This window comes from Gemmatimonadota bacterium, from assembly GCA_016714015.1.
GTDB lineage: Bacteria > Gemmatimonadota > Gemmatimonadetes > Gemmatimonadales > Gemmatimonadaceae > Pseudogemmatithrix.
In genome coordinates this window covers 515,232-572,902 of record JADJNZ010000004.1, presented here as the reverse complement: position 1 = coordinate 572,902, position 57,671 = coordinate 515,232, and the positions used below count along the sequence as shown (strand labels likewise).

General features: G+C 68.9%; 51 protein-coding genes, 4 tRNA genes and 3 rRNA genes (2 of these 58 cut by a window edge). 11 read left to right on the top strand and 47 right to left on the bottom strand.

From position 1 onward, the window contains the following. The 18 genes from IPJ78_09765 to IPJ78_09680 form a co-directional block, all read right to left on the bottom strand. A protein-coding gene (locus IPJ78_09765; GenBank protein MBK7906835.1) for an ABC transporter permease crosses the window boundary here: on the bottom strand, positions 1-734 show its 5' portion. Its footprint begins 523 nt before the window's first position; only the first 734 of its 1,257 coding nucleotides appear in the window; the start codon lies at positions 732-734; the stop codon falls past the left edge of the window. After that, on the bottom strand, positions 734-2,257 hold the full coding sequence (lysS, locus tag IPJ78_09760) for a lysine--tRNA ligase (GenBank protein ID MBK7906834.1): 1,524 nt from the start codon (positions 2,255-2,257) through the stop codon (positions 734-736). Before lysS ends, IPJ78_09765 begins: the two co-directional genes overlap by 1 nt. Before the next feature lie 4 nt (positions 2,258-2,261). After that, positions 2,262-3,383 carry a peptide chain release factor 2 gene (gene prfB, locus IPJ78_09755; GenBank protein ID MBK7906833.1) on the bottom strand — a complete coding sequence of 374 codons (1,122 nt, stop codon included), beginning with the start codon at positions 3,381-3,383 and terminating at the stop codon, positions 2,262-2,264. Positions 3,384-3,509: 126 nt separating this feature from the next. Further along, positions 3,510-4,877, bottom strand: coding sequence for a zinc-ribbon domain-containing protein (locus IPJ78_09750; protein MBK7906832.1), 1,368 nt, complete (start codon positions 4,875-4,877; stop codon positions 3,510-3,512). Further along, the gene (locus IPJ78_09745; protein ID MBK7906831.1) at positions 4,874-5,809 is read right to left on the bottom strand and encodes a diguanylate cyclase; all 936 of its coding nucleotides are present in this window, start codon (positions 5,807-5,809) and stop codon (positions 4,874-4,876) included. The genes IPJ78_09750 and IPJ78_09745 overlap by 4 nt, the downstream gene beginning before the upstream one ends. 144 nt (positions 5,810-5,953) lie before the next feature. Further along, positions 5,954-6,835 (bottom strand): GTPase Era, encoded by an 882-nt coding sequence (gene era / locus IPJ78_09740; GenBank protein MBK7906830.1) that lies wholly within the window; start codon positions 6,833-6,835, stop codon positions 5,954-5,956. A gap of 70 nt (positions 6,836-6,905) precedes the next feature. Continuing rightward, positions 6,906-7,022 (bottom strand): 5S ribosomal RNA (rrf, locus tag IPJ78_09735). A 111-nt stretch (positions 7,023-7,133) separates the two neighbouring features. After that, a 23S ribosomal RNA gene (locus tag IPJ78_09730) occupies positions 7,134-10,087 on the bottom strand. A 296-nt stretch (positions 10,088-10,383) separates the two neighbouring features. Then, positions 10,384-11,907, bottom strand: a 16S ribosomal RNA gene (locus IPJ78_09725). The 16S, 23S and 5S rRNA genes sit together here, the layout of an rRNA operon. 509 nt (positions 11,908-12,416) lie before the next feature. Further along, positions 12,417-12,489, bottom strand: a tRNA-Lys gene (locus IPJ78_09720). Between the two features lie 24 nt (positions 12,490-12,513). Then, positions 12,514-12,587: transfer RNA gene (locus tag IPJ78_09715), tRNA-Arg, on the bottom strand. Between the two features lie 47 nt (positions 12,588-12,634). Continuing rightward, a tRNA-Pro gene (locus tag IPJ78_09710) sits at positions 12,635-12,708 on the bottom strand. Between the two features lie 139 nt (positions 12,709-12,847). Then, positions 12,848-13,501 (bottom strand): non-canonical purine NTP pyrophosphatase, encoded by a 654-nt coding sequence (locus IPJ78_09705; protein MBK7906829.1) that lies wholly within the window; start codon positions 13,499-13,501, stop codon positions 12,848-12,850. Continuing rightward, positions 13,498-14,337, bottom strand: coding sequence for a ribonuclease PH (gene rph, locus IPJ78_09700; GenBank protein MBK7906828.1), 840 nt, complete (start codon positions 14,335-14,337; stop codon positions 13,498-13,500). The genes IPJ78_09705 and rph overlap by 4 nt, the downstream gene beginning before the upstream one ends. Beyond that, positions 14,219-14,668 (bottom strand): D-glycero-beta-D-manno-heptose 1-phosphate adenylyltransferase, encoded by a 450-nt coding sequence (gene rfaE2 / locus IPJ78_09695; protein MBK7906827.1) that lies wholly within the window; start codon positions 14,666-14,668, stop codon positions 14,219-14,221. Before rfaE2 ends, rph begins: the two co-directional genes overlap by 119 nt. 29 nt (positions 14,669-14,697) lie before the next feature. Further along, complete coding sequence (locus IPJ78_09690) at positions 14,698-15,051, bottom strand: hypothetical protein (GenBank protein ID MBK7906826.1); 354 nt, start codon at positions 15,049-15,051, stop codon at positions 14,698-14,700. Continuing rightward, on the bottom strand, positions 15,045-15,554 hold the full coding sequence (locus tag IPJ78_09685; GenBank protein ID MBK7906825.1) for a hypothetical protein: 510 nt from the start codon (positions 15,552-15,554) through the stop codon (positions 15,045-15,047). The genes IPJ78_09690 and IPJ78_09685 overlap by 7 nt, the downstream gene beginning before the upstream one ends. 32 nt (positions 15,555-15,586) lie before the next feature. Beyond that, a complete protein-coding gene (locus IPJ78_09680) occupies positions 15,587-16,015 on the bottom strand; it encodes an acyl-CoA thioesterase (protein MBK7906824.1) in 429 nt (142 codons plus the stop codon). 65 nt (positions 16,016-16,080) lie between these two features. On the opposite strand from IPJ78_09680, the gene IPJ78_09675 reads away from it, so the two are divergent. Continuing rightward, a complete protein-coding gene (locus IPJ78_09675) occupies positions 16,081-16,839 on the top strand; it encodes a UDP-2,3-diacylglucosamine diphosphatase (GenBank protein ID MBK7906823.1) in 759 nt (252 codons plus the stop codon). A 34-nt stretch (positions 16,840-16,873) separates the two neighbouring features. On the opposite strand, the gene IPJ78_09670 is transcribed toward IPJ78_09675, so the two are convergent. From IPJ78_09670 to murA, 18 genes are all read right to left on the bottom strand, one after another. Further along, positions 16,874-17,512, bottom strand: coding sequence for a hypothetical protein (locus IPJ78_09670; protein MBK7906822.1), 639 nt, complete (start codon positions 17,510-17,512; stop codon positions 16,874-16,876). A gap of 86 nt (positions 17,513-17,598) precedes the next feature. Further along, on the bottom strand, positions 17,599-19,725 hold the full coding sequence (locus tag IPJ78_09665) for a carboxypeptidase regulatory-like domain-containing protein (GenBank protein ID MBK7906821.1): 2,127 nt from the start codon (positions 19,723-19,725) through the stop codon (positions 17,599-17,601). After that, positions 19,697-19,793, bottom strand: a tRNA-Sec gene (locus IPJ78_09660). Before IPJ78_09660 ends, IPJ78_09665 begins: the two co-directional genes overlap by 29 nt. A gap of 30 nt (positions 19,794-19,823) precedes the next feature. After that, positions 19,824-20,795, bottom strand: coding sequence for a selenide, water dikinase SelD (gene selD, locus IPJ78_09655; protein MBK7906820.1), 972 nt, complete (start codon positions 20,793-20,795; stop codon positions 19,824-19,826). A 105-nt stretch (positions 20,796-20,900) separates the two neighbouring features. After that, a complete protein-coding gene (locus IPJ78_09650; GenBank protein MBK7906819.1) occupies positions 20,901-21,284 on the bottom strand; it encodes a RidA family protein in 384 nt (127 codons plus the stop codon). A gap of 9 nt (positions 21,285-21,293) precedes the next feature. Beyond that, positions 21,294-22,967, bottom strand: a complete 1,674-nt coding sequence (locus IPJ78_09645; GenBank protein MBK7906818.1) for a formate--tetrahydrofolate ligase — start codon at positions 22,965-22,967, stop codon at positions 21,294-21,296. Positions 22,968-23,014: 47 nt separating this feature from the next. Continuing rightward, positions 23,015-23,848 carry a TatD family hydrolase gene (locus IPJ78_09640; GenBank protein ID MBK7906817.1) on the bottom strand — a complete coding sequence of 278 codons (834 nt, stop codon included), beginning with the start codon at positions 23,846-23,848 and terminating at the stop codon, positions 23,015-23,017. Positions 23,849-23,850: 2 nt separating this feature from the next. After that, positions 23,851-24,804 carry a protein translocase subunit SecF gene (gene secF / locus IPJ78_09635; GenBank protein MBK7906816.1) on the bottom strand — a complete coding sequence of 318 codons (954 nt, stop codon included), beginning with the start codon at positions 24,802-24,804 and terminating at the stop codon, positions 23,851-23,853. Next, a complete protein-coding gene (gene secD, locus IPJ78_09630; protein ID MBK7906815.1) occupies positions 24,804-26,429 on the bottom strand; it encodes a protein translocase subunit SecD in 1,626 nt (541 codons plus the stop codon). The genes secF and secD overlap by 1 nt, the downstream gene beginning before the upstream one ends. A 91-nt stretch (positions 26,430-26,520) precedes the next feature. After that, positions 26,521-27,471 (bottom strand): bifunctional riboflavin kinase/FAD synthetase, encoded by a 951-nt coding sequence (locus IPJ78_09625; GenBank protein ID MBK7906814.1) that lies wholly within the window; start codon positions 27,469-27,471, stop codon positions 26,521-26,523. Then, positions 27,461-28,387 carry a tRNA pseudouridine(55) synthase TruB gene (gene truB / locus IPJ78_09620; GenBank protein MBK7906813.1) on the bottom strand — a complete coding sequence of 309 codons (927 nt, stop codon included), beginning with the start codon at positions 28,385-28,387 and terminating at the stop codon, positions 27,461-27,463. Before truB ends, IPJ78_09625 begins: the two co-directional genes overlap by 11 nt. Continuing rightward, positions 28,359-28,763, bottom strand: a complete 405-nt coding sequence (gene rbfA / locus IPJ78_09615) for a 30S ribosome-binding factor RbfA (GenBank protein ID MBK7906812.1) — start codon at positions 28,761-28,763, stop codon at positions 28,359-28,361. Before rbfA ends, truB begins: the two co-directional genes overlap by 29 nt. Before the next feature lie 25 nt (positions 28,764-28,788). After that, entirely contained in the window at positions 28,789-31,611 is a 2,823-nt protein-coding gene (gene infB / locus IPJ78_09610) for a translation initiation factor IF-2 (protein ID MBK7906811.1), read from the bottom strand. Next, positions 31,608-31,958 carry a ribosomal L7Ae/L30e/S12e/Gadd45 family protein gene (locus IPJ78_09605; GenBank protein MBK7906810.1) on the bottom strand — a complete coding sequence of 117 codons (351 nt, stop codon included), beginning with the start codon at positions 31,956-31,958 and terminating at the stop codon, positions 31,608-31,610. The genes infB and IPJ78_09605 overlap by 4 nt, the downstream gene beginning before the upstream one ends. Continuing rightward, positions 31,959-33,272, bottom strand: coding sequence for a transcription termination factor NusA (nusA, locus tag IPJ78_09600; GenBank protein ID MBK7906809.1), 1,314 nt, complete (start codon positions 33,270-33,272; stop codon positions 31,959-31,961). Between the two features lie 24 nt (positions 33,273-33,296). Further along, positions 33,297-33,698 (bottom strand): ribosome maturation factor RimP, encoded by a 402-nt coding sequence (locus tag IPJ78_09595; protein ID MBK7906808.1) that lies wholly within the window; start codon positions 33,696-33,698, stop codon positions 33,297-33,299. A gap of 172 nt (positions 33,699-33,870) precedes the next feature. Then, a complete protein-coding gene (locus tag IPJ78_09590; protein ID MBK7906807.1) occupies positions 33,871-34,587 on the bottom strand; it encodes a polyphenol oxidase family protein in 717 nt (238 codons plus the stop codon). Between the two features lie 17 nt (positions 34,588-34,604). Then, positions 34,605-35,888 carry a UDP-N-acetylglucosamine 1-carboxyvinyltransferase gene (murA, locus tag IPJ78_09585; GenBank protein MBK7906806.1) on the bottom strand — a complete coding sequence of 428 codons (1,284 nt, stop codon included), beginning with the start codon at positions 35,886-35,888 and terminating at the stop codon, positions 34,605-34,607. A 50-nt stretch (positions 35,889-35,938) separates the two neighbouring features. On the opposite strand from murA, the gene IPJ78_09580 reads away from it, so the two are divergent. Together IPJ78_09580 and IPJ78_09575 are read left to right on the top strand one after the other, a co-directional pair. Then, positions 35,939-36,496, top strand: a complete 558-nt coding sequence (locus tag IPJ78_09580) for a hypothetical protein (GenBank protein ID MBK7906805.1) — start codon at positions 35,939-35,941, stop codon at positions 36,494-36,496. A gap of 8 nt (positions 36,497-36,504) precedes the next feature. Then, on the top strand, positions 36,505-37,443 hold the full coding sequence (locus IPJ78_09575; GenBank protein ID MBK7906804.1) for a zinc dependent phospholipase C family protein: 939 nt from the start codon (positions 36,505-36,507) through the stop codon (positions 37,441-37,443). Here the strand turns inward: IPJ78_09575 and IPJ78_09570 are convergent, their stop codons facing one another. From IPJ78_09570 to IPJ78_09560, 3 genes are read right to left on the bottom strand one after another with little or no spacing between them, the layout of a single operon-like run. Next, positions 37,444-39,729 (bottom strand): UvrD-helicase domain-containing protein, encoded by a 2,286-nt coding sequence (locus IPJ78_09570; protein MBK7906803.1) that lies wholly within the window; start codon positions 39,727-39,729, stop codon positions 37,444-37,446. Beyond that, positions 39,726-41,000 (bottom strand): serine--tRNA ligase, encoded by a 1,275-nt coding sequence (serS, locus tag IPJ78_09565; GenBank protein ID MBK7906802.1) that lies wholly within the window; start codon positions 40,998-41,000, stop codon positions 39,726-39,728. Before serS ends, IPJ78_09570 begins: the two co-directional genes overlap by 4 nt. Positions 41,001-41,002: 2 nt before the next feature. Further along, positions 41,003-41,599: a hypothetical protein gene (locus tag IPJ78_09560; protein MBK7906801.1), complete on the bottom strand. Its 597-nt coding sequence runs from the start codon at positions 41,597-41,599 to the stop codon at positions 41,003-41,005. A gap of 101 nt (positions 41,600-41,700) precedes the next feature. Here IPJ78_09560 and IPJ78_09555 point away from each other — a divergent pair, with 101 nt between their 5' ends. From IPJ78_09555 to IPJ78_09525, 7 genes are all read left to right on the top strand, one after another. Further along, the gene (locus IPJ78_09555; protein MBK7906800.1) at positions 41,701-42,054 is read left to right on the top strand and encodes a roadblock/LC7 domain-containing protein; all 354 of its coding nucleotides are present in this window, start codon (positions 41,701-41,703) and stop codon (positions 42,052-42,054) included. Positions 42,055-42,080: 26 nt separating this feature from the next. Then, on the top strand, positions 42,081-42,482 hold the full coding sequence (locus IPJ78_09550) for a response regulator (protein MBK7906799.1): 402 nt from the start codon (positions 42,081-42,083) through the stop codon (positions 42,480-42,482). After that, positions 42,479-43,522 carry an NTP transferase domain-containing protein gene (locus tag IPJ78_09545; GenBank protein ID MBK7906798.1) on the top strand — a complete coding sequence of 348 codons (1,044 nt, stop codon included), beginning with the start codon at positions 42,479-42,481 and terminating at the stop codon, positions 43,520-43,522. The genes IPJ78_09550 and IPJ78_09545 overlap by 4 nt, the downstream gene beginning before the upstream one ends. Beyond that, positions 43,522-44,739: a hypothetical protein gene (locus tag IPJ78_09540; GenBank protein ID MBK7906797.1), complete on the top strand. Its 1,218-nt coding sequence runs from the start codon at positions 43,522-43,524 to the stop codon at positions 44,737-44,739. Before IPJ78_09545 ends, IPJ78_09540 begins: the two co-directional genes overlap by 1 nt. 22 nt (positions 44,740-44,761) lie before the next feature. Continuing rightward, positions 44,762-45,574 (top strand): MBL fold metallo-hydrolase, encoded by an 813-nt coding sequence (locus IPJ78_09535; protein MBK7906796.1) that lies wholly within the window; start codon positions 44,762-44,764, stop codon positions 45,572-45,574. A 156-nt stretch (positions 45,575-45,730) separates the two neighbouring features. Beyond that, positions 45,731-47,290: a SulP family inorganic anion transporter gene (locus tag IPJ78_09530; protein MBK7906795.1), complete on the top strand. Its 1,560-nt coding sequence runs from the start codon at positions 45,731-45,733 to the stop codon at positions 47,288-47,290. A 24-nt stretch (positions 47,291-47,314) separates the two neighbouring features. Continuing rightward, positions 47,315-47,944, top strand: a complete 630-nt coding sequence (locus IPJ78_09525) for a carbonic anhydrase (protein ID MBK7906794.1) — start codon at positions 47,315-47,317, stop codon at positions 47,942-47,944. A gap of 97 nt (positions 47,945-48,041) precedes the next feature. Here the strand turns inward: IPJ78_09525 and groL are convergent, their stop codons facing one another. Both groL and groES read right to left on the bottom strand, forming a co-directional pair. Next, positions 48,042-49,673: a chaperonin GroEL gene (gene groL / locus IPJ78_09520; GenBank protein MBK7906793.1), complete on the bottom strand. Its 1,632-nt coding sequence runs from the start codon at positions 49,671-49,673 to the stop codon at positions 48,042-48,044. A 25-nt stretch (positions 49,674-49,698) separates the two neighbouring features. Further along, positions 49,699-50,007 carry a co-chaperone GroES gene (gene groES / locus IPJ78_09515; protein ID MBK7906792.1) on the bottom strand — a complete coding sequence of 103 codons (309 nt, stop codon included), beginning with the start codon at positions 50,005-50,007 and terminating at the stop codon, positions 49,699-49,701. Positions 50,008-50,352: 345 nt separating this feature from the next. On the opposite strand from groES, the gene IPJ78_09510 reads away from it, so the two are divergent. Beyond that, positions 50,353-51,699, top strand: coding sequence for an ankyrin repeat domain-containing protein (locus IPJ78_09510; GenBank protein ID MBK7906791.1), 1,347 nt, complete (start codon positions 50,353-50,355; stop codon positions 51,697-51,699). Here the strand turns inward: IPJ78_09510 and IPJ78_09505 are convergent. The 6 genes in view from IPJ78_09505 to mutL are tightly spaced (at most 29 nt apart) and all read right to left on the bottom strand, a layout consistent with a single transcriptional unit that may run on beyond the window. Further along, positions 51,686-52,462 carry a type III pantothenate kinase gene (locus IPJ78_09505; protein ID MBK7906790.1) on the bottom strand — a complete coding sequence of 259 codons (777 nt, stop codon included), beginning with the start codon at positions 52,460-52,462 and terminating at the stop codon, positions 51,686-51,688. The two genes, IPJ78_09510 and IPJ78_09505, sit on opposite strands and share 14 nt — an antisense overlap. A 12-nt stretch (positions 52,463-52,474) precedes the next feature. After that, positions 52,475-53,203: a biotin--[acetyl-CoA-carboxylase] ligase gene (locus IPJ78_09500; GenBank protein ID MBK7906789.1), complete on the bottom strand. Its 729-nt coding sequence runs from the start codon at positions 53,201-53,203 to the stop codon at positions 52,475-52,477. Beyond that, the gene (uppP, locus tag IPJ78_09495) at positions 53,200-54,009 is read right to left on the bottom strand and encodes an undecaprenyl-diphosphatase UppP (GenBank protein MBK7906788.1); all 810 of its coding nucleotides are present in this window, start codon (positions 54,007-54,009) and stop codon (positions 53,200-53,202) included. The genes IPJ78_09500 and uppP overlap by 4 nt, the downstream gene beginning before the upstream one ends. A 29-nt stretch (positions 54,010-54,038) precedes the next feature. Further along, positions 54,039-55,172 (bottom strand): N-acetyl-alpha-D-glucosaminyl L-malate synthase BshA, encoded by a 1,134-nt coding sequence (gene bshA, locus IPJ78_09490; GenBank protein MBK7906787.1) that lies wholly within the window; start codon positions 55,170-55,172, stop codon positions 54,039-54,041. Beyond that, on the bottom strand, positions 55,169-56,149 hold the full coding sequence (gene miaA / locus IPJ78_09485) for a tRNA (adenosine(37)-N6)-dimethylallyltransferase MiaA (GenBank protein MBK7906786.1): 981 nt from the start codon (positions 56,147-56,149) through the stop codon (positions 55,169-55,171). The genes bshA and miaA overlap by 4 nt, the downstream gene beginning before the upstream one ends. Further along, on the bottom strand, positions 56,118-57,671 hold the 3' portion of the coding sequence (gene mutL / locus IPJ78_09480; GenBank protein ID MBK7906785.1) for a DNA mismatch repair endonuclease MutL. Its footprint extends 252 nt past the window's final position; only the last 1,554 of its 1,806 coding nucleotides appear in the window; the start codon falls outside the window, past its right edge; its stop codon occupies positions 56,118-56,120. The genes miaA and mutL overlap by 32 nt, the downstream gene beginning before the upstream one ends.

The following is a 57,671-nucleotide window of genomic DNA, read 5'->3' as shown; positions in this document are numbered from 1 at the left end:
GCCCACCGGTCCGCCGTGCGCACCTCGATCCCCGTCACCCCATCGCCGAGACCGGCGAACTCGCGCGCGAGCTCGAGGTCGACGTAGACGTAGGCGTTGTCGTACTCGAACATCCCCGTCTCGAAGATCCCGGTGATCTCGAACTCGTAGAAGCGCGGGATGATCGCGCCGAGCAGCGGATTCACCTCGCCGCCGGATGCCGTCACGAGTCGAAGCGTCTGCCCGGGCACGGCGTTCAGTCGGCTGGCCAGGAGCGCACCGAGCACCGCCCCGCGCCGCTGGCCGTCGGGCGTGTCGAAGGAGAAGTCCCCGACCTTCGCGTGGTCGCGGATCGTGGTCACCTGCGGCGACCCCGAGTCGCCGGGGATGACCCCGGCGACGGTGACCGCCTCGGTGTAGGTGGTCCCGCTCGTCGCGAGCCCCTGGTGCACCACGAACGGCGCGGCGTCGAGGACGCCAGGGACGGCTCGCACGCGCGCGAGCGCCGTTTCCCACTCCAGCATCCGGAGCTCCGGGCCGTACGTGTGGACGCGGATGTCGGGGCTCCCCACGAGGATCTTCTCGCGCAGGTCGTTCTGCAGACCGTTCATCACGCCCATGATGACCACGAGCGCACTCACTCCCACCACCACGCCCGCGACCGCGATCACCGAGATGAACGACAGCAGGCGCGACCCGCGTCGACTCCGCAGGTAGCGCCAGGCGATCGACAGCTCGAGCCGCGAGACGGCCATCACTCGGGGCGCATGAGCGGGAAGAGGATCACGTCGCGGATGTGCGGCGTGTCCGTGAGGTACATGAAGAGACGGTCGAGGCCGATCCCAACCCCGCCCATCGGCGGCATGCCGTACTCCATCGCGCGGAGATAGTCTTCGTCCACGCTCGTTGCCTCCTCGTCGCCCGCCGCCTTCAGCCGGGCCTGTGCCTCGAACCGCGCCCGCTGGTCAAGCGGGTCGTTGAGCTCCGAGAAGGCGTTCGCGACCTCCTTCCCCTTCGCGAAGAGCTCGAACCGCTCGGTGAGCCCGGGCTTGGTCCGATGCGGCTTCGCGAGCGGCGACAGCTCGACCGGGTAGTCCACGACGAACGTCGGCGTCTCGATCCGCGACTCGACATGGAACTGGAACAACTCGTCCATGAGCTTCGGTCGCGAGAGCTTCCGGCTGTCGTGCACTCCCGCCCGCTCCGCCGCCTTGCGCAGCTCGTCGTCCGAGAGCTGCGTGACGTCCGCCACTCCGAGCGCCTGGGAGAGCGAAGGGAGCCATTCGATCCGCGGGAACGGCGTCTGGAAGAACGGCACGGGGGCCGCCTCGCTCCCATCCATGCGGGTGCGCGGCTCCGTGCCAAGCACGTCGCGCACCGCCGCCGCGGCGGTGATCAGCAGCTGTTCCACCCGACCCATCATGACCGTGTAGTCCGCGTACGCCTCGTAGAACTCCAGCATCGTGAACTCCGGATTGTGCGTCCGGTCGATGCCCTCGTTGCGGAAATCGTGGCCGATCTCGTAGACGCGGTCGAAGCCCCCGACCACGAGCCGCTTGAGATACAGCTCGTCCGCGATGCGCAGGAAGAGCGGCATGTCGAGCGCGTTGTGATGCGTCGTGAACGGCTTCGCCGCCGCGCCGCCGTAGAGCGGCTGAAGCACCGGCGTCTCGACCTCGAGGTACTGCAACTCGTCGAGCGCGCGGCGGATCGCCGTCGTCATCCGCGACCGGGCCGCGAAGTGACGCCGGACCTCCGGATGCACCGCGAGGTCCGCGTAGCGCTGCCGCGATCGTTGTTCGCCGTCGGAGAAGCCCGAGTGCCGAACGGTCCGTCCGTCGACCTGCTCCTCCTTGCCATACGGGAGCGGCCGGAGCGACTTCGCGAGGAGCTCCACCCGGTCCACGCGCACGGTCACCTCGCCCGTGCGCGTGCGGAACAGCGGTCCGTGCACGCCGATCACGTCGCCGAGGTCGAAGTGGGCGAGCATCGCGAAGACCTCATCCCCCAGCGCGTCCTTGCGGAAGTAGAGCTGGATGCGCCCGGTGTCGTCGGCGAGGTGCGCGAAGATGGTCTTGCCATGACCGCGCCACGCCACGATGCGGCCGGCGATCCGCACCGCCGGGCCCTCCTCCGCTCCCTCGGGAAGCAGGGTGCTCGCCGGCCCGCACCCGTGCGTCCGGTCGAAGCCGTAAGCGAACGGCGCCACCCCCGCGGCCTGGAGGGCCGCGAGCTTCTCGCGCCGTGCCTGCATCACGAAGTTCAGTTCGTCGCTCATCGTCCTACGCCCCCTGGGCGCCGGCGCCGGGCGCGCCGTTCTGCTTGAGGTACTCGCGGATGAACGGATCGATCGCCCCGTCCATGACCTTGTGGACGTCCGTCAGCTTCAGCTCCGTCCGGTGGTCGTTCACCATCGTGTACGGCTGGAACACGTAGCTGCGGATCTGGCTGCCGAACGACACGTCCTGCTTGTTCGCATCCATCGCCGCCTTCACCGCGGCGAGCTTGTCCGCCTCGCGCTGGTAGAGCTTGTTCTTGAGCTGCTTCATTGCCGTCGCCTTGTTCTTGAACTGCGAACGCTCGGCCTGCGACGCGCAGACGATCCCGGTCGGGATGTGGGTGATGCGCACCGCCGAGCTCGTCTTGTTGACGTGCTGGCCGCCGGCACCCGACGCCCGGTAGACGTCGATCCGCAGGTCCTCCTCGCGGATCTCGATGTTGATCTCCTCGTTGACGACCGGATAGACGAAGACCGAGGCGAAGCTCGTGTGGCGCCGCGCCTGCGAGTCGAACGGCGAGATGCGCACCAGGCGGTGTACCCCGGATTCGGGGCGAAGGAAGCCGTACGCGTACTCGCCCTTGATCTCGAGGACCGCCCCCTTGATGCCGGCCTCTTCGCCCTCGGACAGGTCGATGATGTCGACGCCGAACCCCTTCCGTTCGGCCCAGCGCGTGTACATGCGCATCAGCATCTGCGCCCAATCCTGCGCTTCCGTGCCGCCCGCCCCGGCGCTGATCTCGAGCTGCGCATCGCGGAAGTCGTCCCGGCCCTGGAGCAACGAGCGCAACTCGAACGCCTCCACGTCATCCCGGATCGCCGTCGCCTCACGCTCGACCTCGGCCTCCATCTCCGCATCGGGCTCGAGCGACAGGAGCTCGACGAGCTCGACCGCGCTCTTGATCCGACCGACGAGCTTGTCGAAGGGGTCGAGCCAGCCCTTCAGCTGCTTCACCTCCTGCACCACCTCGCGGGCCCGCTCCTGCGCATTCCAGAAGGCAGGGTCCGCCATGTCGCTCTCGAGGGCGTTCAGGCGCTCGCGCTTGCGACCCAGGTCAAAGGTACCTCCGCAGCTCGTCGAGACGCGTCTCGTCGTGGCGGAGGGAGGTGAGGTGTGCGCTGTCAGCCATGGAGTCGTCTGGGTCGGATGCGATCCGAGCCGGTCCCGCACGCGGAACCGGCTCGGCAAGCGTTGTAGGAAGTTAGCGTCCGGAGCAGCTCCGTGGCACCCATCCGCCTTCCACCTTCTGCCTCAGAACATCTTCGCCCCACCCGCCAACAGATCGTTCAGCGCATCCGCGAAGTGCGTCGTGCTCTCGGCGAACTCCTTGCCGATCTGGTCGACGTACTCCTCGTAGCTCTTCTTGATCTCCTCGCGGAAGATGTCCTTGAGCGTGCCGTTCGCGAGCCCTTCCTCGCGCTTCCCCGGCTGGTAGGCGATCATGTCCGACACGAGCGCGCGCGCGAGCCGGCGGCCCTTCTGGTTCGGATCGTTATTCAGGAACGGGTTGATACCCCGACGGATGCCGGTGGCCGGCGTGCCGGCCGTCGGGCGCGGCGGCTCCGGCATCGCGCCTGAGGGAGTCGCGGCACGCGGCGCAGGTGGCGGGGGGGCGGCAGGTGCGACCGGGGCCGGGACCTGCGCGGACGCTCGCGGCGTCGGCACCGCGGGCGGCGGCGGCGCGACGGTGGCCACGGGAGAGACCGCGGCCGGGCGAATCGGCGGCCGGACAGGGGTCGGCATGGCAGGACGCGGCGGCGGCGGAACGGCCGGGCGCGGGGGCGTGACCATGTTGCCCGCGCTCGGCGTCGGAGCCGGGGGTGCAGGCGGGATCAGCGGGGGCCGGGCGACCGTCGAGCGGGGCTCGGGGGCACGCCCGGGCGGCATCGGCGGCGTGAAGCCGGCTGCGGGGCGCGGAGGCGTCACCGGGGGCGCGACCGGCGGCGGCGCGACCGGGCGAGTGGCCTGGGGCGTCGGGAAGGTCGGCGCAGGGCGCGCCGGCGGCGCCACCGGCGCGCTGGAGACCGGCGTCGGCGGGATGACCGGCGGAACCTGCGGGGCCGGACGGACCGGCGTCGGAGGAACCGCGACCGCCGGTTCGACCGGTGGCGTTACCCGCGGTGCCGCCGGAGGCACCGGAACGCTCGCCGCCGGCGTCGCCGCGGGGGCTTGGACGACCGGGGTGGCGAGCGGCGTCGACCGTCGGATCTCCGGCAACGCCGGCACCTCGCCCGAGGTCCGTGCGCGCGCGACGACACCAGGCGTGAACGTCGGCGTCGGCTTGCGCGACTGCGGGGGCGGAGCGAACGGCGTCGAGAACGGCAGCGACGGGCGCGGCGGCGGTGGGCCGCCGGCCTGGTCCGCCGGCACCGCCGCGGTGGGCATCGACGGGCGCGGCTTCGGCGCCTCGAATGCTTCAGGTGCGGCCTCTGCGTCCGACTCCATCGCCGCTCGGGACGTCGCATCCCAGCCGCGCGTCGCGGCGGCGGGGACCGTCTCCTCCATACCGACGCGGATCACCGCGCCGCAGACGGAGCACCTCGCGCGCACGCCGCCCGGCGGGACCTTCGCCGGATCGACGCGGAAGACCGACTGGCACTCCGCACACGTGACGTTCAACGCTCCTCCCTGGCCCGTGCCGTGGACACTGGCGTGACCGGTGTCGCCCCTGCGGGGCCATCACCGCGCCGATCGACCGAGAATACCGACCCGTAGAGGGTCTTGGCGTAGCTCTTCATCTCCGTCGCGAGCTCGCTCACCTGCCCTGCGTGCGTGAATTGCCGACGCTCGTTCGTCACGACGCCGATCGAGACGGTCATCAGCGGCACCTTGTGCAGCTGCCCGCGGCGGTCCTTTCCGAAGTAGTAGCCGGCGCGCCTGTCCTGCTCGCTGTACTGGTACGGGATCAGCGTATCGAAGACCGAGACGACCTCGGAGCAGGTATCCTGCACCATGTCGATCGGGATGACGAAGATGAAGTCGTCGCCGCCGATGTGCCCGACGAATCCCTCCTCGCCGCCGATGCCCTTCACGACGTCGTGCAGGATCTTCGAGAGGATGCGGATGACGCGATCGCCGTCATAATAGCTGTAGCGATCGTTGAACTCCTTGAAGTGGTCGAGGTCCGCATAGCAGACCGCGAAGCGCATCTTCCCCTCGATGCGCCGCAGGATCTCAGTCTCGATCTCGATCGTGCCGGGCAACCGCGTGGAGGGATGCACGAAGGTGTCGCGGTCGCTGCGCCGCAGCATCGCATCCAGCCGCAGCTGCATCTCGTGCTCGCTGATCCCCTCGCGAAGCACCTCGTCCGCGCCCGCGTCGAACGCGGCGGCGAAGGCCGCATCCTCGCCCCGCGTCGTCAGCGCCACCGGTACGATGCCGGTGAATGAATCCGCCTTCAGCCGACGACAGGCCTTGAGGGCAGCCACCGGGTGATGCCGCGCGTCGCAGATGACGAGTCGCGGGCGCGCACGGAGCGCGGCCGACATGACCTCGTCCCCGTTGGCGACCCCGCGCGTGGGGATGTGACGATCCTCCAGCCACTGCCTCACCGTCTCCGGGAGGGGCTGTCCGTCAGGCGCGTAGATGAGGGCGTTCGATTGCGACAATTCCGTCAGCGGGTCGAGGAGAAGCTCAAATTACGGGCGCCCAACAGCGGTGTCAAAGGACGATGCGACAAGCAGTTAGGAAACACGCTATGTCACATCGTGCTCCGGCAGCCGATAGCCGAGGCGGGAGAGCGAGGCGGCGTTCTTCCGCCAGTTGTGGAGCACCTTCACCCACAGGTCCAGATAGACCGGGCCTCCGACCAGCGGCTCGATCTTCGCGCGGGCGGCCTTGCCCAGCTCCTTGATGCGACTGCCGCCCGCGCCGATGAGGATCCGCTTCTGACTGTCGCGCTCCACATGGAGCACCGCTCGAATGTACACGGGGGAGGTTCCTTCCCGATACTCCTCGATCTCGACGGCGATCCCGTAGGGCACCTCCTCGTCGAGCTGCTCCAGGACGGCCTCCCGAAGGAACTCGCTGACGAAGAAGCGCATCTGCTGCGTCGAGACATCCTCGGCGTCGTAGAGGAACGGGCTCTCCGGGAGGCGGTCCCGGATCGCCGCGAGGAGGGCGTCGACGCCGACCCCCGCCCCGCCGGCGAGGAAGATCGCCTGGGGGAAGCGGGCCGCGAGTTCGCTTTGGCGGAGGGGGTCCAGCCGATCGCTCTTGTTGAGGGCGAGAAGGATGGGGGCCTTGGGGGGCGCGGGCAGCTGCGCGAGCGCAGTGAGGTCGGTCGGGAGATCCTCGGCGGCATCGACGAGGTGCACGATGACGTCGGCATCCGCAATCGCCTTCTGGGCAGCGTGCTGCATGGCACGGTGCAGCGCGTAGCGCGGCTCGAGCAGCCCCGGGGTGTCGAAGAGAACGATCTGCGAATCGGCGTCCGAGAGGATGCCGACGACGCGATCGCGGGTGGACTGCGGCTTGGGCGAGACGATCGCGAGGCGTTCGCCGACGAGTCGATTGAGGAGCGTCGACTTCCCGGCGTTTGGCTTGCCGACGATGGTGACGAACCCGGCCTTGGTCATGCAGGACGATGGCGGAAATAGGGACAAAGAAGAAGGCCCCAGCCGAGTGAACGACTGGGGCCTTCAGGGGTGCCGGCGACGGCCTACTCTCCCGCGTCCTCTCGGACGGAGTACCATCGGCGCTGTAGGGCTTAACGATCGTGTTCGGGATGGGAACGAGTGTGGCCCCTACGCTCTAGTCGCCAGCGATATGGTGACAACGGAGTGATGGTAGTGTTCGTGTTATATGGCGAATCGCGTGTAAATCGTGCGATTGCTCTGCGGTTGTTTTTCCTGCCCCTGTTCGAAAACAGGGGGAGTAGTCAAGCCGCACGGGCGATTAGGATGGGTTAGCTCGGAGGGCATTGCTGCCTTTCCACTCCCCACCTATCGACGTGGTGGTCTCCCACGGCCCTTCAGGGGACTCAAGGTCCCAGGGAGAGTTCATCTTGGGGACGGCTTCCCACTTAGATGCTTTCAGCGGTTATCCGTGCCGATCATCGCTACCCGGCGGTGCCACTGGCGTGACAGCCGGGACACGAGCGGATCGTCCGACTCGGTCCTCTCGTACTAGAGTCCGCACCCCTCAACTCTCCAACGCCCACAGCGGATACAGACCGAACTGTCTCACGACGTTCTGAACCCAGCTCATGTACCACTTTAACCGGCGAACAGCCGGACCCTTGGGACCTTCTCCAGCCCCAGGATGTGATAAGCCGACATCGAGGTGCCAAACCGCGCCGTCGATGTGAACTCTCGGGCGCGATAAGCCTGTTATCCCCAGCGTACCTTTTATCCGTTGCGCGATAGCCGATCCACACCGGGCTACCGGATCACTACGGCCCACTTTCGTGGCGGCTCGACCCGTCGGTCTCACCGTCAGGCCCCCTTGTGCCGTTACACTCTAGAGCGCGAGTACCGACCGCGCTGAGGGGACCATGCGCGCGCCTCCGTTACTTTTTCGGAGGCGACCGCCCCAGTCAAACTGCCCACCTGCCACGGTCCCAGCCGAGGTTTGCTCGAGCGTGGTGAGGACGTTACACAAGCCAGGCTGGTATTTCACTGTTGCCTCCGCCCGAGCTAGCGCCCGAGCCTCGTAGGCTCCCAGCTATGCTACACAGTCTAATGCGACGTCCAATGACAAGCTGCAGTAAAGGTGCATGGGGTCTTTTTGTCCTGCTGCGGGGACTCGGAATCCTCACCGAGACTGCTATTTCGCCGAGCACCGGGTCGAGACAGTACTCAAGTCGTTACGCCATTCGTGCAGGTCGGAACTTACCCGACAAGGAATTTCGCTACCTTAGGACCGTTATAGTTACGGCCGCCGTTTACCGGGGCTTCGGCTCAATGCTTCGCCTTGCGGCTAACATCTCCCCTTAACCTTCCGGCACCGGGCAGGCGTCAGTGAGTATACGGCGCCTTGTGCGGCTTGGCACTCACCTGTGTTTTTGCTAAACAGTCGCTTGAGTCGATTATCTGCGACCGAAAAGAGCCTGCGACGCGAGGTCGCCAACCCATTTCGGCATCCCTTCTTCCGAAGTTACGGGATCATTATGCCGAGTTCCTTGACCCGGTTTCACTCGTTCACCTTAGGCTACTCGCCTTGCCCACCTGTGTCGGTTTACGGTACGGACGTCTGCAGCATTCCCCACCAGGGCTTTTCTTGCCTGTCGACTCCACATCACTTGAGCTTGGGTTGCCCCGCACTCTCGTCTCAGGTCTCGGTTTCCCTACACCCTTTCACGGCCATCCACAAAGCCGCTGACATTTCGTTCCAGGGTCCCCCTGGGGTTGCTAACACACTACAGACGGGATCGGAATATTGACCGATTGTCCATCGGCTACGCCTCTGGGGCCTCGCCTTAGGGTCCGCCTCACCCTGCGCTGATTGCCATGGCGCAGGAATCCTTGGGCTTACGGTGTGCGGGGTTCTCACCCGCATTTGCGCGTACTCAATCCGGCATCCTCACTTCTGAACGCTCCACGACTCGTTTCCACGGTCGCTTCAAGGCGGACAGAACGCTCCCCTACCCCTCATACATAGTATGAAGACCAAGCTTCGGCGGGCCGCTTAATCCCGACCATTCTCGGCGCATCCCCACTGGACTGGTGAGCTATTACGCACTCTTTAAAGGAGTGGCTGCTTCTAAGCCAACCTCCCAGTTGTCAGTGTAGGGACACATCCTTCGCTATACTCAGCGGCCACTTTGGGGCCTTAGCTGTGGTTCTGGGTTCTTTCCCTCTCGCCGCTGGACATTATCGCTCAGCGACTGCCTCCCGAGATACATGTAACAGGCATTCGGAGTTTGGTTGGGGTTGGTACCAGCTACGCCAGCCCGCGCCCATCCAGTCGCTCTACCTCCTGTACACAATTGCTCGAGGCTCTACCTCAATAGATTTCGGGGAGAACCAGCTATCTCCAGGCTTGATTGGCCTTTCACCCCTACCCACAAGTCATCCGAACGGTTTTCAACCCATACCGGTTCGGGCCTCCACTGCGTGTTACCGCAGCTTCACCCTGCTCATGGGTAGATCGCCCTGGCTTCGGGTCGTACCCCCAGGAACTCAGTCGCCCTCGTTACAGGACTCGCTTTCGCTGTGGCTCCGCTGCTGAACAGCTTAGCCTCGCTCCTGAGGAGTAACTCGCCGGATCATAATGCAAAAGGCACGCAGTCAGTCGTGACAGAGGCAAGCCCCTGCCCAACCTCCTACCGCTTGTATGCAAGTCGTTTCAGGATCTCTTTCACTCCCCGCACTGGGGTGCTTTTCACCTTTCCCTCACGGTACTCGTTCACTATCGGTCACACGAGAGTCTTTAGCCTTGGAGGGTGGTCCCCCCGGTTTCACGCCCGATTACTCGAGTCGGGCGTTACTCAGGAACTCCACTACGCCAGGTGCATGGTCTTCGCTTACCGGGCTTTCACCGTCTATGGCGGAACGTTCCAGTTGCACTTCAGCTGACGTCGCCTGACGCGTATGTGGGTCCTACAACCCCGCGGCCACAAGGACCTCGGTTTGGGCTCTACCCCGTTCGCTCGCCGCTACTTGGGGCATCTCGGTTGATTTCTCTTTCCACCAGGTACTTAGATGTTTCAGTTCCCTGGGTTAGCTCGGCTTTCGCCGTGACCGCCATTCCTGACGGCCGGGTTTCCCCATTCGGGCATCCCAGGATCAAAGCGTGTGTGCCGCTCCCCTGGGCTTATCGCAGCTTACCGCGCCCTTCATCGCCTTCGTGTGCCAAGGCATCCTCGACTTGCATTCGCTCGCTTGACCACAAAATGTGATCCAGCAGAGCACGCGCGATCTACAACGAGTGTCAGATATCGATGCTGCCCATGGATCGCTCCACGGGTTCTACGTCGAAATATCGTGTCACTAGTGTGATTCGTTATCCCACGAACACTACCATCTTCCGTTGTCAAACAGCGGGTCATGCGCGGCCCCCCTGCTGGGCGGCCGCCAGACTGCTATAGAGTCGATTCGAGAGAGATCGCGCGCTGTACGAAGCGAGCGACTATCCGGTAGCGCTTTCGTGCCGAGTCCGAGGACCGGCCTACTCGCTGCTCCGTTAAGGAGGTGATCCAGCCGCAGGTTCCCCTACGGCTACCTTGTTACGACTTCGCCCCAGTCATTGCGCTCGCCTTAGGCGGCTTGGTCCCTTGCGGGTTCCGACACCGACTTCGGGCGCTCACAACTTCCATGGCGTGACGGGCGGTGTGTACAAGGCCCGGGAACGTATTCACCGTGGCGTAGCTGATCCACGATTACTAGCGATTCCAGCTTCATGCAGTCGAGTTGCAGACTGCAATCCGAACTGAGGACCAGTTTGGGGATTGGCTCACTCTCGCGAGTTGGCGACCCTCTGTCTGGCCCATTGTAGCACGTGTGTAGCCCTGGACGTAAGAGCCATGATGACTTGACGTCATCCCCACCTTCCTCCGGTTTGGCACCGGCAGTCCCCCTAGAGTCCCCGGCATTACCCGCTGGTAACTAAGAGTGAGGGTTGCGCTCGTTGCGGGACTTAACCCAACATCTCACGACACGAGCTGACGACAGCCATGCAGCATCTGTGCTGGAACTCCGAAGAGGGGCTCACGTTTCCGCAAGCTTTCTCCAGCATGTCAAGCCCAGGTAAGGTTCTTCGCGTTGCGTCGAATTAAACCACATGCTCCACCGCTTGTGCGGGCCCCCGTCAATTCCTTTGAGTTTCAGCCTTGCGGCCGTACTCCCCAGGCGGGGTACTTCATGCGTTAGCGCCGGCACCCAGGGGGTCGCTCCCCCAGACACCTAGTACCCATCGTTTACGGCGTGGACTACCAGGGTATCTAATCCTGTTTGCTCCCCACGCTGTCGCGCCTCAGTGTCAGCAAATGCCCAGCAGGCCGCCTTCGCCACTGGTGTTCTTTCGGATATCTACGCATTCCACCGCTACACCCGAAATTCCACCTGCCTCTACATTGCTCGAGCTCAGCAGTTCGCACGGCAGATCCGGGGTTGAGCCCCGGACTTTCACCACACGCTTACCAAGCCACCTACGCGCCCTTTACGCCCAGTGATTCCGGACAACGCTCGCACCCTCTGTATTACCGCGGCTGCTGGCACAGAGTTAGCCGGTGCTTCCTCACCCGGTACCGTCAGTCCCCTCGAAAGGGGATGTTCGTCCCGGGCAACAGTGGTTTACGCCCCGAAAGGCTTCATCCCACACGCGGCGTCGCTGCGTCAGACTTTCGTCCATTGCGCAATATTCCCCACTGCTGCCTCCCGTAGGAGTCTGGGCCGTGTCGCAGTCCCAATGTGGCTGGCCATCCTCTCAGACCAGCTACCCGTCATAGCCTTGGTGAGCCATTACCTCACCAACTAGCTGATAGGCCGCGAGCGCCTCTATTAGCCCCGGAGGTTTCCTGACCAGGCGATGCCACCCGATCAAGATATGCGGTATTACCCGGCCGTTGGGCCGGCTATCCCCCACTAATAGGAAACTTGCTCACGTGTTACGCACCCGTTCGCCGGTTGCCCTTGCGGGCCCCCTTGACTTGCATGTGTTAAGCACGCCGCCAGCGTTCGTCCTGAGCCAGGATCAAACTCTCCAATAGGATGTTCAATCAGCTCTACCCGAATCGCTGTCACGCTGTCATCGCATGACAGCGTTATTCGGAATCACAAAAATTGTTCAGGTCTGAACTCTCATCTGGCCCCCGAACGGGACCAGGATCATTGAGTTCGCCTCGCACAGTTTGCGATCTCTCTCGAATCGATTTTCAATAAGCTCTCTTTGGTCCTGCGCTGCCCGCTTTCCGCGGGAGCCTCCAAGAATACTCAGAAAGAAAGGCGGTGTCAAGGGGTGATTTTCAATCTCTTTACTCAACCCTTACCGCGTCGGCACATCGCTGCGCCACTCCGCTTCCTGACCTCACCCGTTTCCGGGGAAGGACGCGAATAGTAGTGGTCCGGATTCACGTCCGCAAGGGGGTCTTCGATGACCACTCATGCACGGTTTCCCTCACACTCCACTCGCCCTGCCCATCCCTGTCGGCCCGGCCGTCGATGTGACGGCGCGAAGCCCGAGATGCGAAGGGCCCCGATCTGCATCGGAGCCCCGCGATGCGCCCTGTAGGAATCGAACCTACAACCTAGTGATTAAGAGTCACTTGCTCTGCCAATTGAGCTAAGGGCGCGCTGTTCACTGCTTTCACGCGAGGCGCGCCAGGAGGGAATCGAACCCCCGACCCACAGCTTAGAAGGCTGTTGCTCTATCCACCTGAGCTACTGGCGCTTCACTCGTGCCGTGTCTCTCCTGCCGCTTCGTTCTCTCGCGTCCGATCGGGGCGGCCGGATTCGAACCGGCGACCTCCTGCTCCCAAAGCAGGCGCGATACCGGGCTACGCTACGCCCCGTGAACCGAGCACGGATAGTAGTCAGGATCGGTGCCAAGGTCAACCGCCCCGCGCGAATCACCGACGCGCGCGTCCCGGCGCGCGTATCGCGACACGTTCCCGCCCGAAGCAACGGCGCGCCACGGCGCGGCGACGGTCGCTAGGCGACGAGTTGCTCGACCAAGGCCCGGAACGCGCGACCGCGGTGACTCACCGCCGATTTCTCCTCGCGCGATGCGGCGCCGAACGATTCGCCGAGGTCATCGCTGAAGAAGAACGGATCGTAGCCGAATCCGTTCGTCCCCTCGGCCGCGTCGAGGATGCGCCCCCGGCACTCGCCGCGCGCGACATACTCCCGCGTCCCGTCCGTCGCGACGACCACCGACACGTAACGCGCACTGCGCGTCGCCTTCCCCTCCAGCGCGCGCTGCAGCGCGACGTTGTTCGCCGCCTCGAGGGCCGCTCCCGCGACCGTGCTACCCGACCACCGTTTGCTGTGTACGCCGGGGGCACCGCCCAGCGCATCGACCTCGAGCCCAGAGTCATCGGCGATGACGAGGCACCCGGGCAGTCGCGCGGCGAACCACCGCGCCTTGGCGCGCGCATTCTCCTCGAAGGTCGGATACGACTCGAGCGTCTCCTCGGCCGCGTCCACGGCGCCGAGACCGGCCGCGTCCACGGCGCCGAGACCGGCCGCGTCGAGGTCCTCGAGCGTCACGCCGATGGAGGCGAAGAGCGCGTGCAGCTCGCGTGCCTTCCCTGGATTGCGCGTCGCGAGCACCACGCGCGCCCACACGCGCGGCGTCACGGTCAAGTGAAGCCGAGGGCGGCGCGCTGCGCCCCGTCGAGCGCCAGGATGCCTGCGGACGCGAGATCGAGCAGTTGATCGAGGTCGCCACGCGCGAAGGTGCCGTGCTCACCGGTCCCCTGCACCTCGACGAACCGCCCCTCGCTGCTCATCACGACGTTCGCGTCGACCTCGGCGCGCACGTCCTCGGAGTACTCGAGGTCCACGATCGGCGTGCCGTCGACGAGGCCGACGCTCACTGCGGCCACGAGCCGCCGCACCGGCGACGCCGCGATGCGCTCGGTGCGCACCATCCAGTCGAACGCGTCGACGACCGCGACCGCGGCGCCGGTGATGGCCGCGGTGCGCGTGCCGCCATCCGCCTGCAGCACATCACAATCGACCTTGAGCGTGAACTCGCCGAACTTGAAGTCATCCAGCATCGCGCGGACGCTCCGGCCGATCAGTCGCTGGATCTCGTGCGTGCGTCCGCCGACCTGGCCGCGCTCTCGCGGAGAGCGCGTGTGCGTCGCCCGCGGCAGCATCGAGTACTCGGCGGTCAGCCAGCCCTCGCCCTTCCCCTTCTTCCAGCCGGGTACGCCATCCTCGACGCTGACGGCGCAGAGCACGCGGGTGCTGCCGAAGGCGACGAGACAGGAGCCCTCGGCGTTGGGCACGGCGCCGCGCTGCAGCGAGATGGGGCGGAGCGCATGCGGCGCACGGCCGCCGGGACGTACGAGAGTCTCAGGCACGGAGTCGGTGGATGATCGAGGTGGTGGACTGTCCCGGGGTGAGCGGGATGATGACGACGCGGCCGCCGCGCGCCCGGACCAGGTCGGCGCCGACGACGCTCTCGGGCGCATAGTCACCGCCCTTGACGATGACGTCGGGCTCGAGCGCACGCACGAGTTCGAGCGGGGTGTCCTCGTCGAACACGACCACGGCATCGACGGCGGCGAGCCCGGCGAGCACGTACGCGCGTTCGGCTTCCGACCGCACCGGACGCTCCGGCCCCTTCCCGAGTCGCCGCACGGACGCATCGCTGTTGACGCCGACGATGAGGAGATCGCCCTGCGCGCGCGCGCCCGTGAGCACGTCGATGTGGCCGGGGTGCAGGAGGTCGAAGACGCCGTTCGTGAAGACGACCGCGCCCGACTGGGCGGCGCGCCACCGCGCCGCCTCGGCGCGTGTCATCACCTTGCGCTGCGGGTCGACGAGGGGGCTCAGAAGGTCGCGACCACTTCAGGGTGGAAGTGGACCTCGCGCACGAAGCCGGGGAACTCGATGACCTCGTAGTACTCGGCCCAGATGTGGATCGTGCCCTGCCGCCGGCGCACGGTGACCTTCTGCGCCGCTTCGGGAAGCTTGAGCGAGTCGGCGAACGTCCGGAGGCGGCGCTGGATGAGCAGGTCGCTGCGGTGCTGCGCGAAGCGCGCTTCCTGGCGCATCCGGTCCTGGTACTGGTAGAAGTGCCAGTACTTCGTCCCGATATGCGTGCCGAAGTAGATGACGAAGCCGAAGACGACGAGCGTCAGCAGCCCGCCGAGCCCGCCCTTGCCCGGTCTCGCTCTCACCATTGCGATTGCGCTCCCTCGATCACGTCGTTGACGATCCGGTCGATCGCCTGCTTGCGCCCCTGCGCCTCGCCGCGGTCGGAGTACTCACCGTCCGCCTGCATGCCGGTCCGCGTCCAGAGCACCTTCCCGGTCACCTGATCGACGATCTCCACGTCCACTTGGACACGCAGGCGGCGGCGCGCCGAGGTGGACTGGTTCGGGTTGGCGGAGAATCCGGCGGCAGCGTCGAGCTCGAATCGCGTGATGCGACCCCGTACGACCGCGTTCGCCCGGTCCTCGGGCGCATCGCGCAGCCCGAGGCGCGACTGCAGGCCCTGCCGCATGGCCGCCTGCATCTCGAGGGGCAGTTCCGGGGACGAGGTCTCGTTCTCGAAGGGCAGGACGGCGACGGTGCGCACGTGCGGCGGCAGGCCCCCGCCGGCGAAGCCGTACAGGCAGCCGCCGACGAGCGGCAGCAGGCAGAGCGCGCCGATCAGGCGCCGTCGAAACGGGGAGTGGTCCACGTCAGGAAGTCTCTCGGGCGAGGGGGCGCGGGTCAATCGTCGGTACCGCGCGCGCCAGAGAGCAGCTGGCGGATGTGGGCCGGGAGGGCCACGAGCTTTCCCCCCGGCGCGACGGACACGAGCATCGTCGAGGCGGTCACGAGGCGCTCCCCCGTGTCGTCGCCGGGGGCGGCGATGCGCGTGATGTCGTAGCGGAAGGTCATGCTCCGGGACTGCACGCTCTCGAGCCGCGTCTCGATCCGGACGAGGTCGTCGTACCTCGCACTGGCATGATAGCGGAGCGTCGCCTCCGCGACGGCGAGCATGATGCCCTGCCGCTCCATCTCGGCGTAGGTGAAACCCAGCGCGCGGATGAAGTCGGTGCGGCCGACCTCGCACCAGACGAGGTAGTTGGCGTGATAGGCGACGCCCATCTGGTCGGTCTCGCCGTAGCGGACGCGTACCTCTGACGCGGTGATCATCGGGGCGAGTCTACCGGACACGGGCGGCCTTTGTAAAGGGAGCGAGCGGGCGGTATCATCCAGCGATGCTCCCCGCCCCCTGCTATGTACTCTCCGACGCGCACCTGGGTGCCGCCCCCGCGGAGACCGAGCGTGACCTGCTCTCGTTCCTGCGGGCCCTGCCGGGGGACGCGAAGTCGCTCGTCATCAACGGGGACCTGTTCGACTTCTGGTTCGAGTGGCGGCACGCCGTGCCGCGCGCCGGCGTGCGGGTGCTCGGCGAGCTCGCCCGCATCCGCGAGTCGGGCATCCCGGTGCTGTGGGTCGCCGGCAATCACGACTGTTGGGGCGGCGAGGTGCTCCGCGAGGACCTGGGTCTGGACTATCACGTCGGGCCCTGGCGCGGCGTCGCGGGTGGATGGGACACGCTCATCGAGCACGGCGACGGACTTCGCGTGAACGAGGACGCGCCGTACCGTCGGCTGCGCGCCGTGCTCCGCCACCCGCTGAGCGTCAAGGCGTTCCGCCTCCTGCACCCGGACGTCGGCACCTGGGTGGCGCTCCGCAGTTCGCATACGAGCCGCAACATGCGCCCGCGAGACGGGGGCGAGGGCCTGCGGCTGGTCGCCGATCAACGGCTGGCGGCCCCGGCGGCTCCGGCGCTCCTGATCTTCGGACACTCGCATGTCACGACGCTCGAGCGCCTGCAGGGGCGAGCGTTCGCGAATCCCGGCGCCTGGATGGACGTCCCCCGTTTCCTTCGGGTAGTTCCCGAGCAGGTGGAGCTCTGTCGCTGGACCGGCACCGCGCGGGTCGTCGAGGCGACACTCGCGCGCGACGCATAGCGCCGGGTCGCGCCGCGCGCGATCCCCGCTGCGTTCAGCGGAACGCGAACGAGGCTTGGAGCAGCGGACCGAACGGCGTCTGCCGCAGGCCGACGCGTCCCGGGAGGTCCCAGAGGTGCGCCGCGACCAACGCGTCGGCCCCGGCGAACAGATGGTTGAACGCCATCACCGCAAGCCAATCCTCGTAGTGCAGTCGGCGCGTGCGGACGTACGCCGCGTCGTAGCGTGGCACGCTCCAGGCCGCGACCACGGGATCGCCGTTCCCGTCGCGCGTCGGGAGGCCGGTCGTGGCGTTCACCTGATACCGGAGCGGGATGGAGTCGCCGGCGAACCGCCGCGCGATACGAAGGTCCTCTGCGGAGCGGTGGGCCAGCGCGAGCGCGGTGACCTCGATGAGGAAGAACATCCCGCCCGCGTACCCGCGATCGAGCTTGGCCTGCCCTGCCCCGGGCACGAGGAAGGAGAGGAGGAAGGCCCGGCCCGGCGAGATCGGCGGCCGGAGCGTGTCCGCAGGGAGGGTGCGCTCGCGCACGACGGAGTCGGGCGCCGCGATGACGGACGGGCGCGTGACGCCGGCGCGCACGCTGTCGAGTTGCTGCGCGTCCCCCGTGCGCACCACGAGCAGCAGGGCGGCTGCGGCGAACAGGACGCGCATGAGGGGGGAACGGATCACGGGCATCGGTGCAACGTGCGACCCCTGAGGGCGACGAGGGTTCCGGTGGAGAACAGCCGCGCGAAAGATATCGCGTCCGAGGGTCCTCAACGCGTCCAGACGACGATGAGTCCGCAGAACATGTTCCGCTGGTCCCCGACGTACTCGCTCGGGATCGAAGCGGGGCCGGCGAACACCTCGATGCCGTGGATCTCCGAGACCGGTGGCATCCGGTCCCTGAGGTTGACCGGCACGTCCGGCAGGAGCACGCCATCGATCGCCATGCGCATCCAGCAGGGCTGGACGTTCATCCAACCCGGCGTCTTCGCGCGCCGCGAGGCGGGCTGAGCGCCTTCCGGTCCCTCGACGAGGTCCACGGCGCTCACGTTGAGCAGCATCTGCCACGCGTTGACCGGGTTCCGCCGCAGGATCTGCTCGCTCGTGATCGTCGCGGTGGCGACGCCGGCGCGCCGGCGCGCCTCGAACGCACCATAGCGCGCTCGTTCGTCGGCCGCCGCCTCGATCCGAACCGCCTCGAGCACGGTGCCGCCCTGCGTCCGCTCCAGGAGCACCGTAGCCGGCGTCAGCCCCTCCGCGACCGTCACCATCCCGTACGCGAGGTGGTAGCCGGGGCTGCGCGCCTCGACACGCATCTCGCCGAGGGGAAGCGCCGTGAGCACCGCGCGACCGAGCGAGTCGGAGCGGAGTCGATACTCCCGCGCCGCCGCATCCACCGCCCCGATCTCGACGCCGGCGATGGGCCGGCCGAGCGAATCGGTGACGGTGAACTCGACCTCGGCGCGCACGCTGGTGCGCGGGACAAGACCGAGCGCGGCCGCCGTCATGCGCCGCCGCGGCAACTGCACGGGGAGCCAGTGCAACGAATCGCCGTGCACCGCGACCTCGGCCAGAACCGGAGGATCGTGGTCGACCATCAGGGCCGGTGAGTTGACTGCCACGCGGTAGCGGCCGGGGAGCACCAGCGGGAAGCGCGCGATGCCCGCGGAATCGACCACCGCCTCGTAGTCGGTCCCCGCCAGCGTCACCCGTGCCTCGGAACGCCGCGCGGGATCCTCGCCGTCGGGGAGGGTGACACGAACCGCGAGCGACGCGCCGGTGGCGCGATAGACGGCGGCGGCGCCCCGTTCGACGCGGGTGACCTCGCCACCCACGACCTTCACCCCCTTGAGCACGATGGAGGGGCCGACGACGCGGATGCGTCCGCCAGTGACGCGACTCGGGATGCGGCGCTCGAGCTCCGGCATGCGGATCCACCAGCGCGTGACGAGCCAGGCGCCGTCCGCGATCCGCTGGAACTCCACGCGCCCTCCCGCTTCGGCCGGGGCGGCGGCTTGGGGCAGTCCGGTATACGCGTATTCGAGGTTGCGCAGTTCGGCCGTCTCGCGATCGAGCCAGAGCGTACCCTCCACCTCCCGTCGCGTGCGCGCCTGGTCGACGGGCCGGAAGCGCACGCCGATCCGTCCATCGCCGGGCTCGCCATCGACGAGCTGGAAGCAGTGCGTCGCCGCGAATGCGTCGGAGAGCAGGACGTCCGCGTCCGGCGCGTGATACGAGACCCCGGCCTCGTCCTCGACGATGAACCCGGCGCGCGCGAGCGAGTCGGCCGCCCAGCTGCGGAACGGTCGCTCGCTGGGGGCACGGGTCCGTTGCACGCTCTGATCGATGACACGCACGCCGAGGGAGTCGAGCTGACGATCGTAGACCGTCCATTCGGCGACGAGGGGGTCGCGGATACGGGCCGTGTTGGTGAGCACGAGCGCCTTGCGCGCCTCCTCCCAAACGACGGCGACACGCGCGCGGGCATCGTCGCGGGCGCCGCACGGGTCGCTCCGCCGCACGGTGATGGCGCTCAGCCGCACCGGCTCCGGAGCGAGCACGATCCGGACGGTGACGGTATCGGTCGCGCCGAGCTCGTGCACCGCGGTCTCGGTGGGGCGGAAGCCGACGCGGAGCGCGCGAACGATCACGCGGCCCGGCGCGCCGAGCGTCATCTGGAACTCGCCCCGCGCATCGGTCACCGCCCGGCCGAGGAGCGGACCTCGCGGATCGCTCGCAGTCACGATCACAGACGGGGCGACGGCGATCGAGTCGGCCGCGAGGACGACACCGCGCACCACCTGCGCCTCCGCGGCGCTTCCGCCAAGGGAGAGCGTCGCCGCGGCGAGAAGGGCGCCGAGCGCGCGCTGGCGGGAGCGTGTGGGAATCGAACCCACCCAGCCCGACGTGGTCAGGCCGCTACGGTTTTGAAGACCGCGGGGACCACCAGACCCCATCCACCCCCCCTGCGCGCCGGCCGACCGGACCCGCGAGCTCAGTGCAGCCGGATGCGTGCGCCCTCGTGCCACTCCTCGACGGCGCCGATCACGACCGCGTCGCTCATCCGCTCACGATACGCGGCGACACGCTCCGGCGCGAGGGCGACGAGCAATCCGCCGGAGGTCTGCGGATCGCACAGCAGGGCGCGCCATTCCTCACCGGTGTCGTTCCAGTCGACCTCCGGCGCGACCCACTCGGCGTTCCGCTTCGCGCCGCCGGTCGCATGCCCGGCGGCGAGGAGCTCGCGCGCCCCGTCGAGGAGCGGGACGGTTTGGACCGCGATGACGAGTCGGACGGCGCTTGCGCGTGCGACATGCATCGCGTGCCCGAGGAGCCCGAAGCCGGTGATGTCCGTCGCGCAACGCGCACCGACGGCGACCGCGGCGCGCGACGCCGCGGCGTTCAGCGTGCTCATCGTGTGGTAGAGCCGTTCGTCCTGCTCCGGCGTGAGCGCCCCGCGCTTGCCGGCCGTCGCGAGGATCCCGGTGCCGATCGGCTTGGTGAGGAGCAGCACATCGCCGGGACGCGCGTGCGCATTGGAGAGGATCCGATCCGGATGCACGCGCCCGGTGACGGAGAGCCCGTACTTCAGCTCTTCGTCGGTGACCGTGTGCCCCCCCACGATGCGCGCCCCCGCCTCGTGCACGGCGTCCTGGCCGCCGCGGAGGATCTCGGTGAGGACGCTCAGCGGAAGCGCCTTCTCCGGGAACCCGACGATGTTCATCGCCGTGAGCGGTTCCCCGCCCATCGCGAAGACGTCGGACAGCGCGTTCGCCGCCGCGATGCGTCCGAACCGATACGGGTCGTCGACGATGGGCGCGAAGAAGTCGACCGTCTGGACGAGCGCGAGGTCGTCGGACAGCCGGAACACCCCCGCGTCGTCGAAGGTCTCGCGACCGACGAGGAGGCGGGGATCATCTTCGCGCGGCAGCGGCGCGAGCGCGGCGGACAGGTCACCCGGACCCATCTTGGACGCTCAGCCGGCGCAGCGGGCGAACTGGGTCAGCTGGAAGAGGCGTTCTCGGGACATGGGAGCGGGAGTGGGACAGCGGGCGACGGCGGACGCCGTCGACTACGGCAGCTTCGCAATCAGCTCGACCTCGACGCTCACGCCGCGCGGGAGCGCCGCGACCTGCACCGTCGAGCGCGCGGGACGTGCGTCGCCGAGGGCGGCGGCGTAGACCTCGTTGAACCGCGGGAAGTCGGCCATGTCCTGCAGGAAGACCGTCGTCTTCACGACGTCCTTCCAGGTGCAGCCGGCCTTCGCCAGCACCTGCTGCAGGTTCGCGAGGACCTGCTGCGTCTGCGGCACGACATCGCCCGGGACGACGTCCATGGTCCTCGGGTCGAGGGGGATCTGTCCCGCTGTGAAGAGGAAGCCGCCGGCGATGGTCGCCTGGCTGTACGGGCCGATGGCGGCGGGGGCCTGCTCGGTGCTGAGGGTCTGGATGGGCATCGCGTGCTCCTAGAAGAGGCCCGAGATCGAGCCATCCGGATGGATGGCCATCTTCTCGGCGGCCGGTGCCTTCGGGAGGCCCGGCATGGTCATGATCTCGCCGCACTGCGCCACGATGAAGCCGGCGCCGGCGACCGGGTAGACGTCGTTGACGGTCACGCGGAACCCCGAGGGGCGGCCGAGCTTCGTCGCGTCGTCGGAGAGCGAGTACTGCGTCTTCGCCATGCAGATCGGCGTCTCGGCGAGGCCGATGCTCTCGAGGTACGCGATGGCGCGGTCGGCCTTGGCGCTGTAGTCGGCGCCCTCGCCGCCGTAGACCTTCCGCACGATCGTGTCGATCTTCTCCTTGATCGGACGCGACGCGTCGTAGAGCGGCGCGTAGCGCGACTTGCCGCCCTTGAGGATGTCGAGCACCTCGCGCGCGAGCGCCTCGCCGCCTTCCCCACCCTTGGCGAAGACCTCGCAGAGGGCCACGCGCGCGCCGGCCTTCTCCGCGGCCTCCCGCACGATCGCCAGTTCGGCATCGGTGTCGGTGCCGAAGCGGTTGATCGCGACCACGAGTTCCATCCCGAACTGGCGCACATTCTGGATGTGGTGCTCGAGGTTCACGACCCCCTTCCGGAGCGCGGCGAGGTCCTCGGAGGCGAGTTCGGTCTTCTTCGCGCCGCCGTTCATCTTGAGCGCGCGGATGGTCGCGACGAGCACCGCGGCCTCGGGCGTGATGCCCCCGAAGCGGCACTTGATGTCGAAGAACTTCTCCGCGCCCAGGTCGGACCCGAACCCGGCCTCGGTCACGACGACGTCGCCGACGGCGAGCGCGGCGCGGGTGGCGAGGATGGAGTTGCAGCCGTGCGCGATGTTGCCGAACGGCCCGGCATGGACGAAGGCGGGCCCACCCTCGAGCGTCTGCACGAGGTTCGGGCGGATGGCGTCCTTCAGCAGCATCGCCATGGCACCGTGCGCCTTGAGGTCGCGGGCGTAAACCGGCTTGCGGTCGGCGCCGTACGTGGAGCCGACGATGATGTTGCCGAGGCGTTGTTCGAGATCGGACGCGGAGGTCGCGAGCGCGACGATCGCCATGATCTCCGACGCGGGGATGATCACGAAGCGCTCCTCGCGGACCACTCCCTCGCTGGGGCCGCCGAGGCCGATGATCACCTTCCGGAGGGCGCGGTCGTTCATGTCGATCGTCCGCGGCCAGGTGATGCGACGCGGGTCGATGTTGAGCGCGTTGCCCTGCTGGAGGTGGTTGTCGAGCATCGCGCTCAGGAGCGCATGCGCCGACGAGATGGCGTGGAAGTCGCCCGTGAAATGCAGGTTGATGTCGTCCATCGGCAGGACCTGCGCGTACCCGCCGCCGGCGGCGCCACCCTTCACGCCGAAGACGGGGCCGAGCGAAGGCTCGCGGATGCAGAGCACGGCGTTCGTGCCGATCCTGCGCAACGCCTGCGCGAGCCCCACGGAGGTCGTCGTCTTGCCCTCTCCGGCGGCGGTCGGGTTGATCGCCGTGACGATCACCAGCTTGCCTTTCGCGGGCCGGGTGGTGAGTCCGAGCGCGACCTTCGCCTTGTACTTGCCGTAGAGGTCGAGGTCGTCGGGGCCGAGGCCGATCTCGGCCGCGACGTCGGTGATGGGGCGAAGGGTCGCTGCCTGCGCGATCGCGATGTCGGAGGGAACGCTCATGACCGGAATGCTAAGCCTCGAGGGGGGTGGAAGGAACGAGGAACAGCTCAGTCCAGCGCGAACAACCGTCGGGTGTTGCCCAGCACCTGCGCCGCGAGCACCGCGGGATCCACGGCGCGCACCTCGGCGAGCCGCCGAAGCGTATACGCACACCAGGCCGGCTCGTTGCGCTTGCCGCGGAACGGGACCGGAGCGAGATACGGGCTGTCGCTCTCGACGAGCAGCCGGTCGGCGGGAACGAGCCGGAGCAGGTCGAGGTCGTCCCACTTCTTGAACGTCACGATCCCGCTGAACGAGACGGACCAGCCGGCGGCGAGCCCGACCTCCGCGAGGGCGAGGGAGCCAGTGTAGCAGTGCAGCACCCCGCGGATGCCGGCGTCACCCGCCTCGCGGAGCATCGCCGTCGTGTCCTCCTCGGCATCGCGCGTGTGGAGGACGACGGGCCGCCCCGTCTCCTTGGCGAGCGCGAGCTGGTCGGCGAACGCGCGCCGCTGGAGCGGTCGCGGGGAGTGGTCGTAGTGGTAGTCGAGTCCGCATTCGCCCACGGCGACCGCCCCGTCGCGCATGGCCTGGCGGATCACCGGGCCGTCGGTGCCGGGGTCGTACCCGGCCGCATCGTGCGGATGGACGCCGGCGGTCCACCAGATGCGCCCGGGATGCCCCGCGGCGAGCGTATTCGCCCGCCTGGCGGCCTCGAGCGACTCTCCGATGCAGATCACGCCCTGGCCACCGGCGTCATGCAGGCGGCCCAATACGGCCTCGCGGTCCTCGTCAAAGCCCTCAGCGGCGATGTGGGCGTGCGAGTCGATGAAGGGGAGCGGAGACGACGAAGCCCCGGCGTGCTCGTCGCGCCGGGGCTCCGGGTCGAGCCGGGCGGGCAAGCTCAGGCCTTGGCCGGGGCCGCCGCGCCGCGCACGTCATTCTCGCGCGGCCACTTCGCCTCGACCCACATCAGGATCGGCGAGGCGACGAAGATCGACGAGAAGGTACCGGTGAAGATGCCGAAGCTCATGACCCAGGCGAACGGCCGGATGACCTCGCCCCCGAAGATCAGCAGCGACATCGTCGCCGCGAGCGTCGTCCCGTGCGTGAGGACGGAACGCGGTAGCGTCTCGTTCACCGAGCGGTTCAACGTGTCGTACAGCGGCTCCTTCCGCTTCTTGCGCAGGTTCTCGCGCACGCGGTCGAAGATGATGATCGTGTCGTTCAGGGAATAGCCCACCACGGTGAGGATCGCCGCGATGACCGTGAGCGAGACCTCGAGATCGATCAGCTTGATGAACGCGAGCGTCGCGAGGATGTCGTGTGCCGTCGCGATCACGGCCGAGACGCCGAAGCGCCACTCGAAGCGGATGGCGAGGTACGCCATCGTGACGAGGAACGAGATGAGGATCGCGACGATCGCACCGCGACGGAGCTCGCTGCCCACGCGCGGCCCGACGGCCATGCGATCGGCGACCTCGAAGCTGCCGGCGCCGAGCTCTGCGGTGAGCGCGTCGGTGATGGTCTTCGAGACGCCCTCGGCGCCCGCATCCTGCGCCGCCACGCTGGCCTCGTCCTGTGCCTTGATCGTGTACGACGTCGGCGATCCGAACTGCTGGATCTCCGCGCCCTTGATCCCGGCCTTGTCCACCGCCGCGCGCAGGCGCGCCGCATCCGGGGCCTCCTTGAACTCGAGCTGGAGGAGCGTCCCGCCGGTGAACTCGATGGAGTAGCTGAACCAGCCCGTCAAGACGCCGGAGCCGAGACCGAGCACGACGAAGGCGACGGTCAGGATGATGGCCGTGCGCCAGTGCTTGATGAAATCGATCTTGGTGTCGTGGAGGATGCGCAGCATCAGATGCTCAGGGCCTGCTCACCGCGCGTGCGCGAGAGCCAGACGTAGAAGAAGGTCTTGGTCACGAAGATCGAGGTGATCATCGAGGCGGCGATACCGGCGACGAGCGTGACGGCGAAGCCCTTCACCGGTCCGGTGCCGTACTGGTAGAGCACCGCGGCGGTGAGGACGGTCGAGACGTTCGAGTCGACGATCGCGCTCATCGCGTGCTGGAAGCCCTCCTCGATCGCGGTCCGCACCGTCTTGCCGTGGTCGAGTTCCTCGCGGATGCGCTCGAAGATCAGCACGTTCGCGTCGACCGCGATGCCGATGGACAGCACGAAGCCGGCGAGGCCGGGGAGCGTGAGCACCGCATCGAACGCGGCGAGGGCGGCCAGCGTGAAGAGCACATACAGCACGAGTGCGGCGATCGACAGCATGCCGGAGTAGCGGTAGTAACCGACCATGACGACGATCACGCCGATGATCGCGATGCTGCCGGCGAGGATGCCGGAATCGATCGAATCCTGTCCCAGCGACGCGCCGATCTCGCGGGCCTCCGCCACCTTGAGCGGCACCGGCAGCGAGCCAGCGCGGAGCACAAGCGCGAGGTCCTGCGCCGCCTGGAGGTCACGGCCGCCCATCGTGATCTGCCCGCGGGCGCCGATCGCGCTCTGGATCACGGGCGCACTCATCACGCGCTCGTCGAGTACGATCGCCATGTTGTCGCCGATGTGCCGGGCCGTCTCCTTGCGGAAGCGGCTACCCCCCTCGGTGTTGAACACGAAGTCGACCTTCGCGCCCTCGAGAGGGTCCTGGTTCGGCGTCGCCGTCTGGAGGTAGGTGCCGTCGATGATGGCGCGCGAGTCGAGCACGTAGAGGGTCTGGTACGACTGCGTGCCGAGCATCAGCGAATCGGTGCCCCAGCGCACATCCTTTCCCGGGGGCAGCGCGGCCTGGATCAGCGGGTTCTCGAGCAGCGACCGGATGAGCGGGTAGTCGGCCTTGCTCACGACGTACTGCCCTGGCATCGAACCCGGCGAGACCCCGCGGCGGAACGGACCGTCGGTCGAGGTGCCGGCGGTGTCCGCCTTCGCGGTCGAGTCGGCGCTCTGGAGCAGTCCGCCGAGGGCATTGCCCGCACCGGTGTCGGCCGCCGCGGTCGGCGCGGCATTCGCGAGCTTCTGCTCCTTCACGATGCCGTCGAGCCGCGGGATCACGCGCTCGAGGGCCTGCGTTTCGTCGGTGATCTGGAACTTGAGGAACGCCGCCTTCTGCACCACGGCCGAGGCGCGTTCGCGGTCGGAGATGCCGGGGAGCTCGACGATGATGCGGTCGTCGCCGACCTTCTGCACTACCGGCTCGGCGACGCCGAACTCGTCGATGCGCGTCCGGACGACCTTGAGCGCGAGGTCGAGGGCTTCGCTCACGTTCTCGACCGTCTGCTTCGACTGGTCGACCTCGAGCGCGAGGTGCATGCCGCCCTGGAGGTCCAGACCGAGCTTGAGCGGGACGCGGCTGACGGTGTCATCCACGAACACGCCGTCACGCGAGATGCGCTCGACGACGGTCCGCGGCCACAGCTGCCAGGCGGACAGGAGCACGAGCGCCGCGATCACGGCAAGGCGCGTCTTCAGATTCTGCATCGCGAAACTGGATTGGGGGAACTGGGCCAATGAAGCCTTGAAGAGTACCGACGCAAACGGGGCAAGTCAATCGAATACAACGGGTTGGGCGTCACCCCAGGTCAACGACCGGCTGACCGGCAAGGGCCGCACGGGCGGCCCCTTCATCTCGGACCAACTGCGCGCGGAGTGCCTCGGGGGATTCGAACTTCCGCGTCTCGCGCAGTCGCGCCACGAAATCGAGTCGGACGCGCATGCCGTAGAAATCCCCCTCGACGTCGAAGAGGTGGGCCTCGAGGCGCGGATCCGATTCCTCGAACGTCGGACGTGGTCCGAGGTTCATCATGCCGCCGAAGGCGCCGCGGGGCGTCTGCACCCGCACCGCGTACACCCCCTCGGGGGGCATCAGCTTGTGCGCAGGGGGGAGCGCGATGTTGATCGTGCGGAACCCGAGCGTGCGACCGCGTTGCGCGCCCTGCCCCACCGTCCCGCTCGCACTGTAGGCGCGACCGAGGCCGTCCGCCGCCCGCACGAGGTCCCCCCCGGCGACCGCGCGTCGGATCGTCGTCGAGGAGATGGGACGCCCGTCGGTCCCGAGCACCGGGGGCACCACCTCGACCCCGAATCCGCGCGATGCACCGAGTGCCTGGAGCACCGAGGCATCGCCTGACCGCCCGCGCCCGAACCCGTGGTCGTAGCCGACGAGGAGGTACCGCAGGCCGAGCTGCTCCCGGAGCACGAGGTCGACGAACGCGTCCGCACCGTAGGTCGCGAGCGTGGGCGTGAAGGGAATCACGACGACGTAGTCGATCGGGCTCTCGGCGAGCACCTCGGTCTTCTCGACCCCGACCGTGAGCAGTGGCGGGGCAGCGGCCGGATTCACCACCTGGAGCGGGTGCGGCTCGAATGTCACGAGCACGGCCGGGAGGCCTCGGTCCCGCGCGCACTCCGCGAGCCGCTCGAGGACGAGGCGGTGCCCGCGGTGGACTCCATCGAACGTGCCCACCGTGCAGACAGTGCCGCCGACGTGCGGCGGGAGGCCGAACTCGATGCTAGGCCTCACGCATCACCACCCGCGGCTGCCAGCGATCGTCCCGTCGTTCCGCGAGCGCGACGAGCACGCCGGCCTCGCCGTTCGTCAGGGCCCCCCATGCGCCGTCCACCGCCGCCGGCACGTCGATGCCCCGCGCGACGCGCTGCACCTCCTCCTCCTGCAACGCCTGGACCGGGAACCCCTCGAGCGCGGAGAGCGCTGGGTGCACGCGCGCGAGGCCGTCGCGGAGTTCCTCAAGGGTCTGCGCGTCCGCGACGTCGAACGGCCCGCTCCGCGTTCGCCGCAACTGGGTGAGGTGGGCGGCACTTCCCGCGAGACGCGCGAGGTCGCGCGCGAGCGAGCGGACGTAGGTTCCGCCTCCGCACATGATCCGCACCCGGGCCTCGCGCACACGCGGGTCGGCGGTGGGTTCGTGCGGCGCGACCGACGTGCCGTGCTCGTCGGTGAGCGCCAGGACCTCCCAGCGCATGACGCGGATGCGTACCGGCTTGAGTGCGACGACCTCACCCTGGCGCGCGAGGTCGTACGCGCGCGCACCGTCGATGCGCTTGGCGGAGTACGCGGGCGGGACCTGGTCGATCGCGCCCGTGAGGGACGGCAACGCATCGAGGATCGCTTGGCGCTGCGGCAGCGGGGCCTCGCGGACGACGGCGCCGTGGAGATCCTCGGTGTCCGTCTCGGCGCCGAAGCGGATGGTGGCCTCGTAGACCTTGGGCTCGCCGGGGAGGTGCGGGAGGAGGCGCGTGGCACGCCCGACGAGGAGCACGAGCAAGCCCGTGGCGAACGGGTCGAGCGTGCCCGCGTGGCCGATGCGCTTCTCGCCGATGGCGCGGCGCGCGAGGCTCACGACGTCGTGTGAGGAGACCCCGGCCGGCTTGTCGACGAGCAGCAGGCCATCAACCGTCGGTGGCTTCCGGCGCGACATCGGGGGTGACGTCGGGGGCCGGCGGCTCGCGGAGGCCGGCGAGGAGCGTCTCGATGTGGGCCGCGCGGGCGACCGACTCGTCCACCCGGAACGCGATCTCGGGCGCGAACTGGAGCTGCAGCGACTTACCGATGCGGCTTCGAAGATAGCTCGCGGTGCTCTTCAGGCCGTCAAAGGTGGCGGCCCGTTCCGACTCCGTGCCCATGATGCTGACGAAGACCTTCGCGTGACGAAGGTCGCGCGTCATCTCGACCGCGGTCACGGTGACGAGCCCCGTGAGACGCGGATCCTTGGCGTCGCGCGCGAGGAACGCGGCGACCTCCTCGCGGATGGCCTCGCCGACGCGGTCGGCCCGGCGTGGATCCCGTGGTGGCATCAGTGGGCTCCTGCCCCGCGCGCGCTCAGCCGCCCTTCGACGGCTCGAGCGTGCGCGCGACCGATTCCTTGCGGTAGACCTCGATGAGATCACCGACCTTGAGGTCGTTGAAGTTGTCGACGCCGATACCGCACTCGTAGCCTTCCTTCACTTCCTTCACGTCGTCCTTGAAGCGGCGGAGGGAGCCGAGGGTCCCCTCGTAGATCTCCACGCCGTCGCGGATGACGCGCGCCCGGCCCTGGCGATTGATGAGCCCAGAGCGGACGAAGCAACCGGCGATGACACCGATCTTCGGCACCTTGAAGAGGTCGCGGACCTCCGCCTCGCCGACGATGACCTCCTTCTCCTCCGGCCGCAGCATGCCCTCGAGGGCGGCGCGCACATCGGCGACGGCCTCGTAGATGATGCGGTAGAGCTTGATCTCGACCCCTTCGCGATCGGCCATCGCGCGCGCCTTGGTATCGGGGCGCACGTGGAAGCCGATGATGATCGCGCCGGAGGCCTTGGCGAGGAGGATGTCGCTCTCGGTCACCGCTCCGACCGCTCGCGCGACGACCTCGACCTGCACCTCCTCGTTGCTGAGTTGCTGGAGCGCGTCGGCCAGCGCTTCCGACGGACCGCCCTGGTCGGCCTTGATGAGGAGCTTGAGCTGGCGCTTGCCGTCGGCGCCCGACGAAGCCATGAAGTCCTCGAGCGAGACGGCGCCCTTCGCGGTGCGCCGGCTGCGCGCTTCGCGGTCGAGGCGCTCGCGCCGCTGCGCGATCTCGCGCGCTTCGGCGGCGTCGGCGACCGCGATGAACTGGTCGCCGGCCATCGGGACACCGGTGAGGCCGAGCACCTGCACGGGGATGGCCGGACCGGCGGACTTGACGGTCTTGCCGCGCTCGTCGAGCAGCGCGCGGACGCGTCCGGAGAAGAGCCCGCAGATGAAGTCGTCACCGACCCGGAGCGTGCCGTTCTGCACGAGGATCGTGGCGACCGCACCCTTGCCGGCGTCGAGCTGCGCCTCGACGACGGAGCCGGTGGCGCGGCGATCGGGGTTGGCCTTCAGGTCGAGGATCTCGGCCTGGAGCAGGATCTGGTCGAGGAGTTCCGGCACGCCGGTCCCCTTCTTGGCCGAGATCTCGCTCGCGAGCGTGGTGCCACCGAAGTCCTCGAGCACGACGCCGTGCTGGAGGAGGTCCTGGCGCACCTTCATGGCATTCGCGGTGGGGAGGTCGATCTTGTTGATCGCGACGATGATCGGCACGCCGGCGTTCTTGGCGTGCGAGATCGCCTCGATGGTCTGCGGCATCACGGCGTCATCCGCAGCGACGACGAGGACGACGATGTCGGTGACCTGCGCGCCGCGCGCACGCATGGCCGTGAAGGCCTCGTGACCGGGCGTGTCGAGGAAGGTGATGGCGCGACCATCAGGCAGCGACACGTGATATGCGCCGATGTGCTGCGTGATGCCGCCGGCCTCGCCCGCGACGACCGTCGCCTTGCGGATGTAGTCCAGCAACGAAGTCTTGCCGTGGTCGACGTGACCCATGATGGTCACGACGGGCGGACGGAACTTGAGGTCCTCCGCCGCGTCCTTCGCCTGCTCCTCGGGGGCGGCGGCGTAGTCCTCTTCCTTGGTGGCGATGAAGCCGAACTCGCTCGCGATGAGCTCGATCTGGTCGAAGTCCATGCGCTGGTTGATCGTCACCATCAGCCCGAGATGCTTGAACGCGAACGCGACGATCTGCGTCGCCGGGGTCTTCATGACCTCGGCGAGTTCGCTGACGGTGATGAACTCGTTCACGCGGACGAGCTTCTTCTCGCGCTCCGCCATCTCGGCGCGGATTGCCTCGAGTTCCTCACGCGCATCGGCACCCGCCCGATCGCGCCGCTTGCCCGGCGCGCCGCCCATCTGGCGCATCGTGCGCGAGATGTTCGCCGTCACCGCTTCCTGATCGACGCGCTTCCCCTTCTTCCCACGCCTCGGCCCGGAGGACGGGGCGCCGCTGGACGGGGCGCCACCTTGGCCCCCACCCTGTCCGGGCCCACCCGGTCCGCCCGACCGACCGCGATCGTCCCGGCGACCGCCGCCGAGTCCGCCGCCAGGCGAGGCCGACGCGATCGGTCGCGGCGGCATCGGCATGCCACTGGTGACCGGACGCGGGCGCGGCGCAGCGGGCACGATCGGCTGCGGACGCGGACGCGAGGGGGCCTGCGGCGCCGCGGAGGCGATGGGCGCCGCGTGGTGCGTGGCACCCGGCGCAACGGACGGCGGGGCCGGGGCCGACGGTGGCTCCGACGCGGCGCGTGCCGCTTCGGCGATCGCACGCTGCCGCTCGGCCTCCTCGTGCCGGGCGCGGGCGAGTTCGCGCTCGGCCGCCTCGGCCCGCGCGCGCTCCTCGGCGACGCGGGCCTGCGCCTCACGCTCCGCCTGCGCAGCGGCCTCGGCGGCCGCGGCCTCGACCGCGGCCTGCTCGGCGGCCGCGGCGGCCTCGGCCTCGGCCTGGGCAACGTCCGCCGCGCGGCGACGGCGCGTGGACGGCTTGGCCTCCTCGACCGGCGCGGGCGCAGGCTCGGGCTCGGGGGCCTTCTTCTTGGCGGTGGGCTTCTTGGCGACGGGCGCGGCCTCGGCCTCGGCGTCCTTGACCGGGGCCTTCTTCTTCTTCGCCGGCGCGGCCTCCACCGGGGCCGAGCGATGGCGCTTCTCGCGCTCCCAGCGCAGGCGCGCGCGCGCCACCTGCTCATCCGTGAGCGGGGACGCGGGATTGCGCGCGACGATCTCCATCGAGCGAAGCAAGCCCATCACTTCCTCGGCGGAGACGCCGAACTCCGTTGCCAGTTCACCAACCCGAAGCTTCGTCAAACCTTCCCCCTTGAGCCTTTCTGCACCGCATCCGCCGGACCGGCGAACGCGAGGATCCCCTTCGCCAACTGCGCCTCCACGACGCCGATGACGGCGGTGGATTCGCGCCCCGCGACCTCCCCCAACTCAGCCGCGGAGGGCACCCACAACGTGGGTACTTCCTTCGCGCGCAACAGCCCTTCGACCTTCTCGCGACTGTGATGCGAGGCGTCCTCCGCCAGCACCGCCAACCGCACCTCACCCTTCTTCACGGCCTCGCGCACCCGATCGACGCCGACCAGCACGAGCCGTCCCCGCACCCCGAGCCCGAGCAAGCCGAGCAGGCGGCGCCGAACGGGCTCGTCCACTCAGTCCGTCCCGGCTCCCTCACCGGCGCCTTCCTCGGTGAGCTCGTTGATGATCGCCATGATCCGGTCGGCCTCTTCCGGCGCGATGCCGGGGAGCTTGAGGAGATCCTCGCGCTCGAGGTCGATGATGTCGTTCAGCGTGCGGTAGCCCCCGGCCTCGAGCACCGCGACCGTCGCGGTCGCGAGCCCCTCGATGTCGGACAGCGGCACATCGGCGGCCTCGTCATCCGGCAGCGGCGCGAAGAGCGGGATGTCGCCGCCCTTCTCCAGCCACTCACGGCTCGAGTAGAGGTCGATCTTCCAACCGGTGAGTTCGGACGCGAGGCGCACGTTCTGCCCGTTGCGCCCGATCGCGAGGGAGAGCTGGTCCTCGTCGACGACCGCCTGGATGGTCTTCGTGGTCGGTTCGGAGAAGACGCGGGCCACCTTCGCCGGGGCGAGGGCGAGTTTGGCGAAACGTTCCGGGTCGGCCGACCATGGCACGATGTCGATGCGCTCCCCGCCCAGTTCCTGCACGACGGCCTGCACCCGCGAGCCCTTGAGGCCCACGCACGCGCCGACCGGATCGATCCCGTCGTCCCGCGAGACGACGGCGATCTTGGTGCGGCTCCCGACCTCGCGCGACGCCGCGCGGATCTCGACGATGCCCGACTGGATCTCCGGGACCTCGAGACGGAACAGTGCCTGAACGAACATCGCGTCGGCGCGCGAGAGGATGAGGCGGGGCCCCTTGGGGGTCTCCTCGATCTTCTTGAGCACCGCGCGGACCGGCTCGCCCTGCGTGTACGTCTCGCGGTGGTTCTGCTCGCGGTACGGAATGATCGCCTCGGCCTCGCGGAACTTGTTCAGCATGAGCACGATCTTGCCGCGCTCGATCTGCTGGATCTCGCCCGAGAGGAGGTCGCCCACGCGCGACGAGAATTCGTCGCGGATCTTGGAGCGCTCGCCCTCGCGCACCCGCTGCACGATGCGCTGCTTCGCGGCCTGCACGGCGGAGCGCCCGAACTCGGCGAACTCGACCGGGATCTCCATGATGTCCCCGACCTGGTAGTCGGGGTCCTCGTAGCGGGCCTCCTCGAGCGAGATCTCGATGATGCCATCAAGGACCTCCTCGACGACCTTCTTGAGGATCACGATGCGGATGTCGCCCTTGGCGTCATCGATCTCCACCTCCGCCTGCACGGTCGGGCCGTGCTTCTTGGCGAGGGCGGCGAGAATGCCGTCCTTGAGCAACTCGTGCAGCTCGCCGCGCTCGATCTGCTTCGAGTTCGCGAGCTCGCGCAGCGCAGTGAGGATCTCAGCCGATCCGGCCATCCCGCTCTCCTTCCGAGTAGATGCTTACGGTTTCCAGTGGAACGCGAGGCGCGCGTCGGTGACGTCGGCCAGCGCGATCTCGTGCTCGATGCCCTTCGCGTCGCGGAGCCGGAGCTGCTCCTGACCGGCCTCCCCCTGCACCGCGACGATGTCTACCTCCTGCCGTCCCTGCAACGCCGGCGCGTTCACGCTCGCCCGGCGCCCCACGAACCGCACCCAATCCGCCGCCTTCTTCAACGGCCGTTCCATCCCCGGTGACGAGACTTCCAGCACGTACCGGGTCGCGATGAGCGACGGGTCCGCGTCCAGCCGGGCCTCGATCGCACGTGACGCGGTCGCGCAGTCGCCGACCTGCACCTTCTGCCCGTCCAGACGGTCGATCCGCACGTCCAGGACCGGACGCCCTTTCGACCCGCCCCGCCTCATCTCCACCAACTCGAAGCCGAGCGGCGTAAGTTCAGCGATGACAATGGCTTCGATCGCTTGATCCACGGCGTGACCAGAGACTCGTAGAGAACAAAAAAGTGTGGGGAGACCTTCCCCCACACTCCGATTGCTGCGGACCGGAATGGCTCAGCAGAAGCAACCTACCGTCCGGCTAGGGGGCCGTCAAGGATGGCGCGACGATCACGGCGACCTGTCGACCGGCATCTCCGGCGCGATGCGAGAAGAGTCGATCGTTGTCGCACCGGGTGCATTCGCCGCTCGCGGTCCACTGCCGGACCCCGAGCGCCTTGGCCTGCTCGGCGAGCAGCGCCCGCAGATCCACATGACGAGGCTGGCGGGTCTCCCACCCGGTCAGCTGCTCGTACACGTCGGGTCCGACCTGGTAGCAGCGCCCGCAGATCGACGGTCCCATGTGGATCACGAGCTCTTCAGCCGCGAGCCCGAGCGCCGTGAACGCCTCGATCGTCTCGCCGAGGATCCCGCCTGCGACCCCACGCCAGCCGGCGTGCACCGCGGCGACGACCCCAGAGCGGTGGGCGACGAAGATCGGCACGCAATCAGCGATGGTGACTGCGGCGGCGCCGCCGGCCGCGAGCACATGGGCGTCGGTACCATCGACCCGAACCCATCCCTCCCACTGGTCGCGATGCACGAGCACACGAGTGCCGTGGACCTGTCGCGCGGAGGCGAGGCGCGGGGCGCCCTGCGCGGCGAGGGCGCGCTGCAATGCATGCCATCGCGCGGTCGCGGCGACGTCCTCCCCCTGCTCGGGCAAGCCGTAGCTCCCGGCCTCGCGCGTCGTGATGAAGGCGTGCACGCCGATGGCCGCCATGGAGGGCACGGCGAGGTGGGGTGGCAGCGCGGGCACCGTCAACATCCGGTCGTTCAGGCGACCCGCACGATGGACGCCCCGAGCGCATTGAGCCGCTCATCGATGCGCTCGTAGCCGCGCTCGATCTGCCCGATGTTGTTGATGGTGCTCGTGCCCTTGGCACAGAGCGCGGCGATGAGCATCGCCATGCCGGCGCGGATATCGGGACTCTCCACGGTCGCCCCGCGGAGCGTCGTGGGACCGCTCACCAGCGCGCGGTGCGGGTCGCAGAGCACGATCCGCGCGCCCATGCCCACGAGCTTGTCGACGAAGAACATGCGCGATTCGAACATCTTCTCGTGCATGAGGATGATGCCGTCGCACTGCGTGGCCGTGACGATGGCGATCGACATCACATCGGCCGGGAACGCCGGCCAAGGCTGGTCCTCGAGCTTCGGCACGGCCCCGCCGAGGTCGGAGCGGATCCGCATCTCCTGCCCGTCTGGTACGTAGAGGTCGGGGCCGCGGATCTCGGTGTCCACGCCGAGCCGCTGGAACCCGAGCCGCACCGACCGCAGGTGCTCGACCCCGGCGTTCGCGATGGTGAGCGCCGAGCGCGTGACGGCGGCGAGCCCGATGAACGAGCCGACCTCGATGTGGTCGGGGCCGATCCGGTGCGTGCACCCGTGGAGTCGCGCGCCCCCCTCGATCGTGAGGACGTTGGAGCCGATGCCGGCGATCGTCGCACCCATGGCGACGAGCATTCGGCAGAGATCCTGGACGTGCGGCTCGCTCGCGGCGTTGTGGAGCACCGTGGTGCCCTTCGCGGCGACCGCGGCCATGATCGCGTTCTCCGTACCGGTGACGCTCGGCTCGTCGAGGAAGATGTCCGCGCCGACCAGTCCCTTGGTGCGGAAGGTGATCCGCTCACCGAACTCGTGCGCCGCCCCCATCGCCTCGAGCGCGAGGAAGTGCGTGTCGAGGCGCCGGCGACCGATCACGTCGCCGCCCGGCGGGGCGAGCGTGACCATCCCGGCGCGCGCGAGCAGGGGCGCCGCGAGCAGGATGGAGGCACGAATGCGCTTGCAGAGCTCGGCGTCGAGCGTGTCGCCGCGAACGGCTCGTGCCGTGATCCGGAGCGTGTTCGGGCCCGTCCACGCGGCGGTCGCCCCCGATTGGCGGACGAGCTGGATCAGGCTCTCGATGTCGCGGATGCGCGGCACGTTCTCAAGTGTCACCGGCTCCTCGGTGAGGAGGGCGGCGCAGACGATCGGGAGCGCGGCGTTCTTGTTGCCGGTGGGCGTGATCGATCCCTTGAGGGTCCGGCCACCTTCGACGATGAACTGAGGCGATGACATATCCGGGAATATACGCTTGACGCCATCGCCACGACGAGAGACCATTCGACATGAACCTGCTCCTCCAACTCGCCGTCGCCGCCGACACCGTCCTGGTGCGGAACGTCCCGCCCGCGCGCACGGCATTCGAGCAGTTGGTGTTCGTGACCTCCGGCCTCACGTCGATCCTCCTCTTCCTGCTCGTCTGTGTCCTGGTCGTGGGAATGCTCGTGCTCCGCGCCAAGGCGGACGAGGTGCAGGGGAAGCTCGACACGCTCATCGCCGAGCTCTCGCCGATGGCACGCAACGCCACGGAGATGTCGGCCGAGGTGCGCGCGGTGGCGCAGAACGTGAACGCGATGGTCGCCGAGTCGCGGGCGACGGTCACGGTCGTGAATGAGCGGGTGCGCGCGACGGTCGTGAAGCTGACCGACGAGGTCGATCAGCTGAGCGCGATGGTGGGGCGCGTGAACGCGTCGGCGGAGAAGATTTCGGTCGTCGCATCGACGACCATCGCGGGGCTCAAGGTCGGGGCGAGCGCCCTCGGGTTCGGCAAACCGACCCGCAAGGCGAAGAAGCCGCGCGTCGCGGGCGCCGAGGAGCGCCCACGCCTCCGTCGGCGGGACTGAGGTCCGGCATGCGGCCGCTCGCCGGATCGGCCGTCGCCGCGGTCCTGCTCCTCGCTCTGTTCCCGACGGACGCCTGGGCTTGGACGCCCGGCACGCACATCCTCATCGGCGAGACCCTGCTCCGATCGGCGGACGTCCTGCTCCCTGCCGGGATGGCGGCCCTCCTGAGGGCCTTCCCTTACGACTTCCTCTACGGGTCGATCGCGGCCGACACCAGCTTCGCCAAGCGCTATGCGCGCGTCGGACGCCACTGCCACAACTGGAACGTCGCCTATGACATCCTCGACCGCGCCCGGGACGATTCGCTGCGCGCGTTCAGCTACGGCTATCTCGCCCACCTGAGCGCGGATGTCATCGCGCACAATCACTTCGTCCCGCACCAGCTCGCGATCACGACGAGCAGCTCCGGCGCGGGCCACAGCTACTGGGAGAGTCGGTTCGAGACGGCGACCGGTGACCAGTGGGCGCGGCGCGCGCGCGAGGTGATCCTGCTCGACCACCAGCGCGCGGACGAGCACCTCGACCGCATCCTGAGCCCGACCATCTTCAGTACCCGCACGAACCGCCGGATCTTCCGCGGGATGGTCACCGTGACCGACCTCGGCTCCTGGCAGAGACTGATGGCGGTGGCGGCGGAGCGGAGCCGGTATCCGTTGCGCGATGCGACCGTCGCGGCGCATCTCGATCGGGCGTTCGACTACGTGGTCGATTTCCTGGTTCGCGGCGAGCAGAGCGCGCCCCGTGGTTTCGACCCTAGCGGTGAGGAAGCACTGCGGGACGCGAAGCGACTCCGAAAGGAGGCGTTGGCGGTCGGGGGCGAGCGCGGCGCGCGACGCGAAGCGGCAGATCGATTCGGCTTGAAGGGCGAGCCGCTGGGGTGGACCTCCCGGCTCCCTGCACCGCTGCACGTGCCGCGGCCGACGTCGGAGGCCGGCGCCCTCGGCTGATCAGTCGAAGCCGCGCGTGAGCCCGGCGAAGGCGATGACGAGGCGCTTCCGGCCGACCTCCTCATCGTCGAAGTCCACGGTGACCTTCGCATCCTTCCCGCCACCGCTGACCTCCGCGATGGTGCCGGACCCGAACTTCGCATGCGCGACACGCTCGCCCTTCACGAAATTCGGGAGGTCCTGCGAGGCCTCCTCGTCCTGCACGAAACTCGAGATCCGGTCCCCTTCGTGCGCGGACCAGACGGCTCGTTTGGCACGCGCGAACGACTGGACGCCCTCATCGCGCCAGGGGCGGCTGCTCTCCCCACCTCCGCTGGACGGATGCGGGGAGGCGAGGCGCGCAGAGCCGCGGAGACGCACGGTCGCCCTTCGCTCGAAGTGGTGCGGCGCGAGCCCGCGGAGGAAGCTCGAGATGATGCTCGGCAACAGCTCGCCGTTGCGGCGGCGCTGGTGCGCCCAGGCGAGCAGTAGTCGTTCCCCGGCGCGCGTGATGGCGACGTAGAGTAGGCGCCGCTCCTCCTCGAGCGCCGCGGGGTCACTCAGCGTCCGCGAGAGGGGGAAGAGCCCGTCCTCGAGGCCGGTGACGCAGACCATGGGCCATTCGAGTCCCTTGGCCGTGTGGACGGTCATCATGGTGACCGCGTCGGCCTCGGGCCCCAGCTGGTCGAGACCGGTGACGAGTGTCGCGCGCTGGAGGAAGTGGTCGAGAGGCCGCAGGCCCACCTCGCCACCATCCTCGATGATGACCTCGGCCGCCGAGGTGACCAGTTCGCGCACGTTGTCGAGGCGCTCGAGCCCCTCGGGGCCCTCGTTCCGGAGCGCCGTGTCGTATCCGACCGCGGTGATGAGCTGGAGGAGCAGCTGGTCGACGCTCGCATCGACGGCGATCGCGCGGAAGCGGTCGACGGTCGCGGCGAGATCAAGCAGTGCGGTCCGCGCGGCGGGGCGGACACCGGGGAGCGACTCGACGCGGCGTGCCTGCTCGAGCAGCGAGAGGCGGTGGGCCTGTGCCTCGGACGCGAGCAGGTCGATGGTGGTGTCGCCGACGCCGCGCCTGGGCGCGGTCAGGGCGCGGCGGAAGGCCTCGTCGTCCGCAGGATTGGCGATGAGCCGGAGCCAGGCGACCAGGTCCTTGATCTCGCGCCGATCGTAGAAGCGCACCGCGCCGACGAGCCGATACGGCATGCTCTGCTTCCGCATCGCCTCTTCCATCGACCGCGACTGCGCGTTGGTGCGGTAGAGGATCGCGCAGTCGCGCAGCGTCCCGCGCGACCCGCGCCACTGCTGGATGGCCTCGACGATCGCGTCGGCCTCGTCGCGATCGTCGGCGGCCTCGAGGAGGATGACCTTCTCGCCGCCGGCACGCGTCGGACGCAACGTCTTGCCGCGCCGGGCCTCGTTCAGCGAGATCACCTCGTTGGCGAGTTCGAGGATCGGCGCGGTCGAGCGATAGTTCTCCTCGAGCCGCACCACCTGGGCCGACGGGAAGTCGCGCTCGAAATCGAGGATGTTCCGGATGTCCGCCCCGCGCCAGCCGTAGATCGCCTGATCGTCGTCGCCGACGACGCAGACGTTGCCATGGCGGCCGCCGATGAGGCGCACGAACTCGTACTGCGCGCGATTGGTGTCCTGATACTCGTCGACGAGCACGTGCTGGAAGCGCCCCTCTAGCCGCTCGCGGACGTGCGCCTGCTCGCGCAGGATGCGGACGGGCAGGACGAGGAGGTCGTCGAAGCTCACGGCGTTCGCGAGGCGCATGGCCGGCTCGAGCTCGCGATAGACCTGTGCGGCGGCCTGCGCGAGCGGCGTGCGCGCCAGGGCCTCGAACTCGGCGGGTTCGACCAGTGCGTTCTTCGCCGAAGAGATCTCGTGGACAATGGTCTTGGGCGCGAACTGCTTGGGGTCGATCCGGAGCCGCTCGACGATGCGTTTCACGACGGCGAGGGTGTCATCCTCGTCGTAGATGGTGTACTCGGGCGTGCGCCCCACCAGGTCGGCGTACATGCGCAACAGTCGCGCGCCGATGCCGTGGAAGGTGCCGATCCACATGCCGGCCGGATCGCGACCGAGGAACCGGCCCACGCGCTCACGCATCTCGCCGGCCGCCTTGTTGGTGAACGTCACCGCGAGGATCGCCTGCGGCGGGACGGCGTGCACGTCGATGAGGCGGGCGATGCGCGCCGTCAGGACGCGGGTCTTGCCGGAACCGGCGCCGGCAACCACAAGGAGCGGCCCCTCGTGGTGCTCGACCGCGGCCTGCTGGGCGGGATTGAGGCGACTCGTCACGCGAGGCGGTCCACGCCCAGCAACGGGCGCAGCGCCTCGGGGACGACGATGGTGCCGTCCGGCTGCTGATAGTGCTCGAGTATCGCGGCGAAGATCCGCGGGAAGGCCAGCCCCGAGCCATTCAGTGTGTGCACGAACCTCGGCTTTTCCCCCGCGGACGGGCGATACCGGATGTTCGCGCGTCGCGCCTGGAAGTCGGTGAAGACCGAGCAGCTCGAGACCTCGAGCCACTTCCCCACCCCGGGAGCGAAGACCTCGAGGTCGTACGTCTTGGCACTCGAGAATCCGGTGTCGCCGGCCGCGAGGAGCACCACCCGATACGGCAGACCAAGGCGCTGGAGCACCGACTCGGCGTGTCCGAGGAGCTTCTCGAGCTCCGCCTCGGACTGCTCCGGCGTCGCGTAGCGCACCAGTTCGACCTTGTCGAACTCGTGCACACGGAGGACGCCGCGCGTGTCCTTGCCCGCCGAGCCCGCCTCGCGACGGAAGCAGGGGCTGTAGGCGCAGAGCGCCTTGGGGAGCTCCTCCGCCGAGAGGATCTCGTCGCGATAGAGATTCGTGACCGGCACCTCGGCCGTCGGGATGAGGAACAGCTCCTCGTCCCGGAGCGCGTACATGTCGTCCTCGAACTTGGGGAGCTGGCCGGTGCCGATCATCGAGGCACGGTTCACGACGACCGGGACCCAGACCTCTTCGTACCCGAACTCGCCGGTGTGGAGGTCGAGCATCGCGTTCATGAAGCTGCGGATCATCCGCGCGCCCTTGCCGCGATAGACGATGAAGCCCGACCCAGCGACCTTCGCGCCACGCTCGAGGTCTAGCAGCCCGAGTTGCGCGCCCACCTCCCAGTGCGGCCGAACGCTCTCGGCGGCCCTCGGCTCCCCCCAGGTGCGGACGACGCGGTTCTGCGACTCGTCCCCCTCCGGCACGTCCCCGAGCGGGATGTTGGGGATGCCGAGGAGCAGTTCGTCGAGGCGCGCCTGCAACGGTGCGAGTTCCGCCTCGATGCGCGCGATCTCCTCGCCCAGCGCGCGCGACTCCGCGAGTTGGGCCTCGGCATCCGCCTTCGCCTTCTTGAGCCGGCCGACCTCCTGCGTCACGGCGTTTCGGCGCGCCTTCTTCTCCTCGACGGCCGTTATGGCCGCCCGGCGCGCCTTGTCGAGACGCTCGGCTTCGTCGATGTCCCCAGCGTACTGGGCGAGCTTGCCGCGGCGGCGCATGCCATCGCGCAGCTGTTCGATCTGGTCCCGGATCAGGCGCAGGTCGTGCACGATCAGAACTCCGGGACGCCGCTCAGGAAGGACCGGAAGCCGCAGTTCGGGTTGATGCGCGCAGAGAGCTTCATCCGACGCTCGGCAGGGATGACCGAGTCGACCACGAACTTGGCATACACGACCTGTTGGAGGTCGTACTGGCAGTAAAGCGTGTTGACCTTCACGAGGAACGACTGGCCCTCATTGACCGTGAGGGCACTGTCCGCCTGCCACCCCGACTTCGGCGCCTCGACGATCGTGTTGTATGTCCCGACACCACGCTGGAACTCGATCACGCGCGTCCCGGAGATCGGCGAGACGACCGTTCCGACCGGGAGAACGGTCACACGCCCGCTCGCATCGATGTCGAAGGCGAGGTCGAAGGAGCCTGCCGCGTCGAGTCGCACCGCCGTCGCCTGCGGAACGAGCACAGCCGTCGGGTAGCTGGCGGGCGCACCGTCGAGCGCCCACAGCTCGAACGTGACGTCCACGTTCGGGTACTGCGCCGTGATCTTGAACGGGTCGTCACAGCCGACGGCCCCCGCGAGGAGGGCGAGGGTCGAGACGATGAGGCCGCGGCGCGAGCGCCGCGCGAGGTGATTCGGGAAGGTCGTCACAGTGCTGGAAGCTAACGGGATGAGGGGGAACGCGACAAGCGAAACCTGCTTGACTTCACTCTGTCGGTAGGTACACTTCGGCAACCTTTGCCGGAGCGGCGATGCCCACCATTCGCGACCTCGTCGCGGCCATCCGACGCCGGGACGGCATCGATGCCGCCGTCGTGCTGGGACGAGACGGCCTGTTGATCGATCACCTGGCGGACGCCGGCCTCGACGCCGAGAGCATCGCGGCGCACGTGCCGTCGATCCTCTCCCACGCCGACGAACTGGCCGGCGCCGCCGGTCAGGGCCACCTGATGACGGCAGTCCATGAGCACGTCGGCGGGACCGCCGTGATCGCGGCGATGTCCGCTGATGCGGTCCTGCTGGTCCTCCTCAAGCCCTCGGCGGACGTCGGTGCCCTGTTGTTCGACCTCCGTCGCCACCGCGCCAACATCGCGGCGCTGGCCTGACCGTTCCTTCTTCCCCGCCGACGGCCGTGAGTTCCCTCGCCGCCACCGGGCCGCTCCGTGTGCTCGTCGCCGATGACGAGCCGCACATCGGACGGATCATCAAGACCAAGCTCGAACAGGGTCCCTTCGCCGTCACGCTGGTCTACGACGGCGCGGAGGCTCTATCGGAGCTCGAGCGGGATCCCCAGATCAGGCTGCTGATCCTCGACCTGATGATGCCGCTGGTGAGCGGACTCGAGGTCCTCGAGCGCGTGCGCGCCGATGCGCGGTGGCGCTCCCTGCCCTGCCTCATTCTGACCGCCGCCGGGCAGGATCACCACGAGGCCGAAGCCCGGCGTCGCGGCGCGGATGACTTCATGACCAAGCCGTTCAGCCCGAAGCGCCTCCTCGCACGAGCGGCCGACCTTACGAAAGAGGGGACCTCGTGACGCCGCCACTCTTCGCCGTCGTCCTGGCTGGCGGCGTCGGTTCGCGCTTCTGGCCGCTCAGCACGCCGGAGCGCCCCAAGCAGCTCCTGCCGCTCATCACGGCCCAGTCGATGCTCTCCGAGACGGTCGAGCGGCTGGTGCCGCTCGTGGGACGCGAGCGGGTGCTGATCCTCACGAGCGAGCGATTGCGCGACCCGATCCTCGCGGCGCTCCCAGGGCTGACGTCGTCGCAACTGCTGCTCGAACCCCGACCCGCCGGCACCGCGGCGGCGCTGACCTGGGCGGCCGCGCAGGTCGTCGCCCTCGGCGGCCCCGATGCCCGGATGCTCTGCGTACATGCGGACTGGTCCATCCGGGACCCCGAGCGCTTCCGCGAGACCCTCGCTCGCGCGGCGGAGGTGGCGGCGTCGCGCATGGCGCTCGCGACCGTCGGCATCGTCCCGTCGCGCCCGGACCCGGGCTTCGGCTACATCCAGCCCGGCGAGACGCTTCCCGACGGGGCACGGCGAGTGGCGCGATTCGTCGAGAAGCCCGACCGCTCCCGCGCGGCGCAGATGGTCGCCGACGGCTTCCTCTGGAACTCGGGGATCTTCGCGTGGCGCGCCCAGGACCTGCTCGACGAGGTGCGCGCGGTGACGCCGGAACTGGCCGGCGCGCTCGCGCGCATCCCTGATGGAGCGGCCGCCTTCTTCGGTGCCGTGGCGACGAGCGTGAGCATCGACGTCGGGGTGCTCGAGCGGAGCCAGCGTGTGCTCGTGCTCGCCGGCGACTTCGGGTGGGACGACGTGGGGACGTGGAGCGCGCTGCAGCGCGTGCGCGCACATGACGCGGACGGGAACGCGAGCCACGGGCGCGTGATCACGCGCGATGCGAACGGGAACGTGGTGCACGCTGAGGGGAGCGCGGTCGTGCTCTACGGCGTGCGCGACCTCGTGGTGGTGGTGCGCGATGGCGTCACACTCGTCACGACCGTCGACCGTGCCACGGACCTGAAGGCGCTGGTCGAGGGACTCCCCCCGGACCTGCGCGACCTCCGCTGATGTCTCTGGTCCTCTACGACGATCGCGCCGCACGGGCCTTCGAGCCGTTCGCGCTCACCCGCCCCGCGAGCGAGTTGCGCACCGGCGGCGAGATCACGCGCCGCCGCTGGGAGCAGGTGCTCGGCGCGACCGCCACGGGCTTCGTCGGGGCCGCGCACCTCGCGCGGTTCGAGGAACTGGACGCCCCGCCGGCGGTGTCCGGGCCGCTGGCGCCGGGCACCTGGCTGGTGAATGCGCGGTGCGCCCCCGTCCTGACGGCCCGCATCGATGCCGCCAGGCGCGTGGTCCGCGTCGGCGGGCGCGTCGCGGCCATCCGACTGCCCGCCGCGTTGCCTCTCGAGCGGATCGCGGCCGGTGACACGACCCTCGACGCGCTCGCGAGCGCCCACGCGTCCGGGATCGAGACCGCCGGCACCGACGCGACCGTGGATGGGTGGTGGGTGGATCAGGTGTGGGACCTCATCCGGCATCTGAACCTCATGCTCACTTCCGATGCGCTCGCGTGGTCGCCAGCGACGCTCGAAGTACCGCCCCACGTGACGGTGCTGGGGGCGCACCCCGTCCACATCGACATCTCGGCCCATGTCGAACCGTTGGTGGTGATCGATGCCACCGCGGGGCCGGTGCTCGTGCGGCGCGGGGCGACCGTCCAGGCCTTCACGCGTCTCGTGGGTCCGTGCATCATCGGCGAGGGCGCCACGGTGAGCGGCGGGCGCGTGGCCGCCTGCAGCATCGGGGAGCGCGTGAAGGTGAATGGCGAGATCAGTTCGACCATCATGATCGGCCACTGCAACAAGGGGCACGACGGTTTCGTCGGCCACTCGGTGATCGGCCGGTGGGCGAATCTCGGCGCGAACACCGTGACGAGTAACCTCAAGAACTCGTACGGCACCGTGCAGCTGTGGACACCTCGGGGGGTCGAGGAGACAGGCCTCCAGTTCCTCGGCTCGATGATCGGCGATCACGTGAAGACGGGCATCGGGACCCGCCTGACCACCGGGTGCGTGCTGGGGGCCGGGGCGAACGTCTTCGGCACCGCGATGCCGCCCAAGGCGGTCGCCCCCTTCGCCTGGGGCGAGGCGCCGGCCTGGGGCACCTTCGCGCTCGACAAGTTCCTCGAGGTCACGCAGCGCGTGATGGCGCGTCGCGACGTCGCGCTCGGCGAGGGGATGCGCGATTGCCTGACCGCGGCATACGCGGCGCGCTGGTCCGCCTGACAACGCGCCAGGGCCGCGGTCGATGAGAGGATGGACACTCGGCAGCGGGAGCTCCGGGAACGCCCTGCTGCTCGAGAGCGGTGCGCACCGGATCCTCGTCGACTGCGGATTCGGCCCGCGGGCGCTCGCCACGCGGCTCAAGGCGATCGACGTCGCACCGGAATCGATCAGCGCCCTGCTCGTCACGCACGAGCACGTGGACCATGCGCAGGGCGCGGAGCGCGCGCAGAAGAAGTGGCGCTGGCCGGTGATCAGTTCCGCCGGTACACTGGGAACCCTTCGCGAGATCGAGGCGCGCTGGCGTCGGCCGATCGCGCCCGGGACGACGCTCGTGATCGACGGGTTCTCGATCGAGGCCGTCGCCATCCCGCATGACGCGACGGCACCGTTGGCATTCGCGATCACCGCGACCGCGAGCGGTGCCCGCGTGGGGGTCGCGCACGACCTCGGGGCGGTCCCGGAGGCACTGCGGCGCGTGTTCGCGCGATGCGACGCCCTTTGCCTCGAAGCGAACCACGACCTCGAGATGCTCCGGGCCGGTCCCTACCCGGCGTCGCTCAAGCAGCGCATCCGCGGGGGCCGGGGGCACATCGGGAATGCGGAGTCCGCGTCGCTCGCGGCGGAACTCGCCGGTCCCTCGCTCAGGGCCGTGACGCTCCTGCACCTGAGCGAGACGAACAACACGCCCGCGCTCGCCGAGCGGGCGGTGGGCGCCGCGCTTCGAGGAGCCGGGTATCGCGGCCCGGTTCGGTCGGCGGCGCGGCGCGCTCCCGAAGAGGCGTTCTGGCTCGGTGCACGCCCGTCGGTGAGCGTGCAGCTGAGCCTGGGAGTCTGACCCCAAGGGCGCGTCGCCGCGCGCAAGGCGTGGGCAATCGGGAGCACTTCACTTTGATATGTCCGTCCGCTAGTCTCCCCGCATCCGAACGTCACGCCAGCAAGGCGTGATCCACACCCGCTCCGATCGAGCTGTTCGACCGGTCTGAGGAGGACCATGCCCGAGCACCCGTCCGACCCGCATTCGATCCAGTGGCGACACGACGCGCCGGCGTCCGTCGTCGTGTTCCTCGTCGCTCTTCCGCTCTGTCTGGGCGTCGCGCTGGCGTCCGGCGCGCCGCCATTCGCCGGCGTCCTCGCGGGGATCATCGGTGGCCTCGTCGTCGCCCCCTTGAGCGGTTCCGCGCTGATGGTGAGCGGCCCTGCGGCCGGCCTGACCGCGATCGTGTTCGCCGCGATCACGGAGCTGAAGGATTATCGCGCGTTCCTGCTCGCGGTCGTGATCGGCGGTGGCGTGCAACTGGTGCTGGCCGCGATCCGGGCGGGCATCATCGGCTACTACTTCCCCTCGGCGGTGATCAAGGGGATGCTCTCGGCGATCGGCCTCGTGCTGATCCTGAAGCAGTTGCCGCACGCCGTCGGCTACGACGCCGACAGCATGGGCGACGAGACGTTCCGGCAGGCGAATGCGGAGAACACCTTCAGCGGCCTCTCGCACGCGCTCGATGCGATGGAGCCCGGGGCGGTGCTCATCGCGCTCGTCTCGCTCGTCGTGCTCTTCGGCTGGGCCGCGACGCCGCTCGCGAAGGTACGGCTCTTCCCTGCCCCCCTCGCCGTGGTGGTCCTGGGGACGGGGCTGAATGCGCTCTTCGCCTCGCTCGCTCCGTCGTGGGTGCTCGCGCCGACGCACCTGGTGGGATTGCCCGTCCCGGCCGCCGCGGCGGAGTGGATGCAACAGTTCTCCTTCCCGGCGTGGGGCGCGATCACCTCGGGCGCCGTCTGGCGCATCGGCCTGACACTGGGCATCGTCGCCTCGCTGGAGACGCTGCTCTCCCTGGAGGCGACGGACAAGATGGACCCCTTCAAGCGCGAGGCTCCCCCGAACCGGGAGCTGCTCGCGCAAGGGATCGGGAACACGCTGTCAGGGCTGATCGGCGGGCTGCCGCTGACCGGCGTCATCGTGCGGTCCGCGGCGAATGTCTCGGCGGGGGCGCGCACCCGATGGTCGGCGATCCTGCATGGCGTGTTGCTGCTCGTGGCGGTGGTGGTGATCCCCCGGTTCCTGAACCTGATCCCGCTGGCGGCGCTCGCCGCGATCCTGTTGCACACCGGATACAAGCTCGCACATCCCTCGATCCTCCGGTCGATGATCCGGCTCGGGCGATCGCAGTGGGTACCGTACGTGATTACGATCGTGGCGATCCTCCTGACGGACTTGCTCGTGGGCATCGCGATCGGCATGACGGTGGGCGTGTTCATCATCCTGCGGGACACGCTCCTCAACCCGCCGTTCACGGTGGTGAGTCCGGCGGGTGCCGTGCTGCGGCGGTGGCAGCTGCACGACCACGTGAACTTCCTCAACAAGGCGGCCCTCCTGAGCGAACTCGAAGGGTTGCCCCCCGGGTCGCGCGTGGAGATCGACGGCCGACTGGTACGCCGATTCGACGCCGACGCCCTCGAGGTGCTGCACCAGTTCTCGGACACCGCGCAGCTCCGGAACATCGACTACCGCTTGGTGGCGATCCCGCCGCGCCCGCTCGCCGCTGGCGCACACTGACCCGACCTCACCCCGGAAGGCCCCGTGAAGTACTACCAGAAGCTGTTGCAGAACAACGTCGAGTGGGCGCAGGAGATGGTGAAGGAGGACCCGAATTTCTTCGCGAAGCGCGAGGCGGCGCAGACGCCGCACTACCTCGTGATCGGATGCTCGGACAGCCGCGTGCCCCTCGAACTGATGACGGGTGCGCTCCCGGGCGAGATGTTCGTGCACCGCAACATCGGCAATCAAGTGTGGGAGACGGACCTGAACGTGCTGTCGGTGGTGCAGTTCGCGGTGAACGTGCTGGACGTGGAGCATGTCATCGTGTGCGGCCACTCGAACTGCGGTGCCCTCAAAGCCGCCGAGGGACCGTTGTCCAACGGCCTGATCGACCATTGGCTGTCGGACATCCGTGACATCATCCGGTGGCACCGGACCGAACTCGACGCGACGAAGGACCACGAGGAGCGCCTGCACCGTCTGTCTCACCTGAACGTGATGCAGCAGGTGGGTGTGCTGAGCCGGACGTCGATCATCCAGGACGCGTGGTCCCGCGGTCGCCGCCCGATGCTGCACGGCTGGGTCTACGACATCGGCTCGGGCCTGATCGAGCGCGTCGTGGAGGGCGTGGACTCCGCTGAGCGGGCGAACGCGGTGCTGCCGAAGAACTGATCGCACCACGACGGCAGCGACCCGTGGCGCGAACGCAAGGAGCGGCCCGACCGGAATCCGGTCGGGCCGCTCTTCGTACTGCCTGCTTCGTTCTGCCTTAGTACATCCCGCCCATGCCACCGCCCGGCGCGGCCGGGGCAGCGGACTCCTTCTCCTTCTTCTCCACGATGAGGCACTCGGTGGTGAGGAGGAGCGAGGCGATCGACGCGGCATTCTGGAGCGCCGTGCGGGTCACCTTCGTCGGGTCGATGACGCCGGCGAGGACGAGGTCCTCGTAGGTGTCGGAGAAGGCGTTGTAGCCGAAGTTCTTGTCCTTCGACGCGCGGACCTTCTCGACGACGATCGAGCCCTCGCCGCCGGCGTTCTGGACGATCATGCGGATGGGCTCCTCGACGGCGCGACGGATGATGTCGACGCCGATCTGCTCGTCATGGTCGAGCTTGATGCCCTTGAGCGCGGCCTGCGCGCGGATGAGCGCCACGCCGCCGCCCGGGACGATGCCCTCCTCGACCGCAGCACGGGTCGCATGGAGCGCATCCTCGACGCGCGCCTTCTTCTCCTTCATCTCGCTCTCGGTCGCCGCGCCGACGTTGATCACCGCCACGCCGCCCGCGAGCTTCGCCTTGCGCTCCTGGAGCTTCTCCTTGTCGTAGTCGCTCGTCGACTTCTCGACCGCGACCTCGATCTCCTTGATGCGCCCCTTGATCTTGTCGTCGTCGCCGTGGCCGTCGATGACCGTCGTGTTGTCCTTGTCGACGACGATGCGCTTGGCGCGGCCGAGGTCGGTGATCACGGCGTTCTCGAGCTTGAAGCCGACTTCCTCGGAGATGACGTTGCCCTTGGTGAGGACCGCGATGTCCTCGAGCATCGCCTTGCGACGGTCGCCGAAGCCCGGCGCCTTCACGGCGCAGACGCGGAGCGTGCCGCGCAGCTTGTTGACGACGATCGTGGCGAGGGCCTCGCCCTCGATGTCCTCGGCGATGATCAGGAGCGGCTTGCCGGTCTGCGCGACCTTCTCGAGCACCGGGAGCAGGTCCTTCATGGAGCCGATCTTCTTGTCATGAATGAGGATGTAGGCGTCCTCGAGGACGGCTTCCATCTTCTCCGGATCGGTGATGAAGTACGGCGAGAGGTAGCCGCGGTCGAACTGCATGCCGTCGACCGTCTCGAGCGTGGTCTCGAGGCCTTTGGCCTCCTCGACCGTGATGACGCCGTCCTTGCCGACCTTCTCCATCGCTTCGCTGATCAGGTTGCCGATCTCGGGGTCGTTGTTCGCCGAGATGGTGCCGACCTGCGCGATCTCCTTCTTGCCCGACGTCGGGACGGAGAGCTTCTTGAGCTCCTCGACGATCGCGCTGACCGCCTTGTCGACGCCGCGCTTGATGGCCATCGGATTCGCGCCGGCCGTCACGTTCTTGAGGCCTTCGCGGAAGATCGCCTGCGCGAGCACCGTCGCGGTCGTCGTGCCGTCGCCGGCGAGGTCGGACGTCTTGGTCGCCACTTCCTTCACCATCTGGGCGCCCATGTTCTCGATCGGGTCGGCCAGCTCGATCTCCTTCGCGACGGTCACGCCGTCCTTGGTGACGGTCGGGGCGCCGAACTTCTTGTCGATGACGACGTTGCGGCCCTTGGGACCGAGGGTGACCTTCACCGCCTCGGCGAGCTGATCGACGCCGCGCTTGAGTGCCGCGCGCGCGTCGACGTTGAAATGGAGTTCCTTCGCTGCCATGTGTGGATCCCTCTGGATGATGGAGTTAGTTGACGACGGCGAGGATGTCGGACTCGCGCAGGATCAGGAGCTGCTCGCCCTCGATCGTGACCTCGGTGCCCGAGTACTTGCCGTAGAGGACCTTGTCGCCGGCCTTCACTTCCATCGGGACGCGCTTGCCGTCCTCGGTGCGGCCCGGGCCCACGGCGATCACCTCACCCTGCTGCGGCTTCTCCTTCGCCGTGTCGGGGATGTACAGGCCACCGCGCATCTGCTCGGTTTCCTCGATCGCCTTCACGACCACACGGTCGGAGAGCGGCGCGACCTTGTTCGCGGCTGCAGTCTTCGCTGCCATGGATATCGATCCTCGTGCTAGGGTTGGAGTGATGAGAACCACGTTGGCACTCACGGAGCTGGAGTGCTAACAACATCCTAAGGTACGATCAAGCGCCGGGCCAGACAACCCCCGATCCCCCGAATGCCTGAACGACATAAGTATATGTATGCGATACGGTTACACTGCTAGTCTCGCCTGCCGTTCCGGCCGACCGTTTCGCGCCATCTTGGACGAGACTGCCGCCAAGATGACGGGCCGCCGACGCTGCGAGGACGGCGCAGCGCCGCTGCTTCCCTCGCGCTCCCCGCCTCACGCGGCGCCGCTGCTTGGCCGCGCGTCCGCCGCGCCGTAGCTTAGCGCGTCATGTCGTCACGCCCGTTCGCTGGCCCCGCTGACCTGGTCCTCCGCGCGATCACATCGCCTCGAGACGGCGATCGCGCAGCGGCGAGGGCGAAGGCCCGGGAGGCACTGGGTCGCGCTGCGCGTGAGGCGACGGCTTCCCTCCACCTCGCCGCGGCGCTCGGCGATGCGGTCACCGTCCGCGCGGCCCTCGCCAGCGGCACGACGGCACCAACAGGGCTGGGTGGGCCGTTCCAGTGGGACCCGCTCACCTATCTGTGCTTCTCGACGTTCTTGGATGCGCCTGACCGACCGGACCGCGACTTCGTGGACGCCGCAAGCGCGCTGCTGGAGGCCGGTGCCGACGCCAACACCGGGTTCCGTGACCCGAAGGCGGACCCGGGGACCGATTTCCGTTCCGCGCTCTACGGCGCAGCCGCCCTGGCCGGGCACCTCGAACTCGCGCGACTCCTGCTCGCCCACGGCGCCGATCCGAACGACGACGAGGTCGCATACCATACGCCCGAGGGCTACGAGAACGGACCGATGCACGCCCTCGTCGAGAGCGGACGCTGCACCCCGGACACGCTGGCCACGCTCCTGCTTCGCAAGTGCGATTGGCATGACGTGCGCGGGGTCCGATGGCTGCTTGACCACGGCGCCGATGCGACGCGGCCGACGCGGTGGTCGCCGAGCATCCTGCACCACGCACTCGCCCGTGACAACGACCTCGAGATCGTGCAATCCCTGCTCGATCACGGCGCCGATCCCCACCGGGCATTCCATGACGTGGACGCTGTGACACTCGCGGCGCGGCTCGGCCGCGGTGATGTGCTCGACGCGATGGCGCGGCGCGGCATCCAGTTGCGGATCACTGGCGGTGACGCCCTGCTCGCGGCCTGTGCGCGGGGCCACGCCCCGGCGGTGCGGACCATCGTCGAGACGATGCCTGCCGCGGTCGACGCGGTGCATGCGATGTCCGCGGCGGTACTCGTCCGGTTCGCGGCCAACGGCAACAGCACCGGCCTGCGTCTCCTCCTGGAGCTGGGACTGCCCGTCGACGCGCGGTTCGGGCCGGGGTACGGATACTACGACCTCGCGCCCCTGTGCACCGCCTTGCACGCGGCCGCCTGGCGCAGCCGTCCCGCCGCCGTTCGTGCGTTGCTCGCCGCGGGCGCGGACCCGAACGCCCGCGACGGCCGTGACCGGACGCCCCTGATGCTCGCCGTGAAGGCCTGCACCGATTCGTACTGGACCGACCGGCGCACGCCGGAGTCGGTCGAGGCGCTGCTCCGCGCCGGGGCGACGGCCGAGGGCATCACCCTGCCCTGCGGCTACGACCGCGTGGACGCGCTCTTCAGCGGCTCGTGAGCAGGTCGTACGCCATGCGCAGCCCGTGCAGCGTGAGATCGGGCTCGATGAGTTCGATCTCGCTGCAATAGGGCTTGATCACCGCCGCGAGACCGCCCGTCGCGACGACCTTCGGCACCTGGTCCCGCGGCCAGTCCCGCTTGATGCGGCGCACGATCCCGTCGAGCGAATCCGCGGCCCCGAAGACCACCCCCGCTCGGATGCACTCCTCGGTGCGCGTGCCGATCGCCTTGCGCGGTGCGACGAGCTCGGTCGCTGGGAGCTTCGACGTGCGGCGGAACAGCGTCTCGGCCGAGGTTCGCACGCCAGGCTGGATCACGCCCCCCAAGAAGACGCCGTCGGCGGTGATGCAGTCATACGTGGTCGCTGTCCCGAGGTCGACGACGATGCAATCGACGCGATAGATGCGGCTCGCGGCGAGCGTGTTGATGATCCGATCCGCCCCGACGGTCATCGGCTCGTCGACCGCGAGCGTGATGCCGAGCTTGGAGCGCGCATCCACGACGACCGGCTGGTTGCCGGTCAGCTTCGCCGCGGCCTCGACGAGCGCGCCGGTGACACCGGGGACCACGGAGCCGATGGCGGACGCCGTCACTTGCTCGAGAGGCACGTTGTTCGCCTTCAGGAGCCCGCGGAGGACGAGAAGCACCTCGTCCGGCGTCCGTTGCGCGTCGGTGGTGATGCGCCAGTGGTCGGTGACGACCTCACCATGGCAGAGGCCGAGCGTGGTCTCGGTGTTGCCGACGTCCGCGACGAGGAGCATGTGGGAAAGGCCTCAGCTGATGGCGAAGACGAGCGAGCCCGCGCGATGCGGGGTGATGCCGGAATCGGTCTCGACGAGGAGTTCGCCGGCCGACGAGATCCCGCGGACGAGCCCTTCCGCTGGAGAGGAGACGCGCTGCCCCATCGCCAGATCACGCCGGGCGAACTCGGCGAGTTCCCCGGTGGACAACGGCCCGTGCGCGAAGGCCGCGGCTCGCAGCGCCGGCACGACCTCGGCGAGCACGGTCTCCGCTCGCGCGCCGAGGAGGGCGGCCGCGGCGAGGTCCGGCGGTGCGACGAGGTTGAGGCCGAGTCCGATCGCGACCCAATCGGGATGCGCACCACGCCATCTCGCCTCGATGAGCACACCAGCGAGCTTGCGCCTGTCGACGTAGAGGTCGTTGGGCCACTTCAGCCGGATGGGCGCGACGGTCCAGCGCTCGAGCACCGGCGCGAGCCGCAGCCCGACGCGCAAGCTCAGGACGTCGATGCCGTCGGCGCTGCGCGGCCGCTCAACGAGCGTCATCCAGAGCCCGGCCCCCGGTCCTGAGGTCCAGACGCGTCCGCCACGACCGCGCCCGGCCGACTGCTCCTCGGCGACCACGAGCGTCCCGGCGGGTGCCCCCCCGGCCGCCAGCTCGTGCGCCGCATCCATGGTCGAGCCGAGCACGCCGACGGCCTCGACCCGCGGTAGCCCGAGGCGCGCCGCGAGCGTCACGCCATCGAGACCCAGCCAGGTCACCACCCGCCTCGCGTGATGATCAGGCCGATGATCACGGCGCCGAGCACGAAGCGATACACGGCGAAGATGCCGTAGCCGCGCTTGGAGACATACCGCAGGAGGACCGCGATCGCGAGGTAGCTCGAGACGAACGCGGTCAGCACGCCGACGACGAGCGGGAGCGTGACGCCCGACTCGCGGATCGCGTCGGGGACCTTGAGGATCGCCGCCGCGAGCGTGATGGGCATCGACATCACGAAGCTGAACACGGCGGCCGCGCTGCGATCGAACCCGAGCGCTCGGCCGGCGGTGATGGTCGATCCGCTCCGCGAGACGCCGGGCACGAGGGCGAGGCACTGCGCGAGACCGACGAGCAGCGCATCGCGCCAGGTCATCGACGCCCGTTCCCGCACCGGCGGCACCTTGGCGTCGACCACCCAGAGCACGGCCCCCATCACGATCAAGGCGATCGCCGTGATGATCGGCGCACGGAAGACCGTCTCCGCATAGTCCTCGAGGAGCAGCCCGGCGACCGCCGCGGGGATGGTCGCGATGATCACGAAGAGGGTGCGTCGCGACGCGTCGTCGACGGGCTTCCGCTCCCGTAGCAGCGTGATCCCGCCGAGGACGAGGGATCGCCACTCATGGCGGAAGTACCAGCCGAGCGCGGCGAGCGTGCCGACGTGCAGCGCGAGATCGAACCCGAGCCCGGCCGGCGTCCACCCCATGACCCACGGGGTGAGCGCGAGATGGGCGGAACTCGAGACCGGGAGGAACTCGGTCAGGCCCTGGAGCGCGCCGAGGACGAAGGCTTGGATGACGGTCATCTCTTGCATCCGCGAAACCTAACGGCGCCTCAGCCGACCTGCCCGAGCGCCTCGCGGTAGATCCGTTCGTACTGCCCGACGACGTCGTGCGTGGCGTAGCGGGTCCGCGCGTCGGCGGCCGCAGCAGCGCTCGCGGCGGCCCATCGGGCGGGTTCGAGGAAGCGGACCGCCGACTCGGCCATGCCCTCGATGTCGCCCAACGTGTGCAGCGTCCCGGTGACGCCGTCCTGCACCACCTCGGGGACACCGCCGACGCGGGCGGCGACGACCGGGACGCCGCTCGCGAGCGCCTCGAGCGCGCTCAGGCCGAAGCTCTCGCTCTCCGACGGAAAGACGTAGAGGTCGGCCGCGGCGAGGAGCGGTGCGACGGCGTCGATCTTCCCGAGGAAGCGCACATCGGCGCTGACGCCGAGCGTCCGCGCTTCCTCTTCCGCAGCGCCGCGATCCGGCCCGTCGCCGACCATGACCAGCACGCTCGGCACTCGTTCGCGGACCTTCGCGAAGACGCGCACGACGTCGCGCACGCGCTTGACGGGGCGGAAGTTGGAGATGTGCATCAGCACCTTCCGGCCCCCGCCGAGCTCGTCGTGCAGCGCCGCGCCGTGATGCGCGCGCTCGAAGATGGTCGGGTCGACGAAGTTGGGGACGACATCCACGCGTCGGTTGCTGCAGCCGAAGGCCTTGATCGTCTCGTCCTTGAGCCACTGCGAGACGGCGGTGATGCGGTCGGAGCGCTCGATCGAGAAGCGGGTGATCGCCTGGTACGAGTGGTCCTGCCCGACGATGGTGATGTCGGTGCCATGCAGGGTGGTCACGACGGGGAGCGGACGGCCCTGCTCTTTCAGCATCTCCTTGGCGATCCAGGCGCTGGTCGCATGCGGGATGGCGTAGTGGACGTGCAGGAGGTCGAGTCCTTGCGAGAGCACGACGTCGTGCATGCGCACCGCGAGCGCGAGGTCGTAGGGCGGATACTCGAACAGCGGGTAGTTGCCGATGCTCACCTCGTGGAAGTACACGCGAGGGAGGAAGTGCGGCAGCCGGAACGGGTGCTCGTACGAGATGAAGTGGACCTCATGGCCGCGCGCCGCGAGCGCGATCCCGAGTTCGGTGGCGACGGCGCCGGAGCCGCCGTACGTCGGATAGCAGGTGATGCCGACCTTCACGCGTCCACTCCCGTGCGGAACCATCGTTCGGCGCGCGCCGGTGCCTCGGGCGCGCGCGGGTCGAGTCGCAGCACCGCCGACTCCTCGTCGAGCTGATTGCGGAACCAGGTGCGCTGCCGCTTGGCGTACTGCCGCGTGCTCACGAGGATCGCCTCGCGGGCCGCCGCCTCGGTGCAACGCCCCTCCACGAGAGCACGAATCTCCCGATAGCCGCAGGCGTTCCACGCCGGGGCCTCGGCGGGGACGGCGTCGATCAGTCGTCGCACCTCGTCCGGCCATCCGGCGCGCCACATCCCGTCGAGGCGCGACGCCAGCCGCGCCGGCAGCGCGTCGCAGGGATCGACGATCACCCAACGCGCTCCGCGCCCAGGTCGCGCTCGTCCGGCCGCCTGAAGGTCGCTGATCCGGCTGCCGGTCAGCAGCGCCACCTCGGCCGCGCGCAGCAGTTGCGTGCGGCCCAGATGCGCGCGTGGCGGATCGAGCACCGCCACGCGCGCCCGCAGCGCCAGCGTCCCGAGCTGCGCGAGCTCCGCCTGCAGCGCGGCCCGCGCCTCCGGATCCATCGGCGGCTCGTCCGCGAGCGGCCGCACGAGCGCGCGCAACCAGAGCCCGGTGCCGCCGACCACCAGCGCCGGGCTCCCGTCGGCCGACGCCTCGTCGAGCCACCCGGCCGCTTCACGCGCCCAGCGGGCCGCGGAGTAGCGCTCGGTGGGGTCGGCGGTGTCGATTCCGCGGTGCGCCACGCGGGTGAGCTCCGCGGGCGTCGGCTTGGAGGTGCCGATGTCGAACCCGCGGTAGACCTGCCGACTGTCCGCACTGATGAGCAGCGCGCCGAGCCGCTCGGCGAGGTCCATCGCCAGCGCCGACTTCCCGGCGCCGGTGGGCCCGGCGATGATCCAGAGCGGGGCCGCCGCGTCGTGCGCGGTGCTGGGCACGGCGCCGCCCTCAGCGCCGACCGAAGCGTCGGTCGAGCTCATCCCAGCCGAGCTGCAGGATGGTCGCGCGGCCATGGACGTCGTGCGCCGGGAGCGTGGTGCGCGCCAGCGCGACGTAGAGGGCGCGCATCTCCTCGGGCGCGAGGAGATCGCCGGCCTTGATCGCCGCCTTGCAGGCGATGGTGGCGGCGAGCCGTTCGTGCCGCGCGATCGCCCCGGCGTCCCGGTCGCCGGTCAGCGCCGCGAGCGACTCGCGCAGGCACCGCTCGGCATCGAATCGCTTGTGCGGTGCGGGGACCGCCTGGACGACGAGGCTCGATCCGCCGAACCCCTCCACCTCGTAGCCGATCCTGGTGAAGACATCGCGATTGACCTCGAAGGCCTCCGCCTCGGCCGGCGCGAGGTGCATGGTGAGCGGGAAGAGCAGCCGTTGCGACGGGGCCTCCCCGCGCTCGAGCGCCTGCATGAAGCGCTCGAAGAGCACGCGTTCGTGCGCCGAGTGCTGGTCGATGAGCACGAGCGCATCGGGGCGCTCGAACGTGATGTACGTCCGGTGGAACTGCACCAGCGGCGGCACGAGGATCTGCTCATCCGCGGGCGAGGCGGCGCTCCCCGCGACGTCATCCGCGCCGGCGGGCGTGTCCGCCGGCGCGCGCGGCGCGCGATCGGCCGCGACTTCCTCGGAGGAACGCGCCCAGAGCGGCGCGGGATCGACGCTCCCGTGCTGCCGCAGCGCCTCGACGCCGAGCGGCGAGCCGAGCGCCGGCTCGCTCGGCAGGAAGGTGCGCACGTAGCCGACCGCGGCCGCGGAGTCCTCGGTGCCCAGCGCGCGTCGGACGGCACGCTCGACCGCGCGCTCGACGTGCCAGCGGTCGCGGAAGCGCACCTCGGCCTTGGCGGGATGCACGTTCACGTCGACCTCACCGCCCGGCAGTTCCACCTCAAGGAGCACGCTCGGCCGCATGCCCGCCTGGATCGTCGTCCGGTAGGCGGCCTCCGCCGCACGCACGAGCCCGGTGTCGCGTACGGCGCGCCCATTGACGGTGAGGAAGGTGCGGCGTGCCGCCGTCCCGACGTCCGTCGGTCGTTCGACGAGACCGGAGACGCGGATGGGACCCGCGACGTCATCCACGGAGACGAGGCGCTCGGCGACCTCGTTGCCCCAGAGCGCGGCCACACGCACGCGCAGCGAGTCCGCGACCGGGAGGCGCATCTGCTCCTTGCCGTCGTGCGAGACGGTGAAGCGGACGTCCCGTCGCACCAGCGCGAGCGTGGTGAGCGTGTCGGCGATGGCCCGCCACTCGGAGCGCGCTCCGCGCAGGAATTTCTGCCGCGCGGGGGTGTTGTAGAAGAGCGAGGCGACGCTCACCGAGGTGCCGCGCCGGCGCGCGGCCGGGCGCACACCGACGAGGCTCCCGCCGGCGACGTCCACGGTCACGCCCGCGCCGTCCTCCGTCGCGGTCTCGATCGTCAGCTGCGAGACCGAGCCGATCGCGGGGAGCGCCTCCCCGCGGAAGCCGAAGCTGAGCACCCCCACGAGGTCCTCCGCATCGCGGATCTTGCT

Bases quoted from the DNA above. Each gene is read 5' to 3' on its own strand.
- groES (MBK7906792.1), bottom strand. From the start codon at position 50,007: ATGGCAGCGAAGACTGCAGCCGCGAACAAGGTCGCGCCGCTCTCCGAC.
- rfaE2 (MBK7906827.1), bottom strand. From the start codon at position 14,668: ATGACACGCGCCGAGGCGGCGCGGTGGCGCGCCGCCCAGTCGGGCGCG.
- selD (MBK7906820.1), bottom strand. From the start codon at position 20,795: ATGGGTCCGGGTGACCTGTCCGCCGCGCTCGCGCCGCTGCCGCGCGAA.
- IPJ78_09675 (MBK7906823.1), top strand. From the start codon at position 16,081: ATGCTCCCCGCCCCCTGCTATGTACTCTCCGACGCGCACCTGGGTGCC.
- IPJ78_09680 (MBK7906824.1), bottom strand. From the start codon at position 16,015: ATGATCACCGCGTCAGAGGTACGCGTCCGCTACGGCGAGACCGACCAG.
- miaA (MBK7906786.1), bottom strand. From the start codon at position 56,149: ATGAGCTCGACCGACGCTTCGGTCGGCGCTGAGGGCGGCGCCGTGCCC.
- IPJ78_09555 (MBK7906800.1), top strand. From the start codon at position 41,701: ATGCCCACCATTCGCGACCTCGTCGCGGCCATCCGACGCCGGGACGGC.
- uppP (MBK7906788.1), bottom strand. From the start codon at position 54,009: ATGACCGTCATCCAAGCCTTCGTCCTCGGCGCGCTCCAGGGCCTGACC.
- lysS (MBK7906834.1), bottom strand. From the start codon at position 2,257: ATGAGCGACGAACTGAACTTCGTGATGCAGGCACGGCGCGAGAAGCTC.
- IPJ78_09690 (MBK7906826.1), bottom strand. From the start codon at position 15,051: ATGGTGAGAGCGAGACCGGGCAAGGGCGGGCTCGGCGGGCTGCTGACG.
- IPJ78_09540 (MBK7906797.1), top strand. From the start codon at position 43,522: ATGTCTCTGGTCCTCTACGACGATCGCGCCGCACGGGCCTTCGAGCCG.
- murA (MBK7906806.1), bottom strand. From the start codon at position 35,888: ATGTCATCGCCTCAGTTCATCGTCGAAGGTGGCCGGACCCTCAAGGGA.
- IPJ78_09650 (MBK7906819.1), bottom strand. From the start codon at position 21,284: ATGCCCATCCAGACCCTCAGCACCGAGCAGGCCCCCGCCGCCATCGGC.
- IPJ78_09510 (MBK7906791.1), top strand. From the start codon at position 50,353: ATGTCGTCACGCCCGTTCGCTGGCCCCGCTGACCTGGTCCTCCGCGCG.
- IPJ78_09535 (MBK7906796.1), top strand. From the start codon at position 44,762: ATGAGAGGATGGACACTCGGCAGCGGGAGCTCCGGGAACGCCCTGCTG.
- IPJ78_09530 (MBK7906795.1), top strand. From the start codon at position 45,731: ATGCCCGAGCACCCGTCCGACCCGCATTCGATCCAGTGGCGACACGAC.
- IPJ78_09575 (MBK7906804.1), top strand. From the start codon at position 36,505: ATGCGGCCGCTCGCCGGATCGGCCGTCGCCGCGGTCCTGCTCCTCGCT.
- era (MBK7906830.1), bottom strand. From the start codon at position 6,835: ATGACCAAGGCCGGGTTCGTCACCATCGTCGGCAAGCCAAACGCCGGG.
- IPJ78_09645 (MBK7906818.1), bottom strand. From the start codon at position 22,967: ATGAGCGTTCCCTCCGACATCGCGATCGCGCAGGCAGCGACCCTTCGC.
- nusA (MBK7906809.1), bottom strand. From the start codon at position 33,272: ATGGCCGGATCGGCTGAGATCCTCACTGCGCTGCGCGAGCTCGCGAAC.
- secF (MBK7906816.1), bottom strand. From the start codon at position 24,804: ATGCTGCGCATCCTCCACGACACCAAGATCGATTTCATCAAGCACTGG.
- groL (MBK7906793.1), bottom strand. From the start codon at position 49,673: ATGGCAGCGAAGGAACTCCATTTCAACGTCGACGCGCGCGCGGCACTC.
- secD (MBK7906815.1), bottom strand. From the start codon at position 26,429: ATGCAGAATCTGAAGACGCGCCTTGCCGTGATCGCGGCGCTCGTGCTC.
- IPJ78_09595 (MBK7906808.1), bottom strand. From the start codon at position 33,698: ATGAGGCGGGGCGGGTCGAAAGGGCGTCCGGTCCTGGACGTGCGGATC.
- IPJ78_09580 (MBK7906805.1), top strand. From the start codon at position 35,939: ATGAACCTGCTCCTCCAACTCGCCGTCGCCGCCGACACCGTCCTGGTG.
- rph (MBK7906828.1), bottom strand. From the start codon at position 14,337: ATGCGCCCGAGAGCGTCGTCGGCGCCGACCTGGTCCGGGCGCGCGGCG.
- IPJ78_09505 (MBK7906790.1), bottom strand. From the start codon at position 52,462: ATGCTCCTCGTCGCGGACGTCGGCAACACCGAGACCACGCTCGGCCTC.
- truB (MBK7906813.1), bottom strand. From the start codon at position 28,387: ATGTCGCGCCGGAAGCCACCGACGGTTGATGGCCTGCTGCTCGTCGAC.
- rbfA (MBK7906812.1), bottom strand. From the start codon at position 28,763: ATGCCACCACGGGATCCACGCCGGGCCGACCGCGTCGGCGAGGCCATC.